This is a genomic window from Mesorhizobium sp. Pch-S, from assembly GCF_004136315.1.
Lineage (GTDB): Bacteria > Pseudomonadota > Alphaproteobacteria > Rhizobiales > Rhizobiaceae > Mesorhizobium.
Window position 1 is genome coordinate 5,959,492 of record NZ_CP029562.1, and the last position, 57,671, is coordinate 6,017,162.

49 protein-coding genes and 1 pseudogene (2 of these 50 only partly in view) are annotated in these 57,671 nt (G+C 61.7%); 17 read left to right on the forward strand and 33 right to left on the reverse strand.

The window, feature by feature from the left end; genetic code table 11:
* The 6 genes and pseudogenes from C1M53_RS28130 to hutI form a co-directional block, all read right to left on the reverse strand.
* A pseudogene (locus C1M53_RS28130) lies at positions 1–2,684 on the reverse strand (glucoamylase family protein) (it extends 5,877 nt beyond the left edge of the window).
* A gap of 280 nt (positions 2,685–2,964) precedes the next feature.
* Positions 2,965–3,540, reverse strand: a complete 576-nt coding sequence (locus C1M53_RS28135; RefSeq protein WP_129415370.1) for a HutD family protein — start codon at positions 3,538–3,540, stop codon at positions 2,965–2,967.
* Between the two features lie 3 nt (positions 3,541–3,543).
* On the reverse strand, positions 3,544–5,220 hold the full coding sequence (gene hutU / locus C1M53_RS28140) for a urocanate hydratase (RefSeq protein ID WP_129415371.1): 1,677 nt from the start codon (positions 5,218–5,220) through the stop codon (positions 3,544–3,546).
* A 19-nt stretch (positions 5,221–5,239) separates the two neighbouring features.
* Positions 5,240–6,058, reverse strand: a complete 819-nt coding sequence (gene hutG / locus C1M53_RS28145) for an N-formylglutamate deformylase (RefSeq protein ID WP_129415372.1) — start codon at positions 6,056–6,058, stop codon at positions 5,240–5,242.
* Entirely contained in the window at positions 6,055–7,599 is a 1,545-nt protein-coding gene (gene hutH / locus C1M53_RS28150; RefSeq protein ID WP_129415373.1) for a histidine ammonia-lyase, read from the reverse strand. Before hutH ends, hutG begins: the two co-directional genes overlap by 4 nt.
* A complete protein-coding gene (gene hutI, locus C1M53_RS28155) occupies positions 7,596–8,828 on the reverse strand; it encodes an imidazolonepropionase (protein WP_129415374.1) in 1,233 nt (410 codons plus the stop codon). Before hutI ends, hutH begins: the two co-directional genes overlap by 4 nt.
* Before the next feature lie 101 nt (positions 8,829–8,929).
* Between hutI and C1M53_RS28160 the strand changes: the two genes are divergently transcribed.
* Positions 8,930–10,285 carry a formimidoylglutamate deiminase gene (locus C1M53_RS28160; RefSeq protein WP_129415375.1) on the forward strand — a complete coding sequence of 452 codons (1,356 nt, stop codon included), beginning with the start codon at positions 8,930–8,932 and terminating at the stop codon, positions 10,283–10,285.
* Between the two features lie 38 nt (positions 10,286–10,323).
* Positions 10,324–11,049, forward strand: coding sequence for a histidine utilization repressor (hutC, locus tag C1M53_RS28165; RefSeq protein WP_129415376.1), 726 nt, complete (start codon positions 10,324–10,326; stop codon positions 11,047–11,049).
* A 3-nt stretch (positions 11,050–11,052) separates the two neighbouring features.
* Here the strand turns inward: hutC and C1M53_RS28170 are convergent, their stop codons facing one another.
* Both C1M53_RS28170 and C1M53_RS28175 read right to left on the reverse strand, forming a co-directional pair.
* Entirely contained in the window at positions 11,053–11,511 is a 459-nt protein-coding gene (locus tag C1M53_RS28170) for a GNAT family N-acetyltransferase (protein WP_129415377.1), read from the reverse strand.
* 62 nt (positions 11,512–11,573) lie between these two features.
* On the reverse strand, positions 11,574–13,112 hold the full coding sequence (locus C1M53_RS28175) for a DEAD/DEAH box helicase (protein WP_129415378.1): 1,539 nt from the start codon (positions 13,110–13,112) through the stop codon (positions 11,574–11,576).
* Between the two features lie 460 nt (positions 13,113–13,572).
* Between C1M53_RS28175 and C1M53_RS28180 the strand changes: the two genes are divergently transcribed.
* Complete coding sequence (locus C1M53_RS28180) at positions 13,573–15,105, forward strand: acyl-CoA carboxylase subunit beta (RefSeq protein ID WP_129415379.1); 1,533 nt, start codon at positions 13,573–13,575, stop codon at positions 15,103–15,105.
* 16 nt (positions 15,106–15,121) lie between these two features.
* Here C1M53_RS28180 and C1M53_RS28185 read toward each other — a convergent pair whose 3' ends face one another.
* The 3 genes from C1M53_RS28185 to C1M53_RS31830 form a co-directional block, all read right to left on the reverse strand.
* Positions 15,122–16,120 carry a hypothetical protein gene (locus C1M53_RS28185; RefSeq protein ID WP_129415380.1) on the reverse strand — a complete coding sequence of 333 codons (999 nt, stop codon included), beginning with the start codon at positions 16,118–16,120 and terminating at the stop codon, positions 15,122–15,124.
* 4 nt (positions 16,121–16,124) lie between these two features.
* Entirely contained in the window at positions 16,125–17,135 is a 1,011-nt protein-coding gene (locus tag C1M53_RS28190) for a hypothetical protein (protein WP_129415381.1), read from the reverse strand.
* A gap of 96 nt (positions 17,136–17,231) precedes the next feature.
* A complete protein-coding gene (locus C1M53_RS31830) occupies positions 17,232–17,408 on the reverse strand; it encodes a hypothetical protein (RefSeq protein WP_165358265.1) in 177 nt (58 codons plus the stop codon).
* 319 nt (positions 17,409–17,727) lie between these two features.
* On the opposite strand from C1M53_RS31830, the gene C1M53_RS28195 reads away from it, so the two are divergent.
* Positions 17,728–18,126, forward strand: a complete 399-nt coding sequence (locus tag C1M53_RS28195) for a hypothetical protein (protein WP_129415382.1) — start codon at positions 17,728–17,730, stop codon at positions 18,124–18,126.
* 52 nt (positions 18,127–18,178) lie between these two features.
* On the opposite strand, the gene C1M53_RS28200 is transcribed toward C1M53_RS28195, so the two are convergent.
* From C1M53_RS28200 to C1M53_RS28210, 3 genes are all read right to left on the reverse strand, one after another.
* Complete coding sequence (locus tag C1M53_RS28200) at positions 18,179–19,750, reverse strand: GMC family oxidoreductase (protein WP_129415383.1); 1,572 nt, start codon at positions 19,748–19,750, stop codon at positions 18,179–18,181.
* Between the two features lie 40 nt (positions 19,751–19,790).
* Complete coding sequence (locus C1M53_RS28205; RefSeq protein ID WP_129415384.1) at positions 19,791–20,321, reverse strand: gluconate 2-dehydrogenase subunit 3 family protein; 531 nt, start codon at positions 20,319–20,321, stop codon at positions 19,791–19,793.
* An 83-nt stretch (positions 20,322–20,404) separates the two neighbouring features.
* Positions 20,405–20,800 carry a VOC family protein gene (locus C1M53_RS28210; protein ID WP_129415385.1) on the reverse strand — a complete coding sequence of 132 codons (396 nt, stop codon included), beginning with the start codon at positions 20,798–20,800 and terminating at the stop codon, positions 20,405–20,407.
* A 235-nt stretch (positions 20,801–21,035) separates the two neighbouring features.
* Here C1M53_RS28210 and C1M53_RS28215 point away from each other — a divergent pair, with 235 nt between their 5' ends.
* The gene (locus C1M53_RS28215; protein WP_129415386.1) at positions 21,036–21,341 is read left to right on the forward strand and encodes a ribbon-helix-helix domain-containing protein; all 306 of its coding nucleotides are present in this window, start codon (positions 21,036–21,038) and stop codon (positions 21,339–21,341) included.
* Between the two features lie 33 nt (positions 21,342–21,374).
* Here the strand turns inward: C1M53_RS28215 and C1M53_RS28220 are convergent, their stop codons facing one another.
* Entirely contained in the window at positions 21,375–24,005 is a 2,631-nt protein-coding gene (locus tag C1M53_RS28220) for an ATP-binding protein (RefSeq protein ID WP_129415387.1), read from the reverse strand.
* Between the two features lie 259 nt (positions 24,006–24,264).
* Between C1M53_RS28220 and C1M53_RS28225 the strand changes: the two genes are divergently transcribed.
* Positions 24,265–24,984: a flagellar biosynthetic protein FliO gene (locus C1M53_RS28225; RefSeq protein ID WP_245488330.1), complete on the forward strand. Its 720-nt coding sequence runs from the start codon at positions 24,265–24,267 to the stop codon at positions 24,982–24,984.
* Between the two features lie 78 nt (positions 24,985–25,062).
* On the opposite strand, the gene dksA is transcribed toward C1M53_RS28225, so the two are convergent.
* A complete protein-coding gene (gene dksA / locus C1M53_RS28230; protein ID WP_129415389.1) occupies positions 25,063–25,479 on the reverse strand; it encodes an RNA polymerase-binding protein DksA in 417 nt (138 codons plus the stop codon).
* Between the two features lie 252 nt (positions 25,480–25,731).
* Between dksA and C1M53_RS28235 the strand changes: the two genes are divergently transcribed.
* The 3 genes from C1M53_RS28235 (at position 25,732) to C1M53_RS28245 (ending at position 28,879) form a co-directional block, all read left to right on the forward strand.
* Positions 25,732–26,235: a histidine phosphatase family protein gene (locus C1M53_RS28235; RefSeq protein ID WP_129415390.1), complete on the forward strand. Its 504-nt coding sequence runs from the start codon at positions 25,732–25,734 to the stop codon at positions 26,233–26,235.
* A gap of 92 nt (positions 26,236–26,327) precedes the next feature.
* On the forward strand, positions 26,328–27,797 hold the full coding sequence (locus C1M53_RS28240; protein ID WP_129415391.1) for a YcjX family protein: 1,470 nt from the start codon (positions 26,328–26,330) through the stop codon (positions 27,795–27,797).
* Positions 27,794–28,879, forward strand: a complete 1,086-nt coding sequence (locus C1M53_RS28245) for a TIGR01620 family protein (protein ID WP_129415392.1) — start codon at positions 27,794–27,796, stop codon at positions 28,877–28,879. Before C1M53_RS28240 ends, C1M53_RS28245 begins: the two co-directional genes overlap by 4 nt.
* Before the next feature lie 45 nt (positions 28,880–28,924).
* On the opposite strand, the gene C1M53_RS28250 is transcribed toward C1M53_RS28245, so the two are convergent.
* The 3 genes from C1M53_RS28250 to fmdA form a co-directional block, all read right to left on the reverse strand.
* The gene (locus tag C1M53_RS28250; RefSeq protein ID WP_129415393.1) at positions 28,925–29,224 is read right to left on the reverse strand and encodes an FmdB family zinc ribbon protein; all 300 of its coding nucleotides are present in this window, start codon (positions 29,222–29,224) and stop codon (positions 28,925–28,927) included.
* Positions 29,225–29,322: 98 nt separating this feature from the next.
* Positions 29,323–29,835, reverse strand: coding sequence for an AmiS/UreI family transporter (locus C1M53_RS28255; RefSeq protein WP_129415394.1), 513 nt, complete (start codon positions 29,833–29,835; stop codon positions 29,323–29,325).
* A 69-nt stretch (positions 29,836–29,904) separates the two neighbouring features.
* Positions 29,905–31,131 (reverse strand): formamidase, encoded by a 1,227-nt coding sequence (gene fmdA / locus C1M53_RS28260; RefSeq protein WP_129415395.1) that lies wholly within the window; start codon positions 31,129–31,131, stop codon positions 29,905–29,907.
* Between the two features lie 364 nt (positions 31,132–31,495).
* Here fmdA and C1M53_RS28265 point away from each other — a divergent pair, with 364 nt between their 5' ends.
* Entirely contained in the window at positions 31,496–32,233 is a 738-nt protein-coding gene (locus C1M53_RS28265) for a response regulator transcription factor (RefSeq protein ID WP_129415396.1), read from the forward strand.
* Here C1M53_RS28265 and C1M53_RS28270 read toward each other — a convergent pair.
* From C1M53_RS28270 to C1M53_RS32260, 3 genes are read right to left on the reverse strand one after another with little or no spacing between them, the layout of a single operon-like run.
* A complete protein-coding gene (locus C1M53_RS28270; RefSeq protein WP_129415397.1) occupies positions 32,150–33,418 on the reverse strand; it encodes a response regulator in 1,269 nt (422 codons plus the stop codon). The genes C1M53_RS28265 and C1M53_RS28270 overlap by 84 nt on opposite strands.
* Positions 33,415–35,280, reverse strand: a complete 1,866-nt coding sequence (locus tag C1M53_RS28275) for a HAMP domain-containing sensor histidine kinase (protein ID WP_245488332.1) — start codon at positions 35,278–35,280, stop codon at positions 33,415–33,417. Before C1M53_RS28275 ends, C1M53_RS28270 begins: the two co-directional genes overlap by 4 nt.
* Positions 35,277–36,098 (reverse strand): hypothetical protein, encoded by an 822-nt coding sequence (locus tag C1M53_RS32260; protein WP_245488334.1) that lies wholly within the window; start codon positions 36,096–36,098, stop codon positions 35,277–35,279. Before C1M53_RS32260 ends, C1M53_RS28275 begins: the two co-directional genes overlap by 4 nt.
* Positions 36,099–36,436: 338 nt before the next feature.
* Here C1M53_RS32260 and C1M53_RS28280 point away from each other — a divergent pair, with 338 nt between their 5' ends.
* Positions 36,437–36,967: a hypothetical protein gene (locus tag C1M53_RS28280; protein ID WP_245488653.1), complete on the forward strand. Its 531-nt coding sequence runs from the start codon at positions 36,437–36,439 to the stop codon at positions 36,965–36,967.
* 88 nt (positions 36,968–37,055) lie between these two features.
* On the opposite strand, the gene C1M53_RS28285 is transcribed toward C1M53_RS28280, so the two are convergent.
* On the reverse strand, positions 37,056–37,325 hold the full coding sequence (locus C1M53_RS28285) for a hypothetical protein (protein WP_129415399.1): 270 nt from the start codon (positions 37,323–37,325) through the stop codon (positions 37,056–37,058).
* A gap of 257 nt (positions 37,326–37,582) precedes the next feature.
* On the opposite strand from C1M53_RS28285, the gene C1M53_RS28290 reads away from it, so the two are divergent.
* Both C1M53_RS28290 and C1M53_RS28295 read left to right on the forward strand, forming a co-directional pair.
* On the forward strand, positions 37,583–39,412 hold the full coding sequence (locus C1M53_RS28290; protein ID WP_129415400.1) for a monovalent cation:proton antiporter-2 (CPA2) family protein: 1,830 nt from the start codon (positions 37,583–37,585) through the stop codon (positions 39,410–39,412).
* A gap of 61 nt (positions 39,413–39,473) precedes the next feature.
* Positions 39,474–40,016 (forward strand): DUF924 family protein, encoded by a 543-nt coding sequence (locus C1M53_RS28295; RefSeq protein WP_129415401.1) that lies wholly within the window; start codon positions 39,474–39,476, stop codon positions 40,014–40,016.
* A 23-nt stretch (positions 40,017–40,039) separates the two neighbouring features.
* On the opposite strand, the gene folK is transcribed toward C1M53_RS28295, so the two are convergent.
* From folK to folP, 3 genes are read right to left on the reverse strand one after another with little or no spacing between them, the layout of a single operon-like run.
* The gene (gene folK / locus C1M53_RS28300; protein ID WP_129415402.1) at positions 40,040–40,552 is read right to left on the reverse strand and encodes a 2-amino-4-hydroxy-6-hydroxymethyldihydropteridine diphosphokinase; all 513 of its coding nucleotides are present in this window, start codon (positions 40,550–40,552) and stop codon (positions 40,040–40,042) included.
* Entirely contained in the window at positions 40,536–40,895 is a 360-nt protein-coding gene (gene folB / locus C1M53_RS28305) for a dihydroneopterin aldolase (RefSeq protein ID WP_129415403.1), read from the reverse strand. Before folB ends, folK begins: the two co-directional genes overlap by 17 nt.
* Entirely contained in the window at positions 40,895–41,746 is an 852-nt protein-coding gene (gene folP / locus C1M53_RS28310; RefSeq protein WP_129415404.1) for a dihydropteroate synthase, read from the reverse strand. The genes folB and folP overlap by 1 nt, the downstream gene beginning before the upstream one ends.
* A gap of 84 nt (positions 41,747–41,830) precedes the next feature.
* Here folP and C1M53_RS28315 point away from each other — a divergent pair, with 84 nt between their 5' ends.
* Together C1M53_RS28315 and C1M53_RS28320 are read left to right on the forward strand one after the other, a co-directional pair.
* Positions 41,831–42,445 carry a DUF922 domain-containing protein gene (locus tag C1M53_RS28315; protein ID WP_129416400.1) on the forward strand — a complete coding sequence of 205 codons (615 nt, stop codon included), beginning with the start codon at positions 41,831–41,833 and terminating at the stop codon, positions 42,443–42,445.
* Between the two features lie 271 nt (positions 42,446–42,716).
* Complete coding sequence (locus tag C1M53_RS28320; RefSeq protein WP_245488335.1) at positions 42,717–44,192, forward strand: MDR family MFS transporter; 1,476 nt, start codon at positions 42,717–42,719, stop codon at positions 44,190–44,192.
* Positions 44,193–44,237: 45 nt separating this feature from the next.
* On the opposite strand, the gene C1M53_RS28325 is transcribed toward C1M53_RS28320, so the two are convergent.
* The gene (locus C1M53_RS28325) at positions 44,238–44,558 is read right to left on the reverse strand and encodes a 2Fe-2S iron-sulfur cluster-binding protein (RefSeq protein WP_129415406.1); all 321 of its coding nucleotides are present in this window, start codon (positions 44,556–44,558) and stop codon (positions 44,238–44,240) included.
* A 142-nt stretch (positions 44,559–44,700) separates the two neighbouring features.
* The gene (locus C1M53_RS28330) at positions 44,701–45,066 is read right to left on the reverse strand and encodes an Hpt domain-containing protein (RefSeq protein WP_129415407.1); all 366 of its coding nucleotides are present in this window, start codon (positions 45,064–45,066) and stop codon (positions 44,701–44,703) included.
* A 280-nt stretch (positions 45,067–45,346) separates the two neighbouring features.
* Here C1M53_RS28330 and C1M53_RS28335 point away from each other — a divergent pair, with 280 nt between their 5' ends.
* Positions 45,347–52,465, forward strand: coding sequence for a kinesin (locus C1M53_RS28335; protein WP_129415408.1), 7,119 nt, complete (start codon positions 45,347–45,349; stop codon positions 52,463–52,465).
* Positions 52,466–52,613: 148 nt separating this feature from the next.
* Here the strand turns inward: C1M53_RS28335 and C1M53_RS28340 are convergent, their stop codons facing one another.
* The 5 genes from C1M53_RS28340 to C1M53_RS28365 all read right to left on the reverse strand — a co-directional run bounded on the left by C1M53_RS28340 (position 52,614) and on the right by C1M53_RS28365 (position 57,514).
* Positions 52,614–53,231 (reverse strand): thioredoxin domain-containing protein, encoded by a 618-nt coding sequence (locus C1M53_RS28340; RefSeq protein ID WP_129415409.1) that lies wholly within the window; start codon positions 53,229–53,231, stop codon positions 52,614–52,616.
* A gap of 121 nt (positions 53,232–53,352) precedes the next feature.
* Entirely contained in the window at positions 53,353–53,952 is a 600-nt protein-coding gene (locus C1M53_RS28345; RefSeq protein ID WP_245488336.1) for an ABC-type transport auxiliary lipoprotein family protein, read from the reverse strand.
* Between the two features lie 175 nt (positions 53,953–54,127).
* Positions 54,128–55,501, reverse strand: a complete 1,374-nt coding sequence (locus C1M53_RS28355) for an MlaD family protein (protein ID WP_129415411.1) — start codon at positions 55,499–55,501, stop codon at positions 54,128–54,130.
* Positions 55,502–55,509: 8 nt separating this feature from the next.
* Positions 55,510–56,328, reverse strand: a complete 819-nt coding sequence (locus C1M53_RS28360; protein WP_129415412.1) for an ABC transporter ATP-binding protein — start codon at positions 56,326–56,328, stop codon at positions 55,510–55,512.
* A gap of 1 nt (position 56,329) precedes the next feature.
* Positions 56,330–57,514: an MlaE family lipid ABC transporter permease subunit gene (locus C1M53_RS28365; RefSeq protein ID WP_129415413.1), complete on the reverse strand. Its 1,185-nt coding sequence runs from the start codon at positions 57,512–57,514 to the stop codon at positions 56,330–56,332.
* Positions 57,515–57,592: 78 nt separating this feature from the next.
* Between C1M53_RS28365 and dgcA the strand changes: the two genes are divergently transcribed.
* A protein-coding gene (gene dgcA, locus C1M53_RS28370) for an N-acetyl-D-Glu racemase DgcA (protein ID WP_129415414.1) crosses the window boundary here: on the forward strand, positions 57,593–57,671 show its 5' portion. It continues 902 nt past the right edge of the window; the window shows 79 of its 981 coding nt (coding positions 1–79); it begins with the start codon at positions 57,593–57,595; its stop codon lies beyond the right edge, outside the window.

Consider the following 57,671-nt stretch of genomic DNA (forward strand, 5'->3'; position numbering starts at 1 on the left):
CCAGGCCTGGTGCGCCATCAGCACGATCTTCAGCGCCACCATCGCAGTACCGAAGGCGATGTCATGCACGAGCGCGGAGAAATGACCGCGCGGCGTGGCATCGCTGTTCTTGGGGATGATCGCGTTGACGATGTCGAAGGTGGGCGCCATGAACAAAGTCAGGATCAGCAGACCCTGCCACTGGGCGGCCTGTGTGAAGGGCAGCAGCGTCCAGCCAGCGATCGCTGCCATCACCCAGAAGATCGGGGTCAGCGAACGACGCAGATTGTCGATCATCTTCCAGCGCGATAGCGCCGGAACGCCCGAGCGTGGATCAAAGATGAAGCTCAGCAGCTGCCAGTCACCACGGGCCCAGCGATGGGTGCGTGAAGCGTCGACCCAATAGCGGGTCGGATAATCCTCGACCAGTTCCACATCCGTGACGAGTGCCGAGCGGGCCAAAGCGCCCTCGAGCAGATCGTGACTGAGCACGGTGTTGTCTTCGATACGCCCCTTGAGGGCCGCCTCGAAGGCGTCGACATGGTAGAGGCCCTTTCCGGTGAAGGAACCGTCGCCGAACACGTCCTGATAGAGATCGGAAACGGCGAAGACATAGGGATCGAGACCGCGATTGGCCGAGAACACGCGCTGGAAGAACGACGCTTCGTCGCCCGTGGTGAGAGAAGGCGTGATGCGCGGCTGCATGATCGCGTAGCCGGCCGTGACCCTGCGCTTCTCCGCATCGAAATGCGGCTTGTTCATCGGGTGGCACATCTTGCCGATCAGTTTCGAAACGGCATCGCGCGTCGTGCGGGTGTCGGCGTCCAGCGTCATGACATGCACGACGTTTTCAGGCAGCGGCGTTTCCAACGGTAGGAAGGTGGTGTCCTTGTCGCCACGCAGCAAAAGGTTCAGTTCGTGCAGTTTGCCGCGCTTGCGCTCCCAGCCCATCCAGCGACCCTGTGCAGGGTTGTAGAGGCGGCGGCGGTGCAGCAGGTAGAAACGCGGAGCACCCTCGGTCGGATAACGCTGGTTGAGTTCCGCGATCTGACTGCGGGCAAATTCCAGGATTTCCGTATCGTTCGTGCTGATCTCCGATCTGCTGTCCGGCCAATCCGACAGCAGCGCGAAATGAAGTTCACCCGACATGTTGGCGAGGTGGTGCACTTCGATGTTGCGGACATTTTCCTCGACATCGTCGCGTGAGCCGATCAGCGATGGCACGACGACAAGGGTTCGCGCCTCAGCCGGAATGCCGTCCTTGTACTCATAGCCGACGAGACGTGTCGGCTTGAGGAACAGGAGGAAGACGGTGTTGAAAAACGCCAGCGCACCTTCGCTCGCCGGCACCGCGAACAGCACCAGCATCAGCGTTATGCCCCATAGCGGCAGTCCCAGCGCTGCCAACGCGCTGCCCGACAACCACAGCAGAAGCGCCGTCAGCAGGAAGACAGGCAGTACGATGCCCAGCCATCCGGTCTTGCGGAAAGCGCGCAGGAAACTGCGCGCCAGGCTTGGCGAATAGCCTATCGCCTTTTCGAGTTCGGGCCGGCGCGAGCCAACGAGGAAGAAGCCGATGTCGGTGCCGTCGGCAGCATCCGCAGATTCGCCCGCGGCTTCCTTGGCCGCCGCCGCCATGTCGGTTGCCTGTTCGGCGACGCGGTATTCGGACTGCTTCGAACGTTTGGCGAGATCCTCGATCTCGGTGCGGTATTGATCCCTTGAAGGGAAATCGAGCTCGCTGAAATTGGTCCGTTCACGCAACAGCGCATCGATGCGGCTGACGCCTTCGAACCAGATCGTCCAGTCGACGTCGTTGATCAGCCGGAGGCCGCGGATGATGTTGCCGGTGGTGACGTTGCCGCTCGACAGGGTCTGATGCTCGGCAATAGTGATTTTTTCAGCGTCGGTGCCGGACTTTTCCAGTTCTGCTTCCAGCCATTCGAGCGCCCTGCCGGCATTCTGCGAGCCGTCGCGCAGGCGGTAGAGAAGCTGGGTTGCAAACGAGGTGTCGGCAGCCTGGGCCTGGTATTTGTCCAGGATCGCCTGCCGGTCAGCACTGTCACCGGCGGCCAGCACGCGGTCGGCGACGTCGTTGGCGATGAGGCGCAGGTCCCGCGAGCGATTGACCCGAACGGCGAGCCGGCGAAGGTTCTCGATCAGCACGAAACGCAGCAGCGATGGCAAGGCCCAGATCTCGCCGATCTTCATCGGTTCGACCGACTGGAAGCCCTCGACGATCGCCTTGAACATCTGCGCCGAGACAGAACTGTCCGAATGGGCGACATAAGCCCACGCCAGCGCCAGGGCGCGCGGCACGCTGACGCTGTCTGAGAGCTTCAGAGTCGGCAATTGCCTGTAGAAGCGGCGCGGCAGGTCTCGCTTGATCTGATAGATCGTCTCCTCGACCAGATAATTGTTGTCGAGAAGCCACTGTGCGGCTGGCGTAACCGTTTCGCCCCTTGCCTGGGCGGCGTTGGTCAGTTTGTAGACCTCAAGGATCTTCTTGGCGCTTTCGCGGATGCGCTTCTGGAAATCGAAGGGTTGCAGGCCGGCAAGATCGGAGACGTCGCCTCTGGCGAGGCTTTCACCCAGTGCCCGCAACCGGTCTTCAGGCAGAAACTGTGACCGGATCGGCTCTTCCGCTGTGGCGGGGAAACGCGCTGTGCGGTCCGGATCTCGGCGGGGCTGGTCTGAATATTCATCAAGCAATCCGTGCGGTGGGGACCGGTCGCGGCGCGACCGCATCGTCCCCGGTGTCTGACATCGATTTACAGGTGATTGATTGCATAGCAAAGCGGGTCGAACGAGCTTGTCCAGTCTTCCCGTCAAGATTAGCGGACGTTGCCTTGCCGGCAACCGTGATACTCGCGCTCATGCTCACAACGGGAAGCAGCGAATGGCAAGGATTCCGGCAATTTCGTGATGGCGCAACCGCCCTGCCCGATATTTCGGGTCAGGTTCGATAACGCTTGGAGACAGCTTTTAATCGTTTTGGATGGAGATCAGGAAAAGTGTGGCATGCGCCAGAGGACGGAGTGACAAGGTCTGTCCCGCCCCGTCGAGCCACAATGTATCGCGAGCGCCAAGTGCGAGTGCTGGCGATTCGCCTATCTGAAGAACGCCTTCATCGCAGAAGACGAGCGTGACAGTGGCTTGTGTGGTGAAGTCCAGCGGCTCAGACAGCGACAGGCGGCGCACCGTGTGGCGCACACGGCCACGACGGGTCATCACATTGAGGTCGGTGATGGGCCCCGCCGGCAATGTCGCTTCGGTCGCGGCATCGGCGAGAAAGAACAACGGCTCGCTGGCACGCGTCAGCTCGACGGTTTCGTGGCCAGCGATGGAGAGCGTGATGCCCTCGCCTTCGAGGATGGAAAGCGTGCGGTCGATGCCGGAAAAAATGGAAAAGGGCCCTCCGGCCTCGACCCGCGCCATGGAGATGCGCCAGTCGAAATCATCCAGTCCGGCACCGGCCGGCGAGACGACGATCTCGGTCGTCGTCCCGCCGCCGTTCTTCCACGGCATGGATCGATAGTCGCTGGCGCGGAGGATACGCATCACCTAGCCGAGAATGCCCGGCAGGTTGAGCTGATGCTGCTTCGCGCACTCGATGGCGATGTCGTAGCCGGCATCGGCATGGCGCATCACGCCGGTTGCAGGATCGTTCCACAACACGCGCTCGAGACGGCGTGCCGCATCCTCGGTGCCATCGCAAACGATGACCATGCCGGAATGCTGCGAGAAGCCCATGCCGACGCCGCCACCATGGTGCAACGACACCCAGGTGGCGCCCGAAGCCGTGTTGAGCAAGGCGTTGAGCAGCGGCCAGTCGGACACGGCGTCCGAGCCATCCTTCATCGCTTCGGTTTCGCGGTTCGGCGAAGCGACCGAGCCGGAATCGAGATGGTCGCGGCCGATGACGACGGGCGCCTTCAGCTCGCCCTTGGCGACCATTTCGTTGAAGGCGAGGCCAAGACGATGGCGGTCGCCGAGGCCGACCCAGCAGATGCGCGCCGGCAGGCCCTGGAACTTGATGCGCTTCTGCGCCATGTCGAGCCAGTTATGCAGGTGCTTGTTGTCGGGCAAGAGCTCCTTCACCTTGGCGTCGGTCTTGTAGATGTCTTCCGGGTCGCCCGAGAGTGCTGCCCAGCGGAACGGACCGATGCCGCGGCAGAACAGCGGACGGATGTAGGCCGGCACGAAGCCTGGGAAATCGAAGGCGTTCTCGACGCCCTCTTCCAGCGCCATCTGGCGGATGTTGTTGCCGTAGTCGACGGTCGGAATGCCCATCTTGTGAAAGTCGAGCATCGCCTTGACGTGAACGGCCATCGACTTCTTCGCTTCTTTGGCAACGGTCTTGGGATCGCGCTCCCGCTTTTCTTCCCATTCCGCGACGGTCCAGCCCTGGGGCAAATAGCCATTGACCGGGTCATGCGCTGAAGTCTGGTCGGTGACCGCATCGGGCTTCACACCGCGGCGAACCAGTTCCGGAAAGATATCTGCCGCATTGCCGAGCAGAGCAACCGAAATGGCCTTCTTCTCCTTGCCGGCCTTGTCGAGGATCGCCAGCGCGTCATCAAGATCTTTGGCCTGCACGTCGACATAGCCGGTCTTCAGGCGCATCTCGATACGCGAAGCCTGGCATTCGACGGCGAGGCAAGAGGCTCCTGCCATGGTCGCGGCCAGCGGCTGCGCGCCACCCATGCCACCCAGGCCCGCGGTCAGGATCCAGCGGCCGGACAGGTCGCCATTGTAATGCTGGCGCCCCATTTCGACGAAGGTCTCGTAGGTGCCCTGAACGATGCCCTGCGAGCCGATATAGATCCAGGAACCGGCCGTCATCTGGCCGTACATCATCAGGCCCTTCTTATCGAGCTCGTTGAAGTGGTCCCAGGTAGCCCAATGCGGCACCAGGTTGGAGTTGGCGAGCAGGACGCGCGGCGCATCCTTGTGCGTCTTGAAGACACCCACCGGCTTGCCCGACTGCACCAGCAGTGTCTCGTCGGCTTCCAGATTGCGCAACGCGCCGACGATACGGTCGAAGCTTTGCCAGTCGCGTGCCGCGCGGCCGATGCCGCCATAGACAACAAGTTCGCCCGGCTTTTCGGCAACGATCGGATCAAGGTTGTTCATCAGCATGCGCAGCGGCGCTTCGGTCAGCCAGCTCTTTGCGGTCAGATCGGTACCGGTTGCGGCGCGAATGGTGCGGGAATTATCGATACGTGTGTGTTGGGTCATGCGAATGCTCCCTCGAAAATCAGGCCTTCGCCCAGTTGAGTGCGGTCGTCAGTATCTCGGTCAGTGTCTTGCGCATCGGCGCAGCAAAATCCGGGTCGTAGCGGCTCGGCCAGTTCGCCTGATCCACCCTGCCCTCAGGCTCCAGCATGTAACCACGGCAGGAAAGCTCCATCTGCAGGGCGTGGACGCCGTCTTCAGGCTTGCCGTGATGACGCGTGATCCAGCCACCTTTGAAGCGGCCGTTGACCACAAAGGGGCGCCCAGTCGCAGCCATGATGTCGGCCACCTGCTTCTCCAGTTCAGGGTCCGTGCTCTTGCCGGAATTGGTGCCGAGGTTGAACAGCGGCAGCCTCCCCTCGAACAGCCGGGGAATGACCGAACGGATCGAGTGGCAATCATAGAGCACAATCTTGCCGTGCAGACCGCGTAGCCGGGTGATCTCGGATTCCAGCGCCACGTGGTAGGGTTCGAAGTAGGTTTTACGGCGCTCGGCGACATCGTCGGCGTTCGGTTCTCGTCCCGCCTTATAGAGCGGCTCGCCATCAAAAGTCGTCGTCGGGCAAAGCTCGGTCGTGGCCTGGCCCGGATACAGCGAAACCCCCGACGGATCGCGGTTCACGTCGATGACGGAACGCGAGATGCCGGTGCGCACGACGGTCGCACCGAGATCGGCCGCGAAGTCATAGAGCTTTTCGATCCACCAGTCGGCATCGCGGCGGGCCAGCCAGGGCGAAACGAAACGATCGTCGAGCCCGGCCAGGTCGAGACCGGTGTGCGGAATGCTGACCAGCAGCGGCGCATCGCCGCGCTGGACCTCGAGCCATGCAGGCTGGGTCATGCGGCAGCCCCGCTGACAGCCGGCAGTTTGACCGCCTCCGCCGCCTTGGCGAGCGAACCGTCACGCACCAGGGCGATCGCCTTTTCCATGTCTGGATGGAAATGACGGTCGTCGTCGAGATGCGGCACCTGCGCCCGTAGCACCTTGCGGACCGCCTCGAGCGGCTGGCTCGAGGCCAGCGGCTGATGGAAATCGCAGCCCTGCGCCGCCGCGAGCAACTCGATGCCGATGACGGCGGTGGCATTCTCGATCATGCCGATGAGACGGCGCGCGCCATGTGCGGCCATCGAAACGTGGTCTTCCTGGTTGGCGGAGGTCGGGATGGAGTCGACCGAAGCCGGATAAGCCTTCTGCTTGTTTTCCGAAACAAGCGCAGCTGCCGTCACCTGCGGGATCATGAAGCCGGAATTGAGCCCGGGCTTCGGCGTGAGGAAAGCCGGCATGCCCGAAAGTGCCGGATCGACCAGCATGGCGATGCGCCGTTCCGACAGCGAGCCGATCTCGCAGACGGCAAGCGCGATCATGTCGGCGGCGAACGCCACCGGCTCGGCGTGGAAGTTACCGCCCGAAAGCGCGGTGTCGTCCTCGGCGAAGATCAGTGGGTTGTCGGTAACGCCATTGGCCTCGGTCTGCAGCGTGTCGGCGGCCTTGCGCAACACGTCCAGAGCAGCACCCATCACCTGCGGCTGGCAGCGCAGGCAGTACGGATCCTGAACACGTTCGTCGCCGACACGATGGGATTCGCGGATGGCGCTGCCGGCCATCAGGCTGCGCAAGGCGTCGGCCGTTTCGATCTGGCCGCGATGCTTGCGCAACAGATGAATGCGCGGGTCGAACGGCGCGTCGGAGCCCTTGGCGGCATCGGTCGACAAAGCACCGGCGACCAGAGCCGACTGGTAAAGTACCTCGGCTTCGAACAGGCCGGCCAGAGCATAGGCCGTCGAGAACTGCGTCCCGTTGAGCAGGGCCAGGCCTTCCTTGGCGCCCAGTGTCACCGGCTCCAGCCCATGCGATGCGAAGGCGACCCTGGCCGGCACACGGCCATGCGGAGTGAAGCACTCGCCGACACCGATCATCACCGCGGTCATGTGAGAAAGCGGGGCAAGATCGCCGGAAGCGCCGACGGAGCCCTGAGCCGGCACGACCGGAATGACGTCGTTTGCCAGCATCTTCTGCAGAAGGTCGATGGTCTGCTGCCGCACACCCGAGGCACCCTGCGCCAGGCTTGCCATCTTCAGCGCCATCATCAGGCGCGCCACTGCAACCGGCATGGGCTCGCCAACGCCAGCGGCATGCGACAATACAATGTTGCGCTGGAGCGTTTCGAGATCGGCGGCGGGAATGCGGACGCTGGCGAGTTTGCCGAAGCCGGTGTTGATGCCGTAGACCGGTTCACCCTTGGCGACGATGCGTTCAACGGCCTTGGCGCTGGCTTCGATCGCCGCTTTGCACGCAGGGTCGAGTGCCGGCGTGGCACCACGATAGATGGCACGCCAGTCAGCCAGCGTGGCATTGCCGGGCTTCAATACGAGTTCAGTCATTGTCCCCTCCAGATACGGGCATGGAGCGGATTGAAGCCCATGCGATAAACAAGTTCTGCCGGCCGCTCGATGTCCCAGATGGCGAGGTCGGCCCATTTCCCGGCTTCCAGCGTGCCGGTCTCGCCAAGCAATCCGAGCGCGCGCGCTGCCTCGCGGGTCGTGCCGGCGATGCACTCCTGCACGGTCATGGCGAACAGTGTTGCCGCCATGTTCATGGTGAACAGCAGCGAGGTCAGCGGCGAGGTGCCGGGATTGTTGTCGGTGGCCACCGCCATCTTCACGCCGTACTGACGAAACAGCGCGATCGGCGGCTTCCGGGTCTCACGGATGAAATAGTAGGCGCCGGGCAGGATACCGGCGACGGTGCCGGCCTTCGCCATCGCTGCAGCGCCAGCCTCATCGGTGTATTCGAGGTGATCGGTCGACAGCGCGCCATAGCTTGCGGCAAGTGCGGCGCCGTTCAGATTGGAAAGCTGGTCTGCATGCAGCTTCACTGGCAGGCCAGCCGCCTTCGCTGCATCAAAGACGCGCGCGATCTGTTCGGGAGAGAAGGCAATGCCTTCGCAGAAGCCGTCGACCGCATCCGCAAGCCCTTCAGCGGCAATGGCCGGCAGCATCGACTTTGCCACCAGGTCGATATAGGCATCCTTGTCACCGTTGGCTTCCGGCGGCAGGGCATGGGCGCCCAGAAAGGTCGTGCGCACCGTGACCGGGCGCTCGACACCGAGGCGACGTGCAGCCCTCAAGGACTTTTTCTCATTGTCGAGATCGAGGCCATAACCCGATTTCACTTCGATCGTGGTGACGCCTTCGGCCATCAACGCATCGAGACGCGGCAGCGTCTGGGCAACGAGTTCATCTTCGCTCGCTGCGCGCAGTGCCTTAACCGACGAGACGATGCCGCCACCGGCACGCGCGACCTCTTCATAGGTAGCGCCGGCCAGCCGCATTTCGAACTCGTTGGCTCGATTGCCGGCGTGAACCAGATGCGTGTGGCAGTCGATCAGGCCGGGCGTGATCCAGCGACCTTCGCAGTCAATGACCTCGGCACCCACCGGCGCAGCCGGCATGTCCTTTTCGGGGCCTGCATAGACAATACGGCCATCGATCGCCACGATGGCGCCATGCTCGATTTCACCAAGACCGGCAGCATTTTCAGCCAGCGTCGCCAGGCGCGCATTGCGCCAGATGCGGCTTGCCCCTGCCCGGCCTTTCTCCTCCTCAGCCATAGCCTTTTTCCGCTTCACTCTGTCGAAATTATGTATATACATATTAAGACGCGACGCAAGTGTTAATGTCGCGCAGGTTACGGCAAGCGGAGGACGAAGGCGTGACGGCGATTTTTGCGGAACAGGCTTTTCTGAACGACGGCTGGCGCAAGAATGTGCGTCTCGCAGTCGCCAATGGCGCGCTGATTTCCGTTGAAGCCGATGCCTTCATTCAACCCGGCGACGAACGGCACGCCATCATTGTTCCTGGCATGCCCAACCTGCACAGCCACGCCTTCCAGCGCGGCATGGCAGGTCTTGCCGAAACGCGTGGCCCCGGCGCTGATTCATTCTGGAGCTGGCGCGAGGTGATGTATCGCTTCGCCCTGTCGATGACGCCAGAAGACGTCGAGGCAGTCGCCGCTCAACTCTATGTCGAGATGGTTGAGGCCGGATTTTCGCGGGTCGGCGAATTCCACTATCTGCATCACGATCGGGACGGCAGGCCTTACGCCAACATCGCCGAAATGGCCGAGCGCATCGCGGCTGCGGCCAAGGCGACCGGCATTGGACTCACACTGCTGCCGGTGTTCTATGCGCATTCGGGCTTCGGCGGCGGCGCACCGAACGAGGGCCAGCGCCGCTTCATCAATGATCTGAACGGGTTCTCAAGGCTTCTCGAGAAATCGAAGCAAGCAGTGGCCGGACTAGACCGTGCAGTCGTCGGTGTCGCGCCACACAGTCTGCGCGCTGCCACGCCGGAAGAATTGTCGGTTGTCGCCGGGCTCGCGCCAGAGGCGCCGGTCCACATCCACATCGCCGAACAGGTGAAAGAGGTGGAGGATTGTGTCGTCTGGTCCGGCAAACGGCCGGTGGAATGGCTGCTGGAGAACCAGGCCGTCGACCACCGCTGGTGCCTTATCCACGCCACCCACATGACGGATGATGAGACGATCGCCATGGCAAAGTCCGGCGCGATCGCCGGCCTGTGCCCGATCACCGAAGCCAATCTTGGGGACGGTACCTTCTCCGCCCCGCTGTTTTCGAGCCATGGCGGCCGTTACGGGGTCGGTTCGGACTCCAACGTGTTGATCGGGGTCGCAGACGAACTGCGCCAGCTCGAATATTCGCAGCGCATTTTCCACCGTGCCCGCAACGTGCTGGCGGCGCCCGGCCAGTCCAACGGCGAAAACCTGTTCACGCAGTCCCTTAAGGGTGGAAACGTGGCTCTCGGCGTTGAAGCAGCCGGCCTTGCGGCCGGCGCACCGGCCGATTTCGTTTCACTCGATGCCAACCACCCCTCGCTGGCCGGAAAATCCGGCAACGCGATCCTCGACACCTGGATCTTCGCTGGCGGTACGCGCGTCGACTGCGCGTGGGTGCATGGCCGCAAGCTGGTGGAAAATGGCCGCCATTTCGCGCGCGAACCCATTGCCGAACGCTTCCGGACGGTGATGATGCGGTTGTCGGCCGGCTAAAGGCTGCGGGGATTCGAAAAGCGGAGAATGACAGGCTGATGAGCACGACAGCGGAACCGGCATCGCTTCATCAGCGCATCCTGTCCGACATCAGCGAGAAGATCCTGTCCGGCGTGTGGGCGCCAGGTCATCGCATTCCTTTCGAACATGAACTGACCGCCGAGTACAACTGCTCGCGCATGACGGTGAACAAGGCGCTGTCGCAGCTTGCCAAGGCCGGCCTGATCGAACGCCGCCGCCGTTCGGGCAGTTTCGTGCGCCAGCCGCATTCCCAGGCCGCGATCCTCGAAATCCATGATATCCGGACCGAAGTCGAGGCGACCGGCCTGCCCTATCACTTCGAACGTGTCTCGCGCCTCAAGCGCCGCTCCACCACCGAGGATCGAGAACTGCTCGGCCTTGACGCGGCGGGACCGGTGCTGGCGGTGGAATGCCGGCACTTCGCCGGCAAACGGCCGTTCTGCCAGGAAAAGAGGCTCATCAACCTGAACGCCGTTCCGGAGGCAGAAGACGAAGAGTTCCTGGAGATCAGTCCGAATCCCTGGCTGGTCGGGCACGTTCCGTGGAATGCAGCCGAGCACCGTATCCGCGCCATGGCCGCCGACGCGGCCATTGCCTCGGCGCTCGACATCGCGGCCGGTTCGCCCTGCCTTGTCGTGGAACGCCGAACCTGGAATGCCGAGCGCCCGGTCACGCAGGTGCGTTTCGTCTATGCTGCCGAAAGCCACGAGCTGGTCGCGCGTTTCGCGCCATCGCAGGGTTGAGCGTCAGCTCTCCAACCTGGCCTGTGGCTGCCACAGATAGAGGATGTCGGGCTCGCGTTCTTCATTGTCGCGACCGTCGGTCTCCCGGATAGCCGTGAAGCCATGCTTCTCGTAGAAGTGGCGCGCAGCCATGTTTTTCTGGAACGTCCAGAGCTGTAACGTCGGCCAGGTTGCTTTCGCCGCACCGAGCAGAACCGCACCGATGCCTCGATTCTGATATCCCGGCAGCACATAGAGCTGATCCACCCACCCTTCGCGGAAGGCGATGAAGCCGACGATATCAGCGTCGAGGGCACCCCAGACCTCGCAGCTGGCATAGACATGATTTTCGAAGAAAAGCCGGTCTTCCTGCGGCGTGTGAATTCCCGCCAGCCATGGCAGCCGTTCATCGAACGCCTGGCGCAAAACGACAGCGACACGAGCCATGTCTTGCAAACCCAGCCGATGCAGGGAAACGGTCATGGATCAGATGATACCCAACAAAAAATGGGGCCGATCCCAACCGGACGGCCCCATTCTGTTGATCAAGCGGCCCGCGCAGCCGGCTTGCGATTGAAGCGGCGCTTGTTGCGGAACGGCTTGCCGCCCTCCGGTTTGCGCTCGCCATGCGGCTTGTCGCCAAACGGACGGTCGCCCTTGGGCTTGCCGTGGAAGTGGCGCTCGCCACTCGGCTTGGCCTTGAAGGGACGATCGCCACCCTGGTTGCGTTCACCCTGGGCGCTGTGTTCGCCATCCGACTTGCCGGAAAACGGGCGACCACCCTGCGGCTTGCCGCCAAAACGCTTCTTGCCGAAGCCGTCATTGCGCGGCCGGCCGTCACGGCGCTGGCCACGATCCTCACGCGCGCCATCGTTTGCCGGGGCAAAATTGCGCTCACCCTGCGGACGCGGCTCGCGGACCGGATCGGGCTGGCCGAGATGGTCGGCGATCACCGGCAACTTCATGCGGATGATGCGTTCGACCTGGCGCAGCTTGCTGTTCTCGGACGGATCGACCAACGTGATGGCGATGCCGTCGCGGCCATTGCGACCGGTGCGGCCGATGCGGTGAACGTAGCTTTCGGCTTCATCCGGCAGGTCGAAATTAACGACATGGCTGATGCCGGGCACGTCGATGCCGCGCGCGGCGATGTCGGTGGCGACCAGAATGCGAACCGAGCCGTCGCGGAACCCGTTCAAAGCTTTCTGGCGGGCGTTCTGGCTCTTGTTGCCGTGGATGACGGCAGCCTCGAAGCCGTCCCGCTCGAGATCCTTGGTGACTCGATCGGCACCGTGCTTGGTGCGTGCGAACACGATCACCGAGCTCATGGCCTCGTCGGCCAGCATGTCCGAAAGAACCTTGCGCTTCTGCTTGGTGCGGGCGAGCACGACGCTCTGCACGATCTCGGCGGCCGTGGTGCCCTGCGGCGCCACTTCCACTCGGACCGGATCGCGCAGCAGGCTTTGTGTCAGCTGTTCGATTTCGGCCGGCATGGTGGCCGAGAACAGCGCGGTCTGCCGCGCCGGGTGTGTGGCCTTGGCGATGCGCTTGACGTCGTTGATGAAGCCCATGTCGAGCATGCGGTCGGCTTCGTCGAGCACCAGCCAGGTGGTCTCCGACAGGATGACGTCCTTCTCGCGCACCAGATCCATCAGGCGGCCGGGCGTCGCGATCAGGAAATCCACGCCTGGACCGATCTTCTTGACCTGGCTGAAGCGCGAAACGCCCCCCAGCACAAGTGCGGTGGAGATGTGCGCGCCTTTTGCGAGCACCTTGATCGTCTCTTCGATCTGGACGGCCAGCTCGCGGGTCGGTGCCAGGATCAGGGCGCGTGCCGTCTTCGGCCGGCGCTTGGTGCCGAGCGCGATGATGCGCGACAGGATTGGCAGGGCAAAAGCAGCGGTCTTGCCGGAGCCGGTCTGGGCGATACCCAGGATATCGCGGCCCGCAAGCTGTGCGGGGATGGCTTGCTCCTGAATCGGCTTCGGTTCCGTGAAGCCCGCCAGAACGGTGGCTTTCAGGAGCTGGCCGGAAATTCCGAGTTTGGCAAAACCGGTCGGCTCTGCGTTGATTTCTTCGGTCAAAACAATCTTCTTTCATGCGGCTTTTGCCGCAAACAGCAATGGCGGCGGGGCGCAACCCGCCGTCAGAAACAGGAATGGGACGACAAGGCGGGCGGGCGAAAAGCCCGCTCGGCTGCGCTGTCGTGCCCGCCGGCCTCTTGCCGCGGGACTTACACCGCCTTGCTCAGGGCAAGGGGAACAGACGCAACCAGTCTCAATCAGGGAGAAAGCCGGAAATGACCCGGCCCGAGCGCCTATGACGCGGCATATGGAGGAGTTCGCGAAGAAATGCAAGAGCTGCATGTTGCATTGCAGCATCGCGTGTGTGTGTCCAACCGTTCTGCAGAGAGAAACGGCAGCGGTCAACGACTGTGCGCAGCGTGCGAAATACGGGTTTGCATCGCGAAATCAAAGCCCCGCTTGCGCTCTCCGCGCCGCGCCGATACCAAAAGCGGACTAAATATCTGAGGGAGGCCGCCCCATGAAGGAAGTGCTGAAGGAACTCGAGCGCCGGCGCGACATCGCCCGTCTGGGCGGCGGTCAGGCACGCATCGACGCCCAGCACGCCAAGGGCAAGCTGACCGCGCGCGAGCGCATCGAAATCTTCCTCGATGAAGGCTCGTTCGAGGAGTTCGACATGTATGTCGAACATCGCTCCACCGATTTCGGCATGGAAAAATCGAAGGTCGCTGGCGACGGCGTCGTCACCGGCTGGGGTACGGTCAACGGCCGCCCGGTCTATCTGTTTGCCAAGGATTTCACCGTCTTCGGCGGCTCGCTTTCGGAGGCGCATGCCGAGAAGGTGATGAAGGTGCAGGACATGGCGTTGCGCAATCGCGCGCCGATCATCGGCCTGTATGATGCCGGCGGTGCGCGCATCCAGGAAGGCGTGGCAGCGCTAGGCGGCTATGCAGAAATCTTCCAGCGCAATGTGCTGGCTTCCGGGGTCATTCCGCAGATCTCTCTGATCATGGGACCCTGCGCCGGCGGCGACGTGTATTCGCCCGCCATGACCGACTTCATCTTTATGGTCCGTGATACGTCCTACATGTTCGTGACCGGCCCGGACGTCGTGAAGACGGTGACCAACGAAACGGTAACGGCCGAACAGCTCGGCGGCGCTTCCGTGCACACGACCAAATCCTCCATCGCCGACGGCGCTTACGACAATGACGTTGAAGCGTTGCTGCAGATGCGACGGCTGGTAGACCTGCTGCCGGCCTCGAACACCGCCGAGATCCCGGAAGTCGAGTGCTACCAGTCAGTGACCGAGCACGACATGTCGCTCGACCGCCTGATCCCGGACAACGCCAACAAGCCCTACGACATCAAGGAACTGATCCTGAAAACCGTCGATGAAGGCGACTTCTTCGAGATCCAGGCTTCCTTCGCCAAGAACATCGTCACCGGCCTCGGCCGTGTCGAAGGACGCACCGTGGGCTTCGTCGCCAATCAGCCAATGGTGCTGGCTGGTGTTCTCGACAGCGACGCTTCCCGCAAGGCGGCGCGCTTTGTGCGTTTCTGTGATTGTTTCAACATTCCGCTCGTCACCTTTGTCGACGTACCTGGCTTCCTGCCCGGTACGGCCCAGGAATATGGCGGGCTGATCAAGCACGGCGCCAAGCTGCTGTTCGCCTATGCCGAAGCAACCGTGCCGAAGGTGACCGTCATCACCCGCAAGGCCTTCGGCGGCGCCTACGACGTGATGGCCTCGAAACATCTGCGCGGCGACATGAACTACGCCTGGCCGACAGCGCAGATTGCCGTGATGGGCGCCAAGGGCGCCGTCGAGATCATCTATCGCAAGGATATCGGTGACGCCGAGAAGATCGCAGCCCATACCAAACACTACGAGGACCGCTTCCTGTCACCCTTCGTGGCGGCGGAACGCGGCTACGTCGACGAGGTCATCATGCCACACTCGACACGCCGCCGCGTCGCGCGGGCGCTGAGGATGTTGCGCAACAAGGACCTGCAGAACCCCTGGAAGAAGCACGACAACATTCCGCTCTAGGGGCGCGATGGCGCCATCACACGCCTGGTGTGTTGGCACGAACGGATTCCGCAAAAATCCTGGCGATCTTTCTTGCACCGCTTTCATTCGGGTGGATTTCGTCGCGATACCAGTCGCGCTCAGTCATCGCAGGCCTGAGGTCGTTGTAGACGACATGTGCGGTGCTCTGCGCGAAGGACTGCAGGGCGTCGTTGAACAGCTTGACCATTTGGGCAACGATTGCCCGGCACAGCGGCGCATGAGCGACCGGATCGAAGCCGAGTGTTTCGAACGGACCGCCGAGATAGTGTCCACCCTTCTTCGGAATGGCATTGGCATAACCATGCACGTAAAGCACGACACGGCCTGCGGTCGCGTCGCGCGCATCATTGGCCAGCGACCGATAGAAGCCCATCATCTGGCTGATCTTCTGCGGGAACGTCGCCTTGACGTAGTCGGCCGCGTGCGCTGGGTCAGTATCGCCGGATTTTCGAGGCTTAACATAAGCGGGAATGGAGCCCAGCACGTCATTGCCGCCGCCCGAGAAGAGAAAATGTCCGAACAGGCCGGAGCGCAACGGCTGGCGATATTGCTTCGCCCGGACCATTGCTTCCAGCTCATCACCCCAGAGCGCGATATTGCTGACGTCGAAATCGTTGTCGCTGCCCAGAAAGTCGATTGCTGTCTTTGGATAGATGTAGTCCGGCAGGTTGAACCAGGAGTCGCCCTCCGCCAGCAGCTTGGTTTTTGCCGCTCTGCGGAATGTTTGCGTCAGCACCCTTGGCTTCTTCGGAAGCGGTGTCTGTGCTCGCGTTGCGTCGGCGTAGAGTTTGGAGATTGCGTCAGGGCCAGGCCTGGCGCGACCAACATCCACCAGCGCCTCATTGAGTTTTAAGGCGGGAGCGAAAGGCTTGCTGTTTTCTTCATCCGGCAGGAAGTAGTCGGTGAGCTCCTGCTCGCTGAGCGATGCGTCGCGGCAGCGTTTGCGCAGTTCGACAAGCGAGATCGGAGGACTTTGAGGTCTCTTCGAAGCCATCGGTTCACTCTGCCCAGCCGGCGATGATCCTGGCTGTGTCCTGGTTCATCAGATAACCATAGAGATCATGCGGGTTGGACACGAGTTGCCCACCTGACGCATCACGATAATGCCAGCAATTGTAGATCTTCCTGTCGGTGATCGAACGGCAATAGCGCTTGGTGCGCATGGCTGCAAAGGCCGAGCGCATGCTTTGCACATGCGCGATGAAATCATCCTCTGCGTGGACATTGATCCAGTCGACGAACTGGTCGCGCGGATATTTTTCATCCTCCAGAGCCACCGCGTCGAGCAGATTGCGCTGGATGCCGATTTCGCCGAGCGGACAGCCTAATGTGAGCCAGAGTCTGACCGGGATCGCGGCAGCATCGCGCCGATCCTCGTATTCGGACCGGAACGAGTATTTCCAGAACACGTCGTAGGCGACCATGCAGCCCATGCTGTGGGTGACAAGGCAAACGTCATCGCCGTCAGCCAACGACTGCTTCAGGATGTCCTGTAGCCGGGCGCGGATGTCCGAGCCGACACGCTGCGATGTGAGATAGACGGCAAGGTCCCACTTGATCGAGACTTCGACCAGCGAGTTGACGAGGCCGAAGGTGAACAGCTCGCCGAACATGGAAGCCGCATGTATCGCCTCGTCGAGAAAGCGCCAATCCTTGGCGATATCGAGGACATGGCGATAGCTCGCCTTGTTGAAAGTCCGCAACGCGTCGGTCAAATCAAAGGCGTCGTCTAATGCGGCCGCCGGAAAGCACGGCTTGTAATCGTATCGCGGATCGTTCTGCGCAGTCAGCAATGCGGCGGTCTTGGTGTCGTAGGACGCCTCGATGCGGTTGGTGACATCGCCGTAATACGCGCTGGTGAACTTGATAGCGCCGCCTTGGATGTCGTTTGCGACATCCCCCCTGCCCGCCCGCTGCAATCCGGTGACAATGGCGCGCCTGGCAAGGGCGGCCAGCGCCGAACCGGCCGGCTTGATATCCCTGCCATGAACGAGGATGAGATGTTTCATGCCCGCATGCCCCCTCGCTGGACAGGCTACGGTAGCACGATGTCCTGAAGGCTTTCTCAGATCTTCCGGTGTAAGCCGAAAGACGTATCCTGAAACTCAGGCTGCTCTTACCAGATCGTTGTATTCATCGAGATCGACGTAGAAGACGCGGGTGATCTCGGTAATGATCTCGTCGTCGTCATAACCCTGCGATTTCAGTATGTTGATAGCCGTCAGGATATCGACTCGCTCGACGAGGCGCCGCTTCTGGTAGTCTTCAAAAAAAGTCTCCACCGGCCCGTCCCTTGCCCGATGTGCCCAGTAACGCCGAGATCACGGAAGAAACGCTGTATTCGTCCGCCTGCGCGGAACTGGCCCACGCCGACGAGGTCTTCCTCGATCTGCCCCCAAATCAAGTTTTGACGCGGAAAATATGGCCGACTCACCAAGGCCAACCAAAGGGTAACATGGGTGGACCAAAGCGCAGCAATATTAGTTGTCGAGAATATATGATTTCAGGGGTGAAGTTTGTGCAAGGGGCCACGTTCGGCGATGTTGCGATCTTGTCGAAAAAATGGTGCAAAGCATGCGCCGACCGCATTCGGACCAATCGATGATGCGTTGCCTGACCCTTTTGTTTTCCTTCATGGCCGCTGGACTTGCGACCGGCAATGCGCACGCTGCCATCGTCGATGGCACCTTGCCCGACGGCAGTTACCGCTGCGAGGTCTACCTGCTCGGCGCCTTCGTCTCCCTGGGCGATATCAAGATCAAGGGCCGCGTCTATAGCGGTCCGACCTACGGCCCTGTGATGCAAGGCTACAATTACGAAATGGACAACAATGGCGAGATCAGCTGGCTTGGCCCTGTCGGCGGATTCACCAGTGGCGGCAATGGCATCTCGCTGACGCAGGTGACGGCCGACGGCCCCACCGACGCTTCCTTCGACATCGTCATGCGCCAGCCTGACGGCGCCTTCAGCGCGGCGACCTGCACGATCCGCGAACCTTGAACGAAAGGCGCGGAACACCATGGGCGTTCCGCGCGAATAGGCCTGGCAGTTTTCAGATCGTCCTGGCGGCCATCTCCTTCGCGATATAGTCGGCTTGCCGGATCGCCAGCGTGACGATGGTCAGCGTCGGATTCTCCGCACCGCCGGTGGTGAACTGGCTGCCGTCCGATACGAACAGGTTCTTGATGTCATGCGTCTGGCCATGCCTGTTGACGACGCCGTCCTCTGGCTTCTCGCTCATCCGGTTGGTGCCGAGATTGTGCGTGGACGGATAAGGCGGTGTCGGGAAGACGCGCGTCGCGCCGACTGCGTCATAGATCGCCGTTCCTTGCCTGTAGGCATGGTCGCGCATCGCCGTGTCGTTGGGGTGATCGTCGAAATGCACGTTCGCCACGGGCATGCCGTGCGTGTCCTTCTCGGAAGCATGCAGCGTCACACGGTTTTCGGCGCGCGGCATGTCCTCCCCGACAATCCATAGGCCAGCCATGTGATCGTAGTGGTCGAGCGCTGTGGTGAAGGACCGCCCCCAGCCGCCGGGATTGAGGAAGGCTGCCATGAACGGCAGCCCGAGCGACAGTGTTTCCAATTCATAGCCGCCAACGAAACCGCGCGAAGGATCATTGCGTGCCTCGTCACGCACGATGCCGGCCATCGTGGTGCCGCGATACATGTGCACCGGCTTGTCAAAGATGGCGTAGACCGAGCCGGTGGTGTGGCGCATGTAGTTCCGTCCCACCTGCCCCGAGGAGTTGGCAAGCCCCTGGGCAAATTTTGACGACTCCGAATTGAGCAGCAGGCGGGGACTTTCGATCGAATTGCCGGCAACGGCGACGATACGCGCCTTCTGTTCCTGCAGTTTGCCGTCCTTGTCGGCATAGACGACGCCAGTCACCTTGCCCGACGCGTCGTGGTTGATCTTGATGACCATGGCATTGGGACGCACCTCCAGATGCCCCGTCGCTTCGCCCTTGGGAATTTCAGTGTAGAGCGTCGACCATTTGGCGCCCCACTTGCAGCCCTGGAAACAGAAGCCGGTCTGCTGGCAGGAATTGCGGTCGTCGCGTTGCTGCGAATTGATCGCCATGCGACCAGTGTGACATTCCTTGTAGCCGAGCTTGTCGGCTCCGGCCTTCAGCACCTTGAAGTTGTTGTTGCCGGGCAGACCTGGGATGTCGTTGGTACGCGTCACCCCCATCTTGTCTTCGGCCTTGGCGTAATATGGTTCGAGTTCAGCAAGGGTGACAGGCCAGTCGAGCAGGTTGGCGCCCTCGACCTTGCCATAGGTGGTGAGTGTCTTGAATTCGTGTTCCTGCAGGCGCAGCGAGGCACCGGCCCAATGCGTGGTGGTTCCACCCACCGCCTTGACGATCCAGGCCGGCAGGTTGGGAAAGTCCTTCGCGACACGCCAGTCGCCCGAAGTCGTGCGCATGTCCTTCCAGGCGAGCTGGGCGAAACTGTCCCACTCGTCGTTGACGAAGTCGTCATATTCGTAGCGCGCTCCTGCTTCGAGGATGACGACGTCGATGCCCTTCTGGGCAAGTTCGTTGCCGAGCGTGCCGCCGCCGGCACCCGAGCCGATGATGACGACCACGCCATCATTCTTCAGGTCGAATGGTGCTGCCATGGTTTCCTCCCATGAATTCCTGCTGATTGAAGGGGGTTTTTCAGAGCCACTCGATGTCGTCGAAGCCACGGCTGATGTAGCCGCCCTTCGAATAGGACTCGCCCTCGTAGCCGAACACCGGCCAGATTTCTTTCTGGTTGTAGAGGCTGACAACCAGCCCGCCGCGTACCGCCTGGAAGAACGGCGTCGTCTCGATGGCCTTGAGCGCAGCGACCCGCTCCTCCTCCCAGCCGAGACCACGATAGCCGCCCTCGCCGGCGCGCTTGTCGAGATCGGCGATACCGGCCTCGATCAGTTCCTTGTGCTTGGCATCCTTTCCCGCCTGTTCGTCGTGGCTTTTCACGGCGACCGCATAGAATTTGTCGGCCAGTTGATCGTGCGGGTAGATGTCGCGCGCCATCTGGATGAGCGTCGCCATCGTCTCCGGTTTCAACGCCGAGGTTTCCAGACCCCACGCGTTTTCGGGGCTGATGACCGCGTTGCCGGCAATGACCAGCAACGCGCCGATGCTGCCGCGTTTCAGAAGCTCGCGGCGCGACAGGCCCGGCCTGCCTTCATGGATTGTGACCAACTTCTCCTCCCTTGCTTGCTGTTGCGCCTCCCGGCGCTGTGGCTGGCGTCGCATCCCCTCCCAGGGTGCGGCAGCATTTCCTCCTATTTGAAGCGACCGTGACGCTGCAGAACCTCGATCTTGTAGCCGTCGGGATCCTCGACGAAGAAGAAACGCGCCAGGAGCACACCGTCGCGGTTGAACTCGACGATCTTCTTCGGGTTGAGACCGAGTGCACCGAAGCGGTCGTGCTCGGCGTCGAGATCGGAAACCGACACGGCGAAGTGACCATAGCCATCGCCCGGTGCGTAAGGCTCCGTCCTGCCCCTATTGACGGTCAACTCCACCTCGAAATCGCTCTCGGGATTCCGGAGATAGACAAGCGTGAAGGTCTCGAAATCCAGACGCTCGGCAATATCGAGGCCAAAGGCCTGTCTGTAGAATTCGACCGACCGGCTCTCATCCAGAACCCGTATCATCGTGTGGATTGCTTTGGCCAAGGGAACTCCGTCCACATCATTCTGATGGGGAGGATTATGGGCCCGGCGAAAACAGTTTGGTGGCAGCCCGTTACCACGCGCAAATCCATGCTCCCGTTTATGGTTTTGGCGATTCTGTCGTTGCGTCGCGGACGAAAGTCCGATTGCCGGCTCGGCTGTTTCGGCGGAAGATATGCTGAAGCTGGCTGGTACGGGGCGTGCCGGCCAAAGCCAGACAAGGACGGGAGATCTATCGATGTGCAGGGTGTTTGCCGGACAGGACCCGGAAGGGTACCGCCAGATCAACCGGTCGATCCGCATTGCCGGTCATTCGACAAGCATCCAGCTCGAAGCCACCTTCTGGGAACTGCTGGATGAAATCGCCGAAAGCCAGGGCCTGACGACGCCGAAATTCATCTCGAAACTCTACGACGAAGCCATTGAGATCAACGGTGAAATACCGAACTTCGCGTCGATGCTGCGCACAACCTGCGCGCTGTATCTGCGCGGCCATCGCCCCTGCGCGGAAGACATCGAGGCGCTGCGACGTCAGGCAGCCTGACGGTCCATGGAGCGAGCCCGACTGGGGGGTCGCTCAGGATTTCCCCTCTAGAACGTCCTTCACGACGGTGGCCAGCTGTTTCAGCGAAAACGGCTTCGGCAGGAACCCGAACTGGGCGTCGGCAGGCAGGTTCTTGGCGAAGGCGTCCTCCGCATAACCCGATACGAAAACGAACTTGATCGTCGGCTGACGCTTTCGCAATTCACCGAGCAGCGTCGGGCCATCCATCTCCGGCATGACGACGTCGGATACGACGATGTCGATCTTGCCTTCGAGTTCGTCGAAAACCTCCAGGGCCTCGACGCCCGATGTCGCCTCATGCACGGTGTAGCCTCGCGACTTGAGCGCACGCACGCCGCCCATGCGCACGGCGTCCTCGTCTTCGACCAGAAGGACAATGGCTGAGCCGGACAGATCCTTGCCATCGCCGGACTTGGCTGCATCGCCATTCTTGACGGGTTCGGCAGCAGCCGAGTTCTCCGTTCCCGTCGCCCTGGTATCACCCGGCTTTCCTTCCGCCGGCAGCTTTGCCGCCTCTGCGACATGGCGCGGCAGGAAGATGCGGAAAGTCGTGCCCTTGCCGACTTCGGAATCGCAGAAGATGAAGCCGCCCGTCTGCTTGATGATGCCATAGACCATCGACAAGCCGAGGCCGGTGCCCTTACCGACTTCCTTGGTGGTGAAGAAGGGTTCGAAGATCTTCTTCAGCACATCCGGTGCGATACCCGATCCGGTGTCCTCGACTTCGACGACGACATAATCGGCGGCTGGCAGTTCGCGATAGGAAAACGCGGCGCATTCGTCGGCCGTGACGTTTTTTGTGCGCACGGTGAGATCACCACCCGACGGCATGGCATCACGGGCGTTCACGGCGAGATTGACCACCACCTGTTCGAACTGGCCGATATCGACCTTGACCGGCCAAAGGTCACGGCCGTGGTCGACCTTGAGCTTGATGCTGTTGCCGACAAGGCGCGCAAGCAGCATGCGCAGGTCGGCAAGCACGTCGGTGAGGTTGAGCACTTCCGGACGCAACGTCTGTTTGCGCGAGAAGGCGAGAAGCTGACGCACCAGCGATGCCGCCCGGTTCGCATTCTGCTTGATGTTCATGATGTCCGGGAAGGACGGATCCGACGGACGGTGGTTCGCCAGCAGCAGGTCGGATGCCATGATGATGGCGGTGAGCACATTGTTGAAGTCGTGCGCGATGCCGCCAGCCAGCTGGCCCACGGCCTGCATCTTCTGGCTCTGCGCCATCTGGCCTTCCAGCGCCTTCTGCTCGGTGGTTTCCACCGCATAGACAATAGCCGCCTCTTCCGCACCCTCGCCATCGGTGCCGTCGGCGACCGCGTTGACGTAGAAGCGGACATGACGCTCCTCATTGTCCGGCAGGACCGTGTCGATCGGTGCGATCTCGGCCTGGCGCTGATGCGCCTTTTCGAGTGCCGTCGCGAAGGCTGGCCGGTCTCGCTCATGGATGACCGTGTCCAGGCGCACCTTGCGGTCGAGCGCATCACGGTCGACCGCAGGCGAGAACAGGGACAGGAACGGCGCATTGGTACGCAGGATGCGACCGTCGTGGTCGACGCCCGCGATCGCCATCGGTGTCGAATTGAAGAAACGGGTGAAACGGATTTCGGAAGCCCGCAAGTCGGCGGAGGCATCCTCACCCTGGGTCCGGTTGAGCACGATGGTACGGCTTGGGCCGTTGAGCCCCTCGCGACTCGCCGAAACCCGGTGCATGAAGCGCACCGGCAGCGCCTTGCCGGCCATGGTGGTGAGGTCGAGGTCGATCACGGCGTTACGCGTTGTGCCGGGATCCGCCCGCACCGAGCGGATGAGCGCCATGCCGTCACCGGCGACAATGTCGGGAAGCGTAACCGCACCTGGCGTGAAAGATGCAAGATCGATCCCCAGCCATTCCGCCAGGGTCGCGTTGATGTATGTGACGCGACCGTCCTGATCGGCAGCGAAAAATCCCGCCGGCGCGTGATCGAGATGGTCGATTGCCTGCTGCAGATCCAGGAAGAAGCGTTCCTGCTCGGCGCGCTCGACCGAGATGTCGGCCAGTTGCCATGCCGACAGCGGTTGCCGGAGGCCAGGCACGGAAAACGTGCGCGCCCGGGTACGATACCAACGCCCGCCGGGTTCGGCGCCCGGGCGAACCGATTGCGTCAGCCGGAATTCGCCATCACCGGCCTGTCCATCGCGCAGGCCGGAGGAAAGGCGATAAATCGTGCTGGTTGCTTCCGGAACGTCCGACAGCAACCCCTCCACGGTCTTGACGTCGGCGGCGGATGTCGCCCCCGTCATGTCGGCATAAGCGCGATTGGCGTAGACCACGCGATCCTTGGCATCCGTCACCAGAAGGCCTTGCGACATCGAATCGACAAAGGCCTTGGAGAGTTCATCGCTGGTCGAGCGCGGCGCGATCTGCACGAAACCGATTGCAGTCGCAAACAGGAAGCCAACGCCGATCATCGCCAGCACGCCTAGCATGCCAAGCAGGAACGGATCGCCGAAACGCTCGCGGAAAATACCAAAGACAACGGCAGCTGCGGCCAGAACAACCATGAAGACGATAAGCCGCGTCACTGCGCCCGGCCTTGTACCCTGGTCGACGATCGGCATCGGATAAAACTCGCCGCCCGTTTCCTTGGCCATGTGCCCCCTGCTCACCAATTCCAGCCGCCGGCGCCCCGACTCGCCCGGTTGAATCATATTCTCCCTGCCCGGAAAAGACCCTGCTGGCAAATGTGCGCCAAAAACAACGTTATCGCGGGGCTTTGCCGCAAGCCGTTCCGATATGCCCTGTTCACAAAGCGCCAAACGCGCCTTGCGACATCCTGGCACCGCCTTTAGTGTCGCCGACGCTGGGGCCGGATCATTGTTGGGGATGTCTATGCTGAGTTGGCTGGAAAGCATGGCAGGGCCGAATTATGCACCTGCCATCCTGTGGACCTTCGCGGCCCTGGTCCTGCTTGTCATCCTGCTGGTTATCGTGAGGTTGATACGCGGCCTGACCTTCGGCACCTATGTCGCTGGCGGCAAGAACCGCAAGACGCGTCTTGCGGTCATGGATGCAACCGCGGTCGACAGCCATCGCCGTCTGGTCCTCGTGCGACGTGACGACATCGAACATTTGATCCTTATCGGCGGACCCACGGACGTGGTTGTCGAGCGCGATATCCGCATGGTGCCGTCGCGCCGCCCGATTCTCACCGGAGACGGCCAGCAACAGCAGCCGGCAGCGCGCCCAGCCGGCGAACAGCAGCGTCAACAACAACCTTCGCCTTCGCCTTCATCCGCACCGGCAAGACGGGCCGAACCGCCGCGCCAGCAGGCTGCGCCGAGTGCACCGACGCCACATCGTGAGCCGACCCTGCCACTGTCTTCACCGCCAAGGGTTCAACAGCCAGCGATGCAAGCCGCGGTGCGTCAGGAACCCGTCCGGGCCGAACCGCCATTTCGTGCGCCACCGGAGCCGCTGGAGGATCCGCTCGACGACGCATTGATGCACGAGCTTGAAGTTTCGCTGGAACAGGACGACGTGCCGCCAGCCAAGACCAACGCAAAGGCGCAGCCCACGCTGGACGACGAAATGGCAAAACTTCTCGGCGAGTTGTCCAGTCACAAGCGGTGATCGGCTACGAGCGCCCGGCACAAAAGAAAATGGCCGGCTGAGCCGGCCATCTCCAAAGACAAACTAACGTCGACGAAATCAATCGTCGCGGTAGACTTTTTCCCGACGCTCATGACGTTCCTGCGCTTCGATCGACAATGTGGCGATCGGGCGCGCATCGAGACGCTTCAGCGAGATGGGTTCACCCGTTTCCTCACAATATCCATAAGTGCCCTCATCGATACGCTGCAAGGCAGAATCGATCTTCGAGATCAGCTTGCGCTGACGGTCACGGGCTCTCAGCTCGATCGCGCGGTCCGTTTCCGACGACGCTCGGTCGGCGAGATCCGGGTGGTTGGCGTTTTCTTGCTGAAGGATTTCGAGAGTTTCACGCGCCTCGCGCAGAATATCATTCTTCCAGGTAATCAACTTCTGCCGAAAGTATGATTTTTGCCGTTCATTCATGAACGGCTCGTCTTCGGAGGGTATGTAATCGGAAGCTACAATTTCGCTCATTCGACTCACCCGACTGCCCCAAATTTGGCGCCTATATATTCGCGGCGCAATTGCTTAACAAGCGCAATCCGTCGTGCCGTCACGCATTTGTTAATACAGCCCCGCCCCGTGTCACCGCTTTCCCGGTCAGCCCCAAGCCACAAAGGTTCTCGGCCTATCTGCCAACAGCCCAGCCGTTGCGCAGAAGCTCCCGGCTGGCTAATTCTTAATTGACGGATCAGCGGACGGCGCTGATCGGAAAGAGGGATCTGCGTGGCGAAACTCTATCTTCTCAGGCACGCGAAGGCTGGATGGGCTCTGCCGGGTACGCGCGACTTCGACCGCGCGCTCGACCCCTCCGGCGTTACCGATGCCGAGATGATCGGGACCGCCATGCGGACCCATGGCTATGTTCCGGACCTGACGCTGTGTTCCGGTGCACTGCGGGCCCGCGAAACCCTCGGTGGAATAGCCGCCCATACCGACACCGGCCGCGTTCTCTACTTCGACAAGCTCTACAGCGAGGATGCCGCTGGTTATCTGGAGATCATCCGGGATCATGGTGGTTATGGCTCCCTTCTGGTCATTGGCCACAACCCGATGATGGAAGATCTTGCCATGGCCATATCCGGCGAGGGTGAGGAAGGCGCACGCGAGACGCTGGAACACGGGTTTCCAACATCGGGACTCGCGGTGGTGCGCTTCGAGGGAAGCCTGACGGGCGCCGCCCCCGGCAAAGGCTATCTGGAAGATTTCCTCACCCCGATAACCGTCTGATACGCAGTAGCCATTCAAAAGCCGTCTGCGGCAGCCTATATCGAGGTTCCCGCACGGCGGGCGACCAGACGAGCGGAGCACCAGAGACCCGATTGGCTTCATCGCTGACCACCATTTCCGATGAGGCTCGGATCGCGCTGGACACCGTGACCGGCCGTGCCGCCGGATTGTTTCGGCCTTCAATCAGGCTCGGCGTCACCGGTCTCTCGCGTGCCGGCAAGACGGTATTCATCTCATCTCTTGTCCACAATCTCATACACGGCGGTCGTTTGCCGCTTTTCGAAGCGCAGAAGTCAGGGCGCATCGCGCGCGCTTTCCTGGAGGAGCAGCCAGACGATGCCGTGCCGCGTTTCCAGTATGAGGACCACATCGCGGCCCTGGTCGACCAGCGCATATGGCCGGATTCCACCCGCGCCATCTCGGAGCTGCGGCTGACCATCGAGTTTGAATCGGCTTCTGGCTGGAACCGTATGTTTTCAGCAGGGAGATTATCGGTCGATATCGTGGACTATCCGGGCGAGTGGCTGCTCGACCTGCCGCTGCTCGGCAAATCCTTCAGCGATTTCTCCAACGAAGCCTTCGAACTGGCGGCGTTGCCGGTCCGCGCCGACCTCGCCCGCGAATGGCGTGCGCTTTCAACGACGGCGGTTGCCGATGCGGACGCCGACGAACTGACCGCGCGCCGGCTGGCCGAAAGTTTTTCAGCCTACCTGAAGGCGTGCAAACGCGATGAACGCGCGCTTTCCACCTTGCCGCCGGGCCGCTTCCTGATGCCAGGCGATCTCGATGGTTCGCCAGCGCTGACTTTCGCGCCACTGCCCGGCATAACAGGGAAACGGACAAGGCCTGGTTCGCTTCATGCCATGATGGAGCGTCGCTATGAGGCCTACAAAACGCATGTGGTGAAGCCGTTCTTTCGCGAGCACATCGCCCGCCTCGACCGCCAGATCGTGCTCATCGATGCCATGCAGGCCCTGAACGCCGGGCCTGCGGCAATGGCCGACCTTGAACGTGCCGTGACGGAAATCCTTGCCTGCTTCAGACCTGGGCGCGGCAACTTCCTGACCGACTGGTTCGCACGCCGCATCGACCGCATCCTGATCGCCGCGACCAAGGCCGACCATTTGCACCACGAAAGCCACGACCGGCTGCAGGCCATCGTGCGGCGGCTCGCCGATCGAGCCATCGCCAAGGCGAGCTTCACCGGCACAGCCGTCGACGTCGTTGCCATGGCAGCGGTGCGCGCCACCCGTGAAGGCACGGTCAAGCAGGGAACCGAGACCTTACCGGTCATCATAGGCACGCCGCTTGAAGGCGAGCAGATCGGGGGCGAGACTTTCAACGGGAACACCGAAACGGCCATATTTCCCGGTGACTTGCCGAAAAGCGCTGATGCCGTTTTCGAGGAACATTCACAGGATCGCACAGACAATCCAGCCATAAGATTCGTGCGGTTCCGGCCGCCGAAACTCGAACGCACTGCCGAGGGCGTGACGCTGTCGCTGCCACATATCCGCCTTGACCGTGCCTTGCAGTTCCTGATCGGAGACCGCCTCGCATGACCACGTCCCGCAAGCCGGCGGCGTTCCGCATCGAGCCGGACACCGCATCCCAACTGAAGGTTACGGCTGTCGAAAGGTCGTCGGAAACGACACGCAAGCCGCGCGCGATGAAGGCCGAAGCGGCTATCGTCGTGCCCGACGCAATCGATGTTTTCGACGAGCCGGACCTGATCACAGCCGAACCACCAACAGCACCCGCGCCGCGCAAACGCTCGTTCCTCGCCAACACCTTCTTTGGTGCCGTCGGCATCCTGGTCTCACTGGCAATAGGTTTGTGGACGGACCGGCTGATCCGCGACCTCTTCACGCGCGCCGATTGGCTCGGCTGGCTGGCCGCCGGCGTGGCAGCAATCGCGCTGCTTGCACTGCTTGTCATCCTGGCCCGCGAATTCCTCGCGATTGCGCGGCTTGCCAAGGTGGAGAAGCTGCAAGGCAAAGCGCTGGATGCCCTTGCGCGGGACGATCCCAACGCCGCGCGCGCCGTCGTGGACGAACTGTCTGCTTTTGTCGCAGCCCGGCCACAGACGGCCGCCGGTCGCCGTGCGCTGGCTGAATTGCGCGGCGAGATCATCGACGGCGGCAATCTCGTGAGACTGGCAGAAACCGAAATCCTCGGCCCTCTGGACGCCCAGGCCAAGACAATGATCCTGGACGCGGCCAAGCGGGTGTCGCTGGTTACCGCCGTCAGCCCGCGCGCCCTGGTGGACGTCGCCTACGTCGTGTTCGAGGCTGGAAGACTGATCCGGCGCCTTTCAGAGCTTTATGGCGGCCGTCCCGGCACGCTAGGCTTTTTCCGGCTTGCCAGAAGTGTGCTTGCCCATCTTGCGGTCACCGGCTCGATCGCCGTCGGCGACAGTTTTGTCCAGCAGATCGTCGGTCATGGCCTTGCGGCGCGGCTGTCGGCAAAGCTGGGTGAAGGCGTGGTCAACGGCATGATGACGGCCCGAATCGGTATCGCTGCCATGGAAACCGCCCGCCCCTTGCCGTTCACGGCTGTCAAACGACCAGGCATGGGCGATTTTCTCACCGCCTTGACCTCTTTCACAGGCGGAAAGGATCGCGGCAACGGCGCGACTTCCTGATCTAGCGAACCATGCCAAAGCGCGGACAGTCAGCGCGGGTTGGCATCAGTGGCCGATCATCCATTTCTTACGCATCGATGTCGGCTTGTTGCCAATCTTGCACAGTGCGCAACCACAGCCGCTGAGATGCGCCTTCTTGACCACTTTCGGTTCGGTGCCGCTTCGCTCCGAACGCGCCAATGCCCGGCGCAGCTTGTCGTTCATCAGGCTCAGGCGGGGCGCTGCCACATCCCTGTTGCTCTGTTCCTTGCATTGCGGGCACGCGCACGCCCTCAGCGCGTCTTGCATCGGAACCCATTCATCAAATGGCCCGCAGTCGTCACAAACATAATTGTAGAGCGGCATCGCCAGCCTCCGAAAACATCAAGACGATTTTGTCAGGCGAGGGGTGTCCCGCCCATCCAGGTTGCCAGGCTGATCTGTTGCCAGACCAGACAACAGCGTCACAGCTTGCCGTCCAGCAGCAGGAAGCCCGGTAGCCAGCCGGTGATGACGCCCGCTAGCAGAGTGGCAATCGCGGTAACCCGCAGGACCGGCCGCTGCAGCGCCAGAAGCAGGAAATAAAGGAACCACACCACACCCCAGATGACCCAGTTGGATGCCATCCAGAAGTCGATCGACGTTTGGCCGTCTGAAAACCCTCGTGCCGCCACCGGAACGGTGGTGATCGCGACGAACAGGCTGAACCAGCCGAGCCCTCGCCCATCCACCTTTATCACCCTGTTGTAGGCCACCCAGAAGTAGGTTGCCGAAAACAGGATCGTCAGCGCCGCACCCTTTATCGACGCAGCATCTGCGCCGGGTCCGAACGCCCAGGCCAGTGATACGCCGAACGTCACGACACCGGAAACCACATTGATGACGATGATTTCCAGGTCCTCGATTTTCCCGAGCAGCCACAGCCCGTTCAGGAACAGGACCGCACCGACATAAAGCAAAGCAAATCCGAGCAGCATGAATTCCCTCCCCAAAAAGAGCGCCGGCCAGAACCGTGTCTGACCGTCGCTTCATTGTTGCGCAGCCTGTCAGCTCGTCTTGGCGACGTCGGCCTTGAAGTCCTGCTTCTTCGGTCCATGCGCGTTGGGATTGATGTCGAAGTCGAAGATCGCCGTCGGAATGGCCAAGGTGGCGCAAACGTTGGGAATATCGACGATGCCGGCAATGCGTCCTTCGACAGGGGCAGTGCCGAGGATCATGTAGGCCTGTTCGCCGGAGTAGCCGAACTTCTTGAGGTATTCGATGGCGTTGAGGCAGGCCCGGCGATAGGCGACGTGGGCATCCAGATAAAATTGCTCACCCGTGTGTTCATCGACCGAGATACCCTCGAAGATGAGATAGTCATCAAAATGCGGGTCGATCGGGCTTGGCTTGAAGATCGGGTTGGTGACGCCGTATTTGGCCATGCCACCCTTGATGACATCGACGCTGATATCGACCCAGCCGGCCATTTCGATGGCACCGCAGAAGGTGATTTCGCCATCACCCTGCGAGAAATGGATATCGCCCATCGAGAGGCCGCCGCCCTTCACATAGACGGGGAAGTAGACCTTCGAACCACGCGACAGGTTCTTGATGTCGCAGTTGCCACCGTGCTCGCGCGGCGGGACCGTGCGCCACGCCTCGGCCGCGGCCTTCCTCGCCGCATCGCCCTTCAACTGTCCCATCAGCGCCGTGTCGGCATATGGCAGCGCTGCCAGCGGCGGCACACGCGCAGGATCGGTCGCCACCAGTTCGGCTTCACGCCTGTTGGCTTCCGCGAGCAGCTTGTGGTCAGGCAGGCAGCCGATCAGGCCAGGGTGGATGATGCCGGGATAACGCACGCCTGGAATATGGCGCGACGTCGTGTAGATGCCATGGAAATCCCAGCAGGATTTGCTGGCTTCGGGGTAATGCTCGGTCAGGAAGCCGCCGCCGTTTTCCTTGGCAAACAAGCCGTTGAAACCCCACTCGGAGTCAGGTTTGGCGCCAAGGTCAAGGATGTCGACCACCAAAAGGTCGCCGGGCTCCGCGCCATCGACGCCGAACGGGCCGCTGAGGTAGTGAACGCGCGTCAGGTCGACGTCGCGGACATCATTGGCGCTGTCGTTGTTGCCGATCTGGCCTCCCGTCCAGTCGTGGCATTCCACGCGATAGGTGCGCCCCGGCTTGAGTTGCTCCACCATTGGAATGTCCGGATGCCACCGGTTGTGAGTCTTGATGGCATGATCTTCGGGGGCTTTGTTCAGGTCGACTGAGAATACTGTCTGTGGCATGCGGCTGTTCCTCCTCAACGCCAGCGTGCAGGCGGGTGGCTTGCGTGCCGTCCTCGTCCTTGCACCGGGCTGCACGATGGCGCCCGGTATCGCCGTGCGACGCCAAGCTAGGTGCGGTATGTAATCGCCATGCATCGGAATGCCGCCCGCTTTGTAATTTTTTGTAACCAGCCGGCCAGCGGCCCGCGCTCGCAGCACGCGCGCCTCAGACGATTTTAGTTATAATTTTCAGTGTATTGGACAAACCTTCCCATGCGCGAAAAACATCGACCGGCCCTCACCTCGCTTCATGCGACGCCGACCACGACAAATGACTGTCTTCCCTCCTCGACCGTACGCAGGAATTGCGATTATCGTAGCGGTCATGTCAGTCGCCGAACAAAGATCACGCATTCTCATTGTCGATGACGATCGCCGGCTCTGCAGCTTTCTGGAAAGATTCCTCACGAGCGAAGGCTACGCCATTGTCAGCACCCATGACGGGCGTTCAATGCGGCGCGCGCTGGCCGACGAGGCGTTCGATCTTGTCATCCTCGATCTCGGCTTTCCTGTCGGCGAAGACGGCGTGACCCTGGCGCGCAGCATGCGCTCGCAATACGATCTGCCGCTGATCATGCTGTCGGGCAAGAACACCACAATCGACAAGGTCGTCTGTCTCGAACTGGGGGCCGACGACTACATCACCAAGCCTTTCGAGCCGCGCGAGCTCCTGGCGCGCGTACGCACGGTGATGAGGCGCTTTGCCAAGCGCATCAACCTGCCGGAAGCTGCAGAGGCGGATCGCTCCGCGTCCGTCTGTTTCGACGGCTGGCGGCTCGACCCCACACGCTACAAGCTGTCGTCACCAAATGGCGAAAACGTGCGACTGACCAGTCAGGAGTTCCAGATCCTGTCAGCACTCGTGGAACGGCGCGGTCGCGTCCTGTCACGCGAGCAGATCCTTGACATCGTCGCCAATCGCAGCTGGACGCCCTATGACCGCAGCATCGACGTGCTGATTGGCAAGATACGTCGCAAGTTACGGGACAACGCGCGTGACACCCAGTTCATCAAGACCATTCGCGGTGTCGGCTACATGTTCGCCACTCAAGGTCGGGACTGAGGCACGCGGCAGATAAAGATTGATCCGGGTGCCTTCGTCCGGCTTGCTGGAGATGCCAAGGCGTCCGCCTGACTGGCGCACGAATCCATCGACCATCGTCAGGCCCAGACCGTTGCCCTTGCCCGCAGGTTTGGTGCTGAAGAGCGGTTCCAATGCGCGGCGGCGTACCGCTACCGGCATTCCATGCCCGGTGTCGATGACAGAGATAACGACATACTGACCGGGCAACAGGCCCGACGCGACCCGGGCATCATCCGGCCGAACGACAAAATTGCAAGCCTCGAACCGGAGCCTGCCGCCGTCAGGCATTGCGTCGCGCGCGTTGAGCGCGAGGTTGAGCAGGCTGGTTTCCATCTGCGCCGGGTGAACCTCGATCTCATGCAGATCATCCGCAAGCTCGAGCGAGAGGCTGATGTCGTCGCCCAGCGTACGACGCAAGACGCGCATCAGGTCCGGCATCACCGCATGCAGGTCGACGCGAACCGCATCGCCCCCATCCTGGCGGCCGAAATTGAGCAGGCGCGTCGTCAGGTCGGTACCCGCCTTCACCGCCGCCAGGGCATCATCAAGCATTTGTACCTGCTCCGGCTTGGTTCGCACATGCTCCTGCAGCCAGCGCAGATTGCCGAGCAGGACAGCCAGGATGTTGTTGAAGTCGTGCGCGATGCCTCCGGCCAGTTGTCCCATCGTCTGGATGCGCTGCATCTGCCCGAGCCTCTCGGCGACCAGGCGTTTTTCCTCCATCAGGCGAGTACGCTCGAAGCAGCGCTCCAGCGTCGCCAACAGGTCGGCGCTGTGGAACGGCTTGCACAGATAGTCATAGGCGCCGGCCTGCAATGCCTCCACAGCCGTCTCGACCGAGGCATAGGCGGTCACCATCAGGCAGATGAGATCGGGGCTTTGCCGACGGAACGTCCGGACCAGTTCGACACCGTTGCCGACGCCCAGCCGCACGTCGACCAGGGCAATCGCCGGCTGGTGCAGTGCCAATGCGTCTTGGGCCGACAACGCATCATGCGCGATGATCGCCTGGTAGCCTTCAAGCTCAAGCAATCCGGCGAGACTCGCGGCGAAATCCTCATCATCGTCGACAATGAGGACCCGCTTCTTCTCAACCGTCTCGGCACCCTGCGGGACGATATCGTCGCCGATGAAATCGGTCTGCAGATCGGTCTGGTCTGTCATGACGAACCAGCGCCCGTCCGCGGCAACACGATCGATACGCGTGTGCCGGCGCCTTGTTCGCTGTCGATCAGGACCGAACCGCCATGCTGCTCCACGATGCGCTTGACCAGAGGCATCCCCAGTCCGACGCCAAACGCCTTTGTGCTGAACAGCGGTTCGAACACTCGCGCCACTGTTTCGCGCGACATGCCTGTACCGTTGTCAGCAACGCAGATGATGGCATTCTCACCCTCGCAGCGCGTAGAGACGACAATCGCCGCGTCATCCGCAGCGTGCCCTTCGCAGGCCTGGAGAGCATTGGCCAGAACATTCGAGAAAGCCTGCCGCAGCCGCTCACCATCGGCCGCTATCCTGCATCCGGCAGCAAGCTGGAGCTGTATTGGTCGCGTGGCATCCTGTTCGGCGACATGTTGAGCCACCCACCGGTCGATCAGGATTGGCGTCACGGTCAGGGCGTGCTTGCGCGAGAAGTCGAGCAGGTCCTCGATGATCCTCACGCAGCGCCAGGCATTTCGCTGCAACCGTTGCAGTTCGGAGAGTACCGGCTCGTCAGCATTCTTCAGCGAACGAAGCAGAACGTCGGCTGATGTCACCAAGGTACCCAAAGGATTGCGCAACTCATGGCTGACGGTTGCCGTGATCTGGCCGATGGCGGCAAGGCGTTCGTTGCTTGCCAGGTCACTCTGGGTCTGGCGCAGTTTTTCCAGTGACGCAACGAGGTCTCGTTCGGCAAGTTCGCGGCTCTCTTGCGACAGCACGATCCACCAGGCGCCGATGCCCAGCAGAGGCAGCAGAGCGAGGAAGACGCGCAGAAGCAGTTGGCCGCTTGCCAGATGGGGTTGTTCCGATCCCGGCTCGATCAATCGGTAGGTGAGAAGAAACACGCCGCCGGCGACCACCGCGAGGGCAAACAGCACCCCCGCCACCTTGAGCAGGCGCTGTCCCATTCGGGGAGCGATCTTGTCGCGCATATGCGGCAGCGCCCGGCCAACATATCGCGTGCGCGAGGTCTCCAGCGCACCTCCCGGCGACTTGCATACATCGTGGCAATGCGAATCCAGACTGCAGCACAACGAGCAGATCGGCTGCTCGTAGAAAGTGCAGTGGACCATATCGGAGCCTTCATAGGTGACACCGCAGATGGCGCATAAATTGTTGTCCGGTGTCGTCGCGGGCAACTCGACGGGCTGGCGCGCCAGATAATACCGCCCCCTGGTCGCGACACCGATCGCCACGGCACCGCCAAGCGCGGTGACAAAAGCGATCGGTGCTGCATAGGCTTGTGCCATGACGCCGAAAAAGCCGGAGAAACACAGAAAGGCGGCGAAAGACGCCATGGCCATCGAACCACAGCCGACGGGATTGAAATTGTAGAGATAGGCGCGCTTGAATTCGGGGAAAGCGGGGCTGATCCCAAGCGGCTTGAGGATGGCGAGATCGGCGAAGATCGAGCCGATCCAGGCGGCGGCGATGATCGAGTAGACCGCCAGCACAAGCTCGAGCGTCTGGAAGATGCCGAGCAGCATCAACAGCAGAGAGATCAGGATGTTGAATACCAGCCACACGACCCGGCCGGGGTGATAATGGGTGACGCGCGAAAAGAAGTTGGACCAGGCCAACGAGCCGGCATAGGCGTTGGTGACGTTGATCTTGACCTGGGAAATCAGCACGAATGCCGCGGCAAGGGCGAGCACGACACGTGGGTCGGAGCTCACATACTCGTATGCCTTGATATACATGTGGATGGGTTCGAGCGCCGTTGACCGCGACAAGCCGGCCTGGATTGCGAGCACTGCCAGCAAGCTGCCGCAGAGGATCTTGAACCCGCCGACGACGATCCAGCCCGGGCCGGCGGCAATCACGGCCGCCCACCAGCGGAAACGATTCTCGGGCGTCTTGTCAGGCAGAAAGCGCAGATAGTCGACCTGTTCGCCGATCTGGATGGACAGCGCGGACAGAACACCGACAGCGGAGCCGAATGCCAGGAATTGAACCCCTCGCCTGTCATGTCGCTGCCGACAAAAGCAGCCCATTGGTCGAGCGTATCGGGATGGGCAAACAGGATGTAGGCGAACGGTGCCAAATGCATGGCGATCCAGATCGGCTGCGACAGGAGTTGCAGCTTGCTGATCAGCGTCACGCCCATGAAGGTGATCGGGATGATGACAACGGAAGAAATGACATACCCAAGCACGAGCGGCACATCGGCAAACAGATTGAGCGCCTGCGCCATGATCACGCCTTCGAGGGCGAAAAAAATGAAGGTGAACGTCGCGTAGATCAGCGAGGTGATCGTGGATCCTATGTAGCCAAAGCCGGCACCGCGCGTCAGCAGGTCCATGTCGATGTTGTAACGGCTGGAGTAATAGGCGATCGGGAGGCTTGTCGCGAAAACAAACAGGCAGGTCACCAGGATCGCGGGAAAGGCATTGGCGAAGCCGTAGCTGAGTGTGATAGCGCCGCCGATAGCCTCGAGGGCCAGGAACGAAATCCCGCCCAGAGCGGTGTTGGCAATGACAAATGGCGACCATCGGCGAAACGACCGAGCCGCGTACCGGAGCGAATAATCTTCCAGCGTCTCGTTGGCGATCCAGGAATGGTAGGATCGCAAGGCTGGCAACTGCGGCGTTTCCATCAAGTTCCGCACGCATGCGCGATGGCCCGATACAGCGATCGGCACATGAACCTGCTCCTCCCAAATCTGCTCCCGGTCAAATGATCACACAAAGGCGATTGCCAGACCAGCCCGCCGGAGCGTTGCCGTCAGGCGGAGGCAGTCCTGCAGCGGCGAAGCCGTGGCACATTCGATTCTGCCTGACGCGTCCAGCGCCGCCTCGCCGTTAAGCGTCCGATCGAACTTTGTCGCTGTCGCATTCCTCGCCTCCAGCGGGGTTCCTTCCTTCCAATTGCCCTCAGGTGACGAAGCATTAACCAATCTTCTTCATGGTTGACCTCGTTCCAACACAGCGTCCTCGTTGCCGGGTGTCATCCATGAAAAGAGTGTTCCTGTCCGCCGCCATGCCTTTTGCGCTCGCGGCTGCCGCCTCGGTCGTGGCAGGTAGCTCGGCATTCGGCGCCGATCGTGACAAGCAGTTTTTCCAATCGGTCGAGGGACAGTGGATCGGGCCAGGCGAAATCGTCGCCGGCAAGTACAAGGGAACCAAGTTCAACTGCAATTTCAAAGGGTCCACGCCGGAAGGCAGCAAGGTCGGCATGACGCTGGATGGTGATTGTCGCGTCGGCGTCTTTTCACAGAAGATGGGAGCAACCATCGAGCGCAAGGGACGCGACGGCTACAAGGGCTCCTTCATGGGCGGTTCCTCTGGCGCGGGACTGGATATCATCTCGGGAAATGTCGTCGACAACCGGAAGGTTGTCTTCGCGATCAACCGCAATCAGCTGCGCGGTGTCATGCAGGCGCGTATCCCCAACGACAATTCGATGATCGTCACCGTATCGGTGAAGGTCGACGAGCAGATGGTTCCGGTGATCGGCATGAACCTGAAGCGTGTCGACGACGTGGCCGTGGGGGCCATTGCTCGGAACTGACACGCGATACCTTCCAGAAAAACAAACGGCGGCCACGGGCCGCCGTTTCAATATGCGCGAGGCCTCTGCCTCGCATGGAAGCGGGCAATCAGCCCTTCTTCACTTCAGCGATGATCTCGTCATAGGCCTTGCAGGCATCGGCCTGGTTGTTCGAGCCCGAATATTTGGTGGCGATTTCCTGAACCTTGGCAGCCCATTCCGTAGCCTTGGCCGGGTTCTTGGTCACAGCTTCCTGAACCGCGGTCGTCAGTTCCTGGGTCTTCTTGCCGATGACCTCTGCGGTGCATTCAGGCGCCTTCGAGCAGGCCGAAAGACCGAGCGCCGCCACGCCGACAACAGTCAGCACAATCTTCTTCATGGTAATCCTCTCTCCATAGTGGCGGCGATCCCGTCCGCCCGCGTTTGTGGCCCCAGCCTCGCCGTCCATAGCGCGCCATTGCTGCCTACTGCAACTCACCAACGTACAGCTATTGGAAATATTGGATTTACCAGCTTTGAGGCACTCATTAGCGAGGCCTGAAACACGGTGATTCGGGGCTGTTCGTCGCGAGACGAACCTCCTATCCTGATCCGGGGGCTCCTCCCTCCAGCGATGCGGCGAGAACAGGTAGAGCGATGGCGGTTGAGGCTTCAAACAGCGAACTGGTGAATGTGGTCGCGCTTCTCGGCGCCGGCGTCATCGCCGTGCCGATATTCAAGCGCGCCGGCCTCGGCTCGATTCTCGGCTATCTGGCTGCGGGCCTGGCAATCGGTCCGTTCGGCCTGGGTATCTTTTCCGACCCCGCCGCAATCCTGCATGTGGCGGAGCTTGGCGTGGTGATGTTCCTGTTCATCATAGGCCTCGAAATGCAGCCGTCCCGACTATGGGGTCTGCGTCGCGACATCTTCGGGCTCGGCGCGCTGCAGGTCGGCTTGTGCGCCCTGTTGCTGACGGCATGCGGACTTGCTGGCGGCTTTCCGGTCGCCCAGGCTTTTGTCGCTGGCGCCGGCTTTGTGCTGACATCGACGGCCATCGTCATGCAACTGCTCGAGGAACAGGGCGAGATCGCCACGCCGAAAGGCCAGCGCATGGTCTCGATCCTGCTGCTCGAGGATCTGGCCATCGTGCCGCTCCTGGCCCTGGTGGCGTTCCTGGCACCCGGTGGCGCCGACACCACCTTGCAGCAGCGTTTCACCGAGATCGGTATCGGCATTGCGGCCATAGTCGGCCTGGTGGTTGCCGGCCGTTATCTGCTCAACCCGTTGTTTCGGGTCCTGGCGGATGCACGCGCCCGCGAGGTGATGACAGCCGCGGCGCTGCTGGTCGTACTGGGATCGGCGCTCGCCATGCAGATGAGTGGCCTTTCCATGGCGATGGGAGCCTTCCTCGCCGGCGTGCTTCTGTCGGAGTCAACCTTCCGACACCAGCTCGAGGCCGATATCGAGCCGTTTCGCGGCGTCCTGCTCGGTCTGTTCTTTCTCGCTGTCGGCATGTCGCTCAACCTCGCCGTCGTGGCCGAGAACTGGCAGCTGGTCGCGATCTACGTCGTTGCCTACATGGTGGCCAAGGCGCTTGGCATCTATGGGGTAGCGCGCCTTCTGAAGGCATCGAACCGAGAAGCGATCGAACGTGCCGCGGTCATGGCGCAAGGCGGCGAATTCGCCTTCGTGCTTTATTCCTCGGCCACGCAAGCCGGCATCATCGACGGCCGGGCAAACGCCATTCTCACCGCCATCATCATCATCTCGATGGTGCTGACACCTTTGGTGATCATAGCCCTCCGCTACCTGTATCCACCGCGCGACGAGCCCTCGCTTGACGGCGTCGATGTCGCGGAAGGCCTGTCCGGTTCAGTGCTGATCATCGGCTTTGGCCGTTTCGGCCAGATCGCCAGCCAGCCGCTCATCCTGCGTGGCGTCGACGTTTCGATCATCGACAACGACGTCGAGATGATCCAGGCCGCCGCGAATTTCGGCTTCAAGGTCTATTACGGCGACGGCACGAGGCTGGATATCCTGCACGCCGCGGGTGCCGGGCGCGCCCGCGCGGTGCTTATCTGCGTCGACAAGCCAGAAGTCGCTGTGCGCATCGCGGAGTTGGTGAAGGCCGAGTTCCCGCTGGTGACGGTGTTCGCCCGAGCCTACGATCGCGGCACGTCGCTGCAACTGGTCAAGGCCGGTGTCGACTATCAGCTGCGCGAAACCTTCGAATCGGCATTGGTCTTCGGCGGTTCAACACTAGAGGCGCTGGGCGAAGACCCGGACGAAGTCGCGGAGATCATTGAGGAAGTCCGCCAGCGCGATTCTGCACGGTTCGACCTGCAGCTCACCGGCGATATCCGCGATGGTCGCAACTTCCTGAAGGGAAATCTCGCAACGCCGGCTCCCGCACCAGTGACGCAACCGCGTCGCCCGGCGCAGGCGCTCAGCGAGGAAACCGCCGAAGTGTTGAAAAACGCGACCTGACCGGCTTAAACGAATTCGAGAAACTGCGTTCAACTCTTTGATAAAAAGGAAAATAATAGACATGGTAGATGAACGCGCACTCGATGTGACGACCTTCTGGCGCAACGCCGGAACGGATGCGTGGTTCACGAAGGATGCGGCCTTCGACACCGAGTTCAGGACTCGTTTCCTGGATTTGCATCACGCAGCGGCGCGGCGGGAACTGGATGGCTGGATCGACCATCCCGAGAGCGCCCTCGCACTGATGATCCTGCTCGACCAATTCCCGCGCAACTGCTTCCGCGGCACCGCGCATATGTTCGCCACCGATCCGCTGGCTCGCCATTTTGCTGCCAAGGCGGTAGCTGCGGGGCACGATCTGGCACTCGACGTCGCAGTCCGGGTCTTTCTCTACCTGCCCTTCGAACATTCCGAGAGCCTTGAAGACCAGCAGCGCAGCGTCGAACTGACCGAAGCGAACGCGCCGGACTATCTGAGCTATGCAGTCGAACACCTTGAGATCATCGAGCGTTTCGGCCGCTTCCCACATCGCAATCCGCCGCTCGGCCGCGAGACCACCGTGCAGGAAAAGGCGTTTCTCGATGGTGGCGGCTTCTCGGGCTAAAGCAATGTCGCGGGTTGGCCGGATCAGGCCGACCACCATTCACGGCCGGAACGCAACCGCTCGATGCCGGTGATGTCCATCGCCGCAAGGCGCTCCGACACGGTCTTGCCAGCCAGAACCAGTTCCGGTGCAATTTCCGCCAGCGGCACCATGACGAAGGCACGCTCCAGCATGCGTGGATGCGGGACCGCCAGCTCGGTTTCATGGATGGCACGGTTACCGAAGACGAGGATGTCGATGTCGATCAGGCGTGGCCCCCAACGCTCCTCGCGTACCCGCTTCAACCTGCGTTCGGTTTCCAGGCACAACTCCAGGAGCACATGCGGCGTCAGCTCGGTGGTCAGTTCCGCGGCAATGTTCAGGAAATCGGGCTGGTCGGTCTTTCCCCAGGGCGGCGTACGATAGAGCGAGGAGACCGCGACGACACGCGTCGCGGCATCGTCGTCCAACATACGCAGGGCTGCGGCGATGGACTGGGCCGGATCGCCGAGATTGCCGCCAAGGCTGAGAAAAACGGTGTTATTGCGGCCAGACAACGGTGACCTCGACGTGATCGAGCACGCCGGGCACCGGCGCATTGGGCTTGCGGACGGTGATTTCGGCCGTCTTGATCTGCGGGAAACGCCGGGTCAGCGCCTTGGCGACATCAAGTGCCAGGGCCTCGATGAGAAAACGCCGCTCGCCGGTGATGATCTTCTCGATAACGGTGAACGCAACGCCATAGTCGACAGTGCTGTCGATGGCATCCTCGTCCAGTTCCTTGGCCGGATCGACGGTCAGCACCGCATCGACATAGAAGCGCTGGCCAAGCCGCTCTTCCTCGTCATGCACGCCGTGCCTGGCAAAGAAGGCGCAGTTCTTCATCCGGATGACGTACATTATCTAGGTTCCTGCGAGGTGTTGCTGCGAGCCAGCATAGCATCCGTCATGGCGAGAGCGTCCACGTTGATTGCGACATCGTGGACGCGAAACAGATCGGCACCCTTCAGCCTCAGGATGACGCTGGTGGCTGCAGTGCCGGCCGCCCGATCCGAGGCATCCTTGCCGGTGACGGTGCCTACAAAACGCTTGCGGGACGTGCCGACGATGAGCGGAAAACCGAGACCAGCCAATTCTCCGAAACGCACCATCAGATCGAGGTTTTCGCCGGCCGTTTCCTTGTTGAAACCGAAGCCGGGGTCGAGCACGATCTGGCCGTCGCCGATGCCGGCTTTCCGTGCAATTTCGAGCGATTCCCCAAGGAAGAGGCGCTGATCTGCGATGACATCGGTCAATTTCTCGCGCCCCCGACCGGTATGCATGATGACAACGCCAGCTCGGGCCCTCGAAACCTCATTGGCGATTTCAGGATCCTTCTGTAACCCACAGACATCATTGACAATATGAGCACCAGCTTCAATTGCCAGGCGCGCCGTTTCGGCGCGGTAGGTGTCAATGGAGATCAACGCGTCGCCGCGCCTTGCCAGTTGCTCTATCACCGGCAGCACGCGTTGCTGTTCCTGCTGCGCCGTAACGGCCGCAGCCCCCGGCCGGGTCGATTCACCACCAACATCGATGATGGCAGCTCCCTCCCCAACCATGCGGCCAGCCTGCTCGACCGCCAGTTGCAGTGCGTCAAACCGGCCGCCATCCGAGAATGAATCCGGGGTAACGTTGAGGATGCCCATGACGACGGACTTCTCGCCGAGGTCGAGATGGCGTCCGTGCGCCAATTGCCACCGTCTGTTCATCTTTGCCCGCCAAGCTGCGCTGGCGATACGTATTTCGTTGCGCCGGCAACGGCCGTAACGCAAGGTGGGGCAAGAGGCAATAAAATGAATCGTACCCTGCTGACCGCATTGCTCGTCCTTTTCGCCGTTTCCACGGCCGATGCGGCGAATCTCGTCAAGACCTACAGTTATTTTTCGATCGGTGGACGCTCCCTCGAGCAGATTCAGGCGGAGCTGTCGAAACGTGGGCCATCTGTGAAATCCACCGGCATGCGCCATCCCGGCGCCACCCGCATGGCCTTCACCAGCCGCATCGGGTACGCCGACGCACCGGATTCGTGCCGCATTGTCTCGGCCGTCGTGACGGTAAAGACCCATGTCATCCTGCCCAGATGGAAGCCGAACGGCAAGGTAGGCCCGGATGTGCGGCTGTTCTGGAACACGCTCGCGGCCGACATAAAGCGGCATGAGGACCGCCACGTCGAAATCGCCAAGGACTACGGAAAACGCCTCGAAAGCTCCCTGAAAGGTATTGGCAAGGAGGCCAACTGCAAGATCGCTGCCGCGAAAGCCCGTGAGGTGACGGCAAAGATCCTCAGCCAACATGATCAGGCGCAGGTTGAATTCGACCGGGTCGAAATGGTCAATTTCGAAAGCCGTATCATCCGGCTGATGCGTTACCGTATCCAGCAGATCGAGGCAGGTCGTTTACCTGGCTGAGTCATAGCCCGGGATTTTATCGGATTTTGTGAAACAGGATCAACGGAAGCAAGCCGTTGGTCCTTGAGACTCGCGCGCTATATAGGGAACGAGATTGCCGACGGGAGCACATTCGTTCCGTCCGGAGACAAGAAATTGCAGCCGTCTGTCGAAATGCGCACAGCCGGTGCGACATAGGTTCGGCCAATACAACTCTTGACCAGCACGGGCGAACAAAGCCGCCGCATACCCGGGCACTGCCGGGTTTGCCACGGCAGACAGGTGAATGACCATGGACCAGACTGTTTCTAAAGCAGCGGCCGGCGACGGCGCGCTTTCGGAAAGCGAAAAGAACGCCATCATTGGCGGCGTGCTCCTGTCGATGCTGCTCGCCGCGCTCGACCAGACCATCGTCGCCCCCGCCATGCCGACCATAGCGGAAGCGCTGGGCCATGCGCAGTACCTGCCCTGGATCGTCACCGGTTATCTGCTCACAGCAACCGCCATGGCCCCGCTTTACGGCAAGATTTCTGATGTGCATGGCCGTCGGCCGACGCTCTATGCCGCGATCCTGATCTTCCTGGCTGGCTCGCTGGTGGCAGCACTCGCCCCCAATATGCTGGTTCTCATCATCGGCCGCGCCATCCAGGGGCTGGGCGGTGGCGGCCTGTTTGCGATGGCCCAGACGGTGATCGGCGACCTGGTGCCGCCAAAGGAGCGCGCCCGCTATGCCGCCTGGATTTCCGGTACCTGGGCCGTCGCCAGCATTGCGGGGCCTCTGCTTGGCGGCACCTTTGCCGAACACCTACACTGGTCGCTCATCTTCTGGATCAACCTGCCGCTCGGCCTGCTGGCAATGGCCATCATCAACAAACCGCTGAGAAAACTTCCCGTGGCCGCCCATCGCCACAGCATCGACTGGCTCGGCGCTGCGCTGCTCGTCGTTGCCACCTCGCTGCTGCTTCTGGCATTGAACTGGGGCGGCGGCACCTATCCGTGGAGTTCTGCCCAGATTCTCGGCTTGTTCGCAGCCTCTGCCTTCGTGTGGGCCGTCTTCGCGCTTCGGCTGGTCAAGGCGCTCGAACCGTTGATATCGCTGAACGTACTTGGCAATTCGATCGTGCTCGCCGGCACTCTGTCGCTATTCCTCCTGCAGGCCGCCAATGTCGGGCTTTCCGTATACCTTCCGGTTTACCTGCAGGCCCATCTCGGCCTGACTGCATCGGAATCCGGCATGGCAATGCTCGGCATCCTGCTCGGTACGGTTGCCGGCGCGACCACGGCGGGCCGCCTGACCCCGCGCTTTACCCACTACAAGCGGCTGGCACTGGCGGGCGTTTGCTTCGGTGTCGTCGCCTTGACCGTGCTTGCTTTCGTTGCCGGCAGTACGTCACTGACCTGGGTGGTGGTGCTGACCACCTGCGTCGGTTATGGCGCGGGCACGACTTTCCCTGTGGCAACCATTTCCGTGCAGAACGCAGTCGAGCGCAGCCATCTCGGCGTGGCGACAGGCGTGCTCACCTTCATGCGCTCGCTGGGCGGCGCGCTCGGTGTCGCTTTGCTTGGCGCGGTCGGTGCCGCCTACGGTCTCCCATTGATGGGGGAAGGCATGCAGGCACAGACGCAGTTGTCGTCAGCAGTTCCGTTTGCGGCGATTTTCTTCGTCAGTATGGCGCTGCTCGTCGCAACGCTTGCTGCACTGGCAGCAATGCCAGAAAAGCCGCTGCGGGGACGCGACGAAGCCGAAACACCGATGATTGCGGAATAAACTGTTTACAAACAGATTATTACAGCCGCACTCTAAGGTCGAAAATCAGCCCTGGCGCTCAGGAATGCGCACCACCAACCCATCCAGTTCATCACGAACCTTGATCTGGCAGGACAAGCGCGAGTTTGGCTGAACCTCGTAGGCGAAGTCGAGCATATCCTCTTCCATCGTCTCTGGCTCGCCGACCACACCCGTCCAGGCTTCGTCGACGTAGACGTGGCAGGTGGCACAGGCACAGGCTCCGCCGCATTCGGCTTCAATGCCGGGAACCGCATTGCGGATCGCGTTCTCCATGACGGTCGAGCCGTTTTCGGCATCGACGTCAAAATGCGTCCCGTCATGGGTGATGTAGGTCAGTTTTGTCATTTGATCACCTGAGAAGTCACAGCCGAGATAATCACTCGGCGGCGCAAGTCAACTGCCGCGCGAAATCGCCCCAAAGTGACGCTTTTTGAAAAAACGGACTTCGGCCAGTCAGCGGCGATCGTCCATCCAGCCGTCAACTGCTCTAGCGGCTGATCGCGGCAATGAAGTCGCGGACGTCCTCGACCAGCGGCCCCAGCTTTTTAACGAGGCGATCATCTTCCGGCTGGCGCTCGAACGCGACCGCCCAATCGGCAATTGCCGAAGCACCAACGCCGCGAGCCGAGCCCTTCAAAGCGTGTGCCAAAAGGAGACGCTGGCTTTTGTCGGCACCTGGCAGTTTCTCATCCACCGACAGCGCCTGCTGTACAAACAGCGCGAGCACCTCGCGCTCCAGATCCCGATCGCCCATGGTTTGCCGGGACAGATGTTCCATATCCACAGGCCTGCTGCGGGCCCGGCCCGACGCTTCTCCACCCGGCATAGAGAACGCCACGTTTACGCTACGCATACCACTCAACTCCATTGCCGCGGCCGCCCGAGGCCTTACAAACTAACGAATTCCGATGGATGACGGGTTAACAAGGAGTTGTGAAAAATGTTTGGCAACGCCGGTTCGGCTCACGCTCTCGTTAACCTTATATTTAAAGTTTTACGTATGTCCGCGAATGCATGTTTTCTTTACCCCCCTGTGTCATTACGATACGAGGGTCCAAAATCAGGCCTCGGCGCGGGACGACAAAAGACAATAACGACCGCTCTCGCAGCAGCTAGTACAGGGTAGCGAAGGCATGGCGAAGAAAACCACCACGACGAAGAATCTTGATTCCGAGGTCGCCAAGGAGCTTGAACAGGCTCTCGATTTCGATCTCTCCGCAGAGTCGGGAGACCTCGACATCGCGGCGTCCATGGAAGATCTGGAAGCACAGATTTCCCAGGCTGCGGATGAGCTTGCACGCGCCGGTCGCGCCGAAAAGGCCGCGCCAGCGCCAGCACCCCAGCCCGTCAAAGCCTCCGTGGCTGAAGCCAAGCCCGCCGAGCTGCGCCCCATCGAGCCGCGCAACGGCGCGGCACAGCCGGCCGGGTTCTCGCCGGCCAATGACGATCGGCAGAAGGACTATCGCTCTCTCCTGCATAGCCTCAATCGCCGGGCTTCCAACACCATCTATTGGGTGGTGGCGTTCGTCTCGATCGCCTGGATCGTCGGCGCGGCGGCTCTGGCCAATCTCCTCTTCGGTCCCGACATCTGGAACATCCGCTCCATCGCGCAGGTGCTGCAGCGGCCCGAATTGATCGGCATCGCCGTTGCGGCCATCGTTCCGATCATCCTGTTCTGGGCTTTCGCCGCAATGGTCCGCCGTGCGCAGGACATGCGGCTGGCCGCGCAATCCATGACGGAGGTCGCCTTCCGCCTCACCGAGCCTGAGAACATCGCGCAGGACCGCGTGATGATGATCGGCCAGGCCGTGCGCCGCGAAGTCGCGGCGATGGGCGAAGGCATCGAGCGCACACTCGCGCGCGCCGTCGAACTGGAGACGCTGGTTCACAGCGAAGTCAGCCAGCTCGAACGCTCCTACACGGAAAACGAGAGCCGTATCCGCAACCTGGTCGACGGACTGGGCAGCGAACGTGAAGCTGTCATCGGCCATGCCGAGCGCGTGCGCGCATCCATTTCCGGTGCGCATGAGACCCTGCGCGACGAGATCAACTCGGCCAGCGACATCATCCGCGAGAATATCCTCGGCGCTTCGAGCAAGCTGTCGATGACCATCACCTCGTCGGGCGATCAGCTGATCGACCGCATCAACGAAAGCTCGATGTCGATTTTCGATTCCGTCGAAAGCCGCCTCGACACGATTACCGACCGCCTCTCCACCTCCGGCGAGGCATTCGCCAGCCTTCTGGACACGCGCATCGCCAAGCTCACGGACAGCACCGACGGCTTGACCCGTTCGCTGACTGAACTGCTCGACGACCGTACGCAAGGCATGGTGTCGTTGCTTGGTGGTGCTGCCCGCACCCTCAGCTCCGAATTCGAGTCCAGCCTCTCCGGAATCGAACGCACGCTGGCCGAGCGTGGCCAGGCGCTGATCAGCGAGTTCCAGACGCGCGCCGAGGCGCTCGACACGGGTACGCAGAAGCTCAACGCCGCGCTGGAAGCCCGTGCCCGCCAGATCAATGAAACGCTGGTCGATCGTGCCCGCGACATTGCCACCGCCTTCACGGAAGGCAAGGACACGCTGTCGGCCATCATCGATCAGGGCAAGGCACAGATCGGCGCCGACATGGCCGACATCGTCACCTCGACGTCGACGATGCTGGAGGCACGTGCAAGCGACTTCGCCGGCCGCATGGAGGCGGCACGCCACGCTGTGTCGCGTACATTCGATGCCGACATCGCCCGCCTCGCGGACGCTCGCGTGGGTATCGAGGAAGCGGTCGAGAACCACAGCCGCAAGCTGGAAGAGAGCCGCGAGCGCATGGCTGCCGCCATGCAGGCTGACCTGGAGAAGTTCTCCGAGGGCCGTGCCGCCATCGACGAGGCTGTCACCTCGCAGGTGCATATGCTGTCCGAAGGACGCAATCTCATCAGCCGTGCGCTGGAAGAGGATCTGCGCAAGGTCAATGAGTCCCGTGCGGCCATCGACGCTTCGCTCGGCAGCCATCTCGAGCGCCTGGAGGAAGGTCGATCGCGCCTGACCCACGCCCTTAACGAAGATGCCGACAAGCTGGTGCATGCCCGCACCATCATCGACGAAATGGTCTCCGGCCATGTCGGCAAGCTGGCCGAAGGTCGCTCCATCCTCGCCCGCGCTCTCGAGGCAGACCTCAACAAGCTGACCGAAAGCCGCACCGATATAGACAATCTGGTCGCAGGCCAGGTTGCCAAGATCTCCGAGGGCCGCGCCGTGCTGGCGCGTGCGCTGGAAGCCGACGTCGACAGCATCAAGGCGCTGATGGAAAGCCACTCGGTACAGCTCGCCGACGATCGCGACCAACTCGGTCGTGCGCTCGACGCCGACCTGTCCAGCATCCGCCGGCTGGTCACCGACCACTCCGGCCAGCTCGCCAACGAACGCAGCCTGCTGTCGCAGACCCTGGAATCGGATCTGGCCAAGCTCGCCGAAAGCCGTGCCTCGATCGACGGACTGGTTGCCGGTCAGGTCGAGAAGCTCGCTGAAGGCCGCGACATCCTCAAGCGCGCGCTCGAGGCCGATCTCGGCACGATCAGCTCGGTCATTTCCGACCAGTCGCAAAGGCTGACGGACGACCGTGCGCAGTTCGCCCGCCTGCTGGAGCAGGACCTGGCCAGCGTCAGCGAGCTCGTACGCGGGCATGCCGAACAGCTTGCATCCGACCGCTCGCAGCTTGCCCGGGCCCTGGAAGACGATCTTGCCAAACTGGCCGACAGCCGCTCGTCCATCGATGGACTGGTCACCGGTCAGGTCGAGAAGCTCGCCGAAGGCCGCGACATCCTCAAGCGTGCGCTGGAAGCCGACCTCAGCGCCATCACGGCAGCTATCGGCGACCAGTCGCAGAAGCTGGCAGACAACCGCGCCCTCTTCTCTTCGGCACTGGAAACCGATCTCGGCAACGTCAATCATCTGATCGCCGGCCACAGCGAACGCCTCGCTGCGGATCGTTCGCTGCTTGCAAGGGCTCTGGAGGATGATCTTGCCAAGCTCGCCGACAGCCGTTCGTCCATCGACGGGCTGGTCGCCGGCCAGGTCGAGAAGCTCGCCGAAGGCCGCGACATCCTCAAGCGTGCGCTGGAGGCCGATCTCAACACCATCACGGCAGCGATTGGCGACCAGTCGCAGAAGCTGGCAGACAGCCGTGCCCAGTTCGCGCAGGCTCTCGATGCCGATCTGGCCAGCGTCAATCATCTTGTCGCCGGTCACAGCGAACGTCTCGCCGCGGATCGCTCTCTCCTTTCCAAGACACTGGAGGACAATCTCTCCAGCGTCAGCAACCTTGTCGCCGGCCACAGCGGCAGGCTGGCGGCGGACCGCTCCCTTCTGTCCCAGGCCCTGGAAGAAGATCTCGCCAAGCTCGCCGACAGCCGCGCGTCCATCGACGGGCTGGTCGCCGGCCAGGTCGAGAAGCTCGCCGAAGGCCGCGATATCCTCAAGCGCGCTCTGGAAGCCGACCTCGCCAGGATCGGCGATAGCCGCAGCGGTATCGACGAAGCCATCGCCGGCCATGTCGGCAGGCTGGCCGAGGGCCGCAACATGCTTACCCGCGCCCTGGAGGAGGATCTTGCCAAGCTGGCCGAAAGCCGCGAATCCATCGACGGGCTGGTCGCCGGCCAGGTCGAGAAACTCGCCGAAGGCCGCGATATCCTCAAGCGTGCGCTGGAATCCGACCTCAACACCATCAGTGCGACGATTGCCGATCAATCGCAGAAGCTGGTCGACAACCGCGCCCAGTTCTCCGAGGCGCTGGATGCCGATCTCGCCCGCGTCAGCACTCTGGTTTCCGGCCATGGCGACAGACTGGCAGCCGACAGGGCCCTGCTTGCCAGGTCGCTGGAAGACGATCTTGCCAAGCTGGCCGAAAGCCGTGCCGCCATCGATGGGCTTGTTGCTGCACAGGTCGAGAAGCTGGCCGAAGGCCGCGATGTACTGAAGCGCGCACTGGAAGCCGACCTGTCGTCGATCGGCGGCGTGATGGCCGGTCAGTCGCAGAAGCTGGTCGATGCCCGCACCGATTTCCAGCAGGCGCTCGACGACGAGCTGCGACGCGTCAACGACATCGTCGCCGGCCACAGCCAGCGGCTTGCCGCTGATCGTTCGATGCTCACCTCGGCGCTGGAAGACGACCTCGCCAAGCTGGCTGAGAGCCGCTCGTCCATCGACGGGCTTGTCGCCGGTCAGGTCGAGAAGCTCGCTGAAGGCCGCGATATCCTTCGCCGTGCCCTGGACGCCGACCTTGCCAAGCTCAACGAAAGCCGCGGCGGCATTGACGCCGTGATCGCCGGCCATGTCGGCAAGCTGGCCGAAGGCCGCGATCTCTTGACGCGTGCACTGGAAACCGATCTTGCCGCAATCGACGGCGCACTTGGTGGCCACGCCCAGCGCCTGGCCGACAACCGCGCCGACTTTGCGCAGGCTCTGGAAGGCAGCCTGGAACACGTTCAGGGCCTGATTTCGGGCCACAACGACCGCCTGTCGGCCGACCGCTCGGCACTTACCCGGGCCCTGGAGGAAGATCTCGCCAAGCTGGTCGACGCCCGCCGCGACATCGACCGCGCACTGGCAGGACACATCGACCAGATCGCGACCTCCTCCTCGAGCATCTCGGATGCCATTGCAGCCGATATCGACAAGGTCGAGCAGGCCTTCGCGCGCCAGACCGGCGTCATCGAGGAGCGTTCCAGCACTATGGAACGCGCGCTCAACGCAGGTGTCGACAACATTCGCGGAGCGCTGGAAAAGAGCGCACTCTATGTTGCCGGCCAGTTGCGTGAAAAGGTCCTGGAAGTCACCAACACGCTGCACGAACAAGCCGGCATTGCCTTTACCGATGCCGACCGCAAGATCGCCGAGCGCGCTGAACAGACCTCGGCCGCCCTGCTCGCTCGTGCCGAAGACATCGCCCAGACCTTCGAGAGTGCGGACCAGAAACTGGTCGCTCGCGCCGTCGAGACGGCGCAGACCCTGGCTTCCCGTGCAGGCGATATCCTGCGCAACTTCGAAGATGCCGACCAGCGCATGGGTGCTCGCATCAGCGAATCCGCCGACGCGCTCGCAGCTCGTGCTACCGACCTCGGCCGGGTGTTCGAAACGGTCGAACAGCAGCTGGCCGTGCGCATCGCGGAGGGCTCGGACGCCCTGACGGCTCGTGCCGCAGAGATCAGCCGTGTCTTCGACGACGCCGACAGCCGCATGGTGTCGCGTATTTCAGACAGCGCTTCGGCAATCGGCAGCCATGCCGACCAGATCGTCGGGGCGTTCGAGGATACCGAGCGCCGTGTTGCTGACCGCGCCCGCATGACCGGTGAAGAACTCGCCGGCCATGCCGTCGAGATCGAACGTGCCTTGACCAGCGCCGACCAGCGGCTGGCATCCAGCGCAGCTGCCGCCGCGACACGCGTCGAAGGCCAGATCACCAGTGTCGAGAGCCGCTTTGCGGCTTCGGCGGACGCGATGGGCCAGAAGCTCGAACAGCAGATCACGCAGGCCGAAGGCCAGCTGGCTTCGCGCGCCAATGTCATCGCCGAAACCTTCGCCGCGGTTGGCCAGCATATCGGTCAAAGCACGAATGAAGCGGCCAAGACCATCGGCGCCAACACACGCGAACTCAACTCGATGCTGGCGGCTCGTTCTGCAGAGCTTTCCAAGATCCTCGACGAGACGGCCCGCCCGCTGGTCGACAAGTTCTCGGAAGGCGGCATCGAGTTGCAGAAGAGCATGGAGGAAGCTACAGAGCGGGCCACCGCAACGCTGCGCCGCGAAAACGCGGTGCTTGCCGACGCGCTGGCAAGCCGCACCGCCGAAACGCTTGCCGCTGTCGACGGCGCCCGTTCGTCGCTTGCGGACAATGTTTCCGATCTCATCGGCCGCATGACGAACTCGGCCGATCAGCTCAACACGCTGATCGCCAAGGCTTCGGAAAACCTCGGCGAGGTCGAAACCCGTCTCGCCGGCTCGACGCAGAGCTTCGCCGCGACCACCGAGAAGGCCTCGCAGACCTTCGCCAGCTCGGCTCGTCTGGTCGATTCCAACACGACCAGGCTGACCGAATTGTCCTCGGCGACGCTGCGCGAAGTGGCTTCCATCGCCACCCGCTTCGACGAGCACAGCCGCCTGCTTGCCAGTGCCTCGGATCTGCTTGGTTCCGCGCAGAGCAATCTGGAGCACACCCTGGCCCGCCAGTCGTCACTCGACGATCTCGCTGTCGGCCTGGTCAAGAAGTCGGAAGACCTCGAGAAGGTCATGCGTTCCTTCGAGACCCTGGTCAGCCAGACGCTGCAAAGCGCCGAAGGCAGGACCCTGGAATCGGCCGACAAGATCCGTGTCGCTATTTCGGAAGTGGTCGAGTCCGCCACCAAGCGGTTCTCCGACGCCACCGAAGAGATGCGCCGCACCGCCGGCTCGATCAAGAGCGAGCTGGACCTGACCCGCGCCGAACTGCGCAAGGGTGTCATCGAGATGCCTGAAGAAGCAAAGGAATCGACCACGGCTATCCGCCGTGCGGTTTCCGAGCAGATCAATGCGCTCAAGGAGCTGTCGGACATCGTCGCCAAGTCGGGCCGCACGGTCGACGTCGCTGAACCGCGCAACCTGCGCCCTGCTCCGACACCGGCTCCGCGTCCGACTGAACCGCAAGCTCGGCGTCCTGTGGAACCACAGCGTCGCGCGCCTGAAGCACCGGCTGCGCCGGCAGGCCTGCGCGGCACGCTGGACGCCGGCGAGACGGCGCTCAGGCCGCGTGGTGATGCCGGTGCCCGCACGCCGCAGGGCGGCTGGGTCCGCGACTTGCTGACCGGCGCATCGGAAGAAGATGGCGCGCGGCCTGCTCCATTGCAGCCACGTGCCACGCCGGTGCAGCGTTCTCCGCTCCACGTCGTGGAGTCGCTGAACTCCCTTTCGGTCGACATTGCCCGAGCCATCGACCACGATGCTTCGATCGAACTGTGGAACCGCTACCGGCGCGGCGAGCGCGACGTGTTCACCCGCCGCCTCTATACGTTGAAAGGCCAGCAGACCTTCGACGACATCCGCCGCAAGTACCAGTCGGAGGCCGAGTTCCGCGCCGCTGTCGACCGCTACTGCGACGACTTCGAGAAGTTGCTCAAGGACGTTTCGCGCAACGATCGCGACAACATGATCTCGCAGACCTACCTCACCTCGGACACCGGCAAGGTCTACACCATGCTGGCTCATGCCAGCGGTCGCCTGCGGTAGGGCATTTTGTAGCCAAGTGGAATCACTTGGCGTTGCTTAGAGCGTTTCCGCATTTCCGTGAAAAACAGAAACGCTCTAAGGTTGGGCACAACAGAAAAAGGCGGGAGTTCAACTCCCGCCTTTTTCGTTTGCGACCGATCAAAGAATGCTAGTTGGGCGTCAGCGCCTTGTCGAATGAGGCGACTGTCCCGTCGTAGGCCAGACGCTCGCCGTTCAAAAAGAATGTCGGCGTCCCTCTTATCTCCAACTGCTGCATCGCCTGATCTCGAAGATTTTCGAGCTTGCGAAGATGGGCTTCGTTCTTGAGAGCTTGCTCGAAATGCGGCTGATCGATGCCCTGGGAAGCCGCGATTTCGCTCATCACGCCCTTGCGTTCCGTCGCGGCAACGATTTCTTCGTAGCGATCGGTGAAAGCTGCAAGTGTCTTGCGGTAACGCTCCTGACCCGCCTGCTCGGCTATCAGGAAAATTGCAGCGTCGACCACGTTGCGAACAAAGGGGCGTATCGAAATCTTCAACTTGCCGGTCTGAACATAGTTCCGTTCGAGGTCGGGAAGCACTTTCTTCTCAAAATCCACACAGTGGCCGCAGGTCGGTGAGGAATAGACAATGAGGGTGGCGGGTGCCTGTTTGCTGCCAATGAAAGTGTCTTCGATACCTGCCGGCTGCATCAACACGCCGTTCAAGGTCGCAGTCGGTGCAGCAAAGGCCGCGCCGTCAGACAAGAGCAATGCCGAGATGACCACGGCGGTCGGTAGGAATTTCATGGTTCACCCTGAAATGCTGAAGCCCGCCCCGCCCGCGAGACTACAATGCAGCGCTGCCTGAAAGCAGGTGCCAAATTGCCGCAAAACAGCGGTGATGACCGGAACCTTGAGAACTCGAAGCCTAGATCGTCGAATCCGACCAGCGTACGATCTCGCTGACCGCCTGCCCGAAAGCGCGATCGAGTGCGGCTACATAGGCCGAGTTACCACCGCCGCCGGTGACTGGCGCACTGGCCTGGAAGCTGCGCGAGGCGCGCACTTCCCCGTTGCGGTCGTTCAAGATGCGCACATAGAGTTCGACATGTGCCTGCTCGCCTTTCTCGGCGCGCACTTCGAAGGCCCGGACTTCGGTAATGACCTGATAATCGATCGCCAGTCCTTCGCCCGGCCGGCCGACTCCCGCAAACCGACCGGTACGCTGGAATGCTTCAGCCAGCCTTGCCTGCACGATGACCGGCAGCCTGTCGGCCCACTGCGCGCCCTTGAGATACTGGATCGAGCGCTGGCCGGTCTTGATGACGATGTTCTGGCTGTCCAGTGCCTTCAGTGCCACCGGCTGCGTGACGAGGATCTGGCGCTTGCTTTGCCCTCCGGTCTGCACGCTCGGTGTCGACAGATCGAAAGTGTCCAGAGGCGCGGGACCACCGCCCGGCAGTGCCGCGCATCCCGCAAGGATAGTTGCGAGCAGCAACGCGCCCGCATGCACTCGGATCGACTTCACGCGACGTCCCCACTGAACACGGCCACTGGAGCATTTCCGTTTTTCACGGAAATGCGAAAACGCTCCCAACCTTTGTTCCTACGCAATTCAGGACGGAAAACCGCTATGCACTTTTCCTGAAATTGCTCGCGGTCCCTTTCCGGCCGGGATTTATCAATGCAACCGTACCGCGCCGTCAACGCCGTACCCTTCCATCATACTGACGCACCTCACCATCGCCACCCGAAAGGATACGTTGCGGATTGCGCTGGAAGTCGGAAACCGCCTCTTCGATGCGGTTGACCGAGCGCCTGGTGTCTCCAACCAGGGCTTCCACATTCTGCAGCCCCTGACCCGAGAAGCGCTGCAGGTTGTCGGAGATGACCCCAACATGCTTGTTCAGGGTGTCAGCCACCTGCTTGAACGACTTCAGCGTCTCGCTGGCCTGCGCCACCAGACCCTTGGTGTCGCCGGAACCGAGCATGCCATCGACCTTGGCCAGGATGCCATCGATGCGCACCGAGGCGTTGTTCAGGCGCTGTGCCAGCTGCTGCGCGTCCTTGATGGTCTGCTGAATGTCATCGGAGCGAGCGGAGACCTTCTCGGTCACCTTGGCAATGTCTGCCGAGGCCTTGCCTGCATTGACGCTGGCATCCTTGATGTTGGCCAGAGCGGTACGCACATCGGCCGGATCAACGCTGTCGAGAACGCCATTCACCTTGTCGAGCGTCACCTGCGTCTTCGCGGCGAAATCATTGATTGAACCCACCGCCTGCTTGACTTCGGCAATGGTGGAATCGAACTGGTCGCTGGTCTTGCTCAGATTGCGGGTGAATTCGTCGACATTGGCGACGATGTTCCTGACCTTGTCGCGGTCGACCGAGTTGAGCAGACCTTCCGCGGCCTTCAGCGCCCCATCGAGCTTGCCTGAAACGCCCTGCAGTTCCGTCGAAAGCGCGCTGACGCTGGACAGGAACTTGTCGATGCCATCGGAATTCTTTGCCAGGGCATCGGAGAATTTTGCGGCGTTCTGCGCCGTCTGCGTCAGCGGTCCACGCACGTCCTTGGCGAAACCTTCGAACTCGGACAGCACCTTGTCGGCGCGGGTAGCGATGTCCTGCGCGGTTTGCAAAAGATTGGTCACGGCAGAGGGCTTGGCGATGATCACCGCCACACGCCCGTCCTTTTCCGCTTCATCGAGAAGTTTCGGTTCCTTTGGATTGGCACCCGTCAGCTCGATATTCGCCTGCCCGGTCAGCCCGGCAAGGCCGATGTCTGCCTGTGTCGACTGCGTAATCGGTGTCATGCGGTCGATCTCGGTATCGGCCACCGCGATGGTTGGATCATCCACGTCGATATAGACGCGGCGCACGTCGCCAACCTTGACACCGTTGAACAGCACGAAACTGCCGCGGCCCAGGCCCGAGGCCGAACCAGGGATGCGCACGCGCAGGGTGGTCGTCTCGCCGCGGTCGCCTATGTTCGCGGTCCAATAGACGAATCCGAACGCTGCCAGGATCGCCACCAGCGTAAAAATGCCGACAATGACGTAGTTGGCTCTGGTTTCCATTGCTTCACTTATGGCTGCGCGCGCGTTGCAAGATCAAGCTGCCGTGCTCGTTTTCCGCGGAAATAGGACTTCACCCAGGGTTCTTCGCTCTTCAGCATGTCCTCGACGGTGCCTTGCACCAGCACTCGCTTCTTGCCGAGAACCGCGATGCGGTCGCAGGCAGTGAAAAGCGAATCAAGATCGTGCGTCACCATGTAGACCGTCAGATCCATCGTATCGCGCAGCTTGACCACCAGCTCGTCGAACTCGGCCGCGCTGATCGGGTCGAGACCGGAAGTCGGCTCGTCGAGGAACACGATCTCCGGATCCAGAGCCAGGGCGCGCGCAAGGGCGGCACGCTTGATCATGCCGCCGGAAAGTTCCGAAGGGTACTTGCGCGCGGCATCGGGCGGCAAGCCGACCAGCTCGATCTTGAGCATGGCCAGTTCGTCCATCAGCTTTCGCGGCAGATCCAGATATTCGCGCATCGGCACCTGGACATTCTCCATCACCGTAAGCGCCGAAAACAGCGCCCCCTGCTGGAACAGCACACCAAGCCTCATGTCGATGCGCAGCCGCTCTGCATCGCTGGCGTTATCGACATCGACGCCGAACAGCCTGATCGTGCCGGCCTGCTTCTTCACCAGGCCGAGCACGGTGCGCAGCAAAACGGACTTGCCGGCACCCGAAGCCCCGACGAAACCGAGGATCTCTCCGCGTCGGATATCCAGCGACAGATCGTCGAGGATGACTGTCTCGCCAAACGCCACCTTGATGCCGCTCGCCGACAGCACGACGTCGTCGTGCTCGTCGTTGGTATGTTCGGCGTGTTGTTCGACGATTGCCATGTCAGAAACTGATCGACGCATAGAAAAGGGCAAAGAGCCCATCCAGGATGATGACGACGAAGATGGATTTCACCACCGACTGGGTGACATGCAGTCCAAGCGATTCGGCGCTTCCGCCGACTTTCAGCCCTTCCACTGAGGCGATGGTGCCGATGATGATGGCCATGAACGGCGCCTTGATCAGGCCGGCGAAGATCGTGCTGAGATCGATGGCGACCTTGAGCCGGTCGATGAAGGCCGCCGGGGGAATGTCGGAATAGGCCCAGGCCGCGAAGATACCACCGCCAAGGGCCGCAAAATTGGCCAGCACGGTGAGACACGGCAGGCCTATGACCAGGGCGACGAGACGTGGAAATACCAGTACGCCGATCGGATTGAGGCCGATGACCTTCAGCGCGTCGACTTCCTCGCGCATCTTCATGGAACCGATCTCGGCGGTGATCGCGCTGCCAGAACGGCCGGCAATCATGATTGCCGTCATCAGCACGCCGAGCTCGCGCAGCACCAGAACGCCAACCAGATCGACCACGAAGATGTCGGCACCGAAGTAACGCAACTGATATGCGCCCTGCTGCGCCACGATGGCACCGACGATGGTCGACATCAAAAGCACGACGGGCACCGCGCCCACGCCCATGCGATCCAGCTGGTTGAAGATCGCCGCCGGATTGACCGCATGACCGCGCCCAAGCTTCATCTGAGCGCCCCGGATCGTGGCGCCCAAAATGTTCATTCCGGCCAGGAAGTCGTCTCCGGCCTCGCAGACACGACGCCCGATCAACTCCAGAGCACGAACAACGATGTTCGGCTGGGGAATCGCCTTGCCGAGTTCGGCCCTGCTGACAGCTTCGAAGACAGCGTCGATCAGCGTCTTGACCGTCTCATTCTGCCCGACCTGCTCGATCTGCGCGCCACGCTTCTCATAGGCATTGATCAGCCGCGCGATCAACCAGGCGCCGGCCGTATCCATGCGTGCTATACTTGAGAAATCAAGCGACACCGATTTGAAATCATTTCGTTTTTCCAGTTGACGCATATCGGCGTCAACTTGTGCGACGCGGCGTGTCGTCCAGTTGCCGTGAAAGGCGCAGCCAAGCGTTCCATCGCTCTCGCTGACGACGACGCGCGGCTCAAGGCTCGCCGTGGCGGCGTTGTCGCTTGCGTCGCGTTTGCGGATCGTCAACATGCCATCCTGTTTATCTCGACGGGACAGGCCTGTCGATTTACCGGCGGCATTACGCCAGTATTACCGGAGCAGAAAAAAATGGTGCGTGTCATTTCGGTCGATGCCGAACGTTTTCCGATCGCCGGCGTCTTCACCATCGCACGCGGTTCCAAGACGG

What these genes read in the sequence shown, in the direction of transcription:
- C1M53_RS28135 (WP_129415370.1), bottom strand. Translation starts at nt 3,540, where the DNA reads ATGCGTATCCTCCGCGCCAGCGACTATCGATCCATGCCGTGGAAGAAC.
- hutU (WP_129415371.1), bottom strand. Translation starts at nt 5,220, where the DNA reads ATGACCCAACACACACGTATCGATAATTCCCGCACCATTCGCGCCGCA.
- hutG (WP_129415372.1), bottom strand. Translation starts at nt 6,058, where the DNA reads ATGACCCAGCCTGCATGGCTCGAGGTCCAGCGCGGCGATGCGCCGCTG.
- hutH (WP_129415373.1), bottom strand. Translation starts at nt 7,599, where the DNA reads ATGACTGAACTCGTATTGAAGCCCGGCAATGCCACGCTGGCTGACTGG.
- hutI (WP_129415374.1), bottom strand. Translation starts at nt 8,828, where the DNA reads ATGGCTGAGGAGGAGAAAGGCCGGGCAGGGGCAAGCCGCATCTGGCGC.
- hutC (WP_129415376.1), top strand. Translation starts at nt 10,324, where the DNA reads ATGAGCACGACAGCGGAACCGGCATCGCTTCATCAGCGCATCCTGTCC.
- C1M53_RS28170 (WP_129415377.1), bottom strand. Translation starts at nt 11,511, where the DNA reads ATGACCGTTTCCCTGCATCGGCTGGGTTTGCAAGACATGGCTCGTGTC.
- C1M53_RS28180 (WP_129415379.1), top strand. Translation starts at nt 13,573, where the DNA reads ATGAAGGAAGTGCTGAAGGAACTCGAGCGCCGGCGCGACATCGCCCGT.
- C1M53_RS28185 (WP_129415380.1), bottom strand. Translation starts at nt 16,120, where the DNA reads ATGGCTTCGAAGAGACCTCAAAGTCCTCCGATCTCGCTTGTCGAACTG.
- C1M53_RS28190 (WP_129415381.1), bottom strand. Translation starts at nt 17,135, where the DNA reads ATGAAACATCTCATCCTCGTTCATGGCAGGGATATCAAGCCGGCCGGT.
- C1M53_RS28195 (WP_129415382.1), top strand. Translation starts at nt 17,728, where the DNA reads ATGATGCGTTGCCTGACCCTTTTGTTTTCCTTCATGGCCGCTGGACTT.
- C1M53_RS28200 (WP_129415383.1), bottom strand. Translation starts at nt 19,750, where the DNA reads ATGGCAGCACCATTCGACCTGAAGAATGATGGCGTGGTCGTCATCATC.
- C1M53_RS28215 (WP_129415386.1), top strand. Translation starts at nt 21,036, where the DNA reads ATGTGCAGGGTGTTTGCCGGACAGGACCCGGAAGGGTACCGCCAGATC.
- C1M53_RS28220 (WP_129415387.1), bottom strand. Translation starts at nt 24,005, where the DNA reads ATGGCCAAGGAAACGGGCGGCGAGTTTTATCCGATGCCGATCGTCGAC.
- C1M53_RS28225 (WP_245488330.1), top strand. Translation starts at nt 24,265, where the DNA reads ATGGCAGGGCCGAATTATGCACCTGCCATCCTGTGGACCTTCGCGGCC.
- dksA (WP_129415389.1), bottom strand. Translation starts at nt 25,479, where the DNA reads ATGAGCGAAATTGTAGCTTCCGATTACATACCCTCCGAAGACGAGCCG.
- C1M53_RS28245 (WP_129415392.1), top strand. Translation starts at nt 27,794, where the DNA reads ATGACCACGTCCCGCAAGCCGGCGGCGTTCCGCATCGAGCCGGACACC.
- C1M53_RS28250 (WP_129415393.1), bottom strand. Translation starts at nt 29,224, where the DNA reads ATGCCGCTCTACAATTATGTTTGTGACGACTGCGGGCCATTTGATGAA.
- C1M53_RS28255 (WP_129415394.1), bottom strand. Translation starts at nt 29,835, where the DNA reads ATGCTGCTCGGATTTGCTTTGCTTTATGTCGGTGCGGTCCTGTTCCTG.
- fmdA (WP_129415395.1), bottom strand. Translation starts at nt 31,131, where the DNA reads ATGCCACAGACAGTATTCTCAGTCGACCTGAACAAAGCCCCCGAAGAT.
- C1M53_RS28265 (WP_129415396.1), top strand. Translation starts at nt 31,496, where the DNA reads ATGTCAGTCGCCGAACAAAGATCACGCATTCTCATTGTCGATGACGAT.
- C1M53_RS28270 (WP_129415397.1), bottom strand. Translation starts at nt 33,418, where the DNA reads ATGACAGACCAGACCGATCTGCAGACCGATTTCATCGGCGACGATATC.
- C1M53_RS28280 (WP_245488653.1), top strand. Translation starts at nt 36,437, where the DNA reads ATGCCTTTTGCGCTCGCGGCTGCCGCCTCGGTCGTGGCAGGTAGCTCG.
- C1M53_RS28285 (WP_129415399.1), bottom strand. Translation starts at nt 37,325, where the DNA reads ATGAAGAAGATTGTGCTGACTGTTGTCGGCGTGGCGGCGCTCGGTCTT.
- C1M53_RS28290 (WP_129415400.1), top strand. Translation starts at nt 37,583, where the DNA reads ATGGCGGTTGAGGCTTCAAACAGCGAACTGGTGAATGTGGTCGCGCTT.
- C1M53_RS28295 (WP_129415401.1), top strand. Translation starts at nt 39,474, where the DNA reads ATGGTAGATGAACGCGCACTCGATGTGACGACCTTCTGGCGCAACGCC.
- folB (WP_129415403.1), bottom strand. Translation starts at nt 40,895, where the DNA reads ATGTACGTCATCCGGATGAAGAACTGCGCCTTCTTTGCCAGGCACGGC.
- folP (WP_129415404.1), bottom strand. Translation starts at nt 41,746, where the DNA reads ATGAACAGACGGTGGCAATTGGCGCACGGACGCCATCTCGACCTCGGC.
- C1M53_RS28315 (WP_129416400.1), top strand. Translation starts at nt 41,831, where the DNA reads ATGAATCGTACCCTGCTGACCGCATTGCTCGTCCTTTTCGCCGTTTCC.
- C1M53_RS28320 (WP_245488335.1), top strand. Translation starts at nt 42,717, where the DNA reads ATGGACCAGACTGTTTCTAAAGCAGCGGCCGGCGACGGCGCGCTTTCG.
- C1M53_RS28325 (WP_129415406.1), bottom strand. Translation starts at nt 44,558, where the DNA reads ATGACAAAACTGACCTACATCACCCATGACGGGACGCATTTTGACGTC.
- C1M53_RS28330 (WP_129415407.1), bottom strand. Translation starts at nt 45,066, where the DNA reads ATGCGTAGCGTAAACGTGGCGTTCTCTATGCCGGGTGGAGAAGCGTCG.
- C1M53_RS28335 (WP_129415408.1), top strand. Translation starts at nt 45,347, where the DNA reads ATGGCGAAGAAAACCACCACGACGAAGAATCTTGATTCCGAGGTCGCC.
- C1M53_RS28340 (WP_129415409.1), bottom strand. Translation starts at nt 53,231, where the DNA reads ATGAAATTCCTACCGACCGCCGTGGTCATCTCGGCATTGCTCTTGTCT.
- C1M53_RS28355 (WP_129415411.1), bottom strand. Translation starts at nt 55,501, where the DNA reads ATGGAAACCAGAGCCAACTACGTCATTGTCGGCATTTTTACGCTGGTG.
- C1M53_RS28360 (WP_129415412.1), bottom strand. Translation starts at nt 56,328, where the DNA reads ATGGCAATCGTCGAACAACACGCCGAACATACCAACGACGAGCACGAC.
- C1M53_RS28365 (WP_129415413.1), bottom strand. Translation starts at nt 57,514, where the DNA reads ATGTTGACGATCCGCAAACGCGACGCAAGCGACAACGCCGCCACGGCG.